Below are 56,300 nucleotides of genomic sequence, written 5' to 3'. Positions count from 1 at the left end.
ATCCCCGTGCTGGGGCTGGTAGATGATCTTTTACTGGTCGTTTATGGCTTGAATGCCATTCTTAACGAGATTGATCCGGAAATAGTTCGTGAACACTGGAGTGGGGAAGATGATCTTCTACTTACTCTTAAGAACTCGATATTCGTGGCTGAGAGATTTTTATCTCGTAATGTTGTCAAAAAAATATCCACTTTCTTCAATAAACTGACAAGAAAATAGTTAATGAAGATCTTAATTGGTACAAAGAATAGAGATAAATTCAGCGAGATCAGAGAAATCCTCTCTGATCTCGATTTTGAACTGCTTTCTGCAGCAGATTTTGATGATCTCCCTGATGTAGTGGAAGATAAAGACACTATTGAAGGTAATGCGATCAAAAAAGCTGAAGAAATGGCTCTGCGCTCAAAGATGTATGTACTGGCTGATGATACTGGATTATTTGTGGATGCTTTAGATGGAGACCCTGGAGTGTATTCTGCCAGGTATGCCGGAGAAACCTGCAGCTATCGTGATAATAGAATGAAATTGCTGGATGAGATGACTGACATCGCAGATAGGAATGCCAGCTTCCGAACAGTGGTCGCATTGGCTGGTGGTAATGGTAAAGTGATAGCCACTGTCGAAGGAAAAGTTGAAGGTGAAATCATTTTTGAGGAAAAGGGAGATAAAGGTTTTGGCTATGACAGCATATTTTTATGTCATGAAACTGGAAAAACTTTTGCGGAAATGAGTTCTGAAAAGAAGCATAAGATCAGTCATAGAGGAAGGGCTTTCAAGAAAATGATAGAAAAAATTAAGGAATTAAATATACTGTAAGGGGGAACAATGGTTAATCCATCAATATTCAGAGAATATGATATTAGAGGTGTGGTAGATCAAGATCTTACACCGGAAGTGCTTTATTTAATTGGTAGAGGATATGGAACTTATATAAAACGAAAGGGAGCTAAAAATTGTGCTATTGGAGGAGATGCCAGACTCTCGACTCCTGAATTTAAAAAAGAATTCACTCGTGGTATGCTGGAATGCGGTTTAGATGTGATCGATGTCGGTATAGTAGCAACTCCAGTGCTTTATTTTTCTATCTGGAAACTCAATACAGATGGGGGAGTGGTAATTACTGCAAGTCACAATCCTGCCGAATATAACGGGATTAAAATGAATCTTGGCTTAGGAAGTGTTTTTGGCAAACAAATTCAGGATATACTGCATCTTATCCAGAATAATGATTTCGAAGCAGGAAGTGGAGTAAGAACAGAAGATGATACTTTGAGTGATACCTATATCAATTATATAGTAGATAACCTGCATATCAGCCGTCCAGTAAAAGTTGCTGTTGATGGAGGTAATGGTACTGGTGGTCCTTATCTGCCTGAAATACTTAGAAGATGCGGATGTGAAGTATCTGAAATTTACTGTGAGATGGATGGCACATTCCCTAATCATCATCCTGATCCTACAGTTGAGAAGAACATGAAAGATCTGCAGAAGCTCGTTAAAGATGAACATTTTGAAATTGGTCTGGGGCTTGATGGAGATGCTGATCGTATTGGCGTAATTGACGAAAAAGGCAAAATGCTATATGGAGATCAGATATTGAATATTATCGTACGTGATTTCCTCAAAGATAATAAAGGTGAAAAGATCATTGCAGATGTGAAATGCTCTAAGAATCTATTTGATGACATAGCAAAACAGGGTGGTATCCCGATAATGTATAAAACAGGTCATGCCAATATCAAGATGAAAATGCATCAGGAAGGTATTAAAGTATCTGGTGAGATGAGTGGACATATTTTCCTTAAAGACAGGTATTTAGGATATGATGATGCTATCTATGTGGGAGCACGACTGGTGGAAATCGTGGCAAATTCTAAACTCCCTGTAAGTGAGATGCTATCCGATCAGCCAGTTATGTATAATACGCCTGAATTACATATAGAAAGCACTGACGCTGATAAATTCAAAATTGTGGCTAAAGTACGGGATTCCTTTATCGCTGAAGGATATGAAGTCAACGATATTGATGGAATGAGATTAACTTTCCCGGATGGCTGGGCGTTATGCCGAGCATCTAATACCACACCACTACTAGTACTCCGTTTTGAAGCAGAGACTCAAGAAAGACTAAAGGAAATCCAGCAAACCGTTGAAGACAGGGTGAAGAAATTTTTAATTTAATTTATCAGGTAAATATATACTAAAACCACCAGATTATGGTGGTTTTTTTATTGGTAAAATTCGTAGATAACTTGTTGTGTTAAAATTCCCGGTCTGATCCCCTGAGAATCCCATTTCTTAATATCAGATAATTTATCAAAACTATGAACAGGACTTACAATGCTTTCTATCCCAAGAAGCATTGGTTCAGTTTTTATCACAATCTTTGTAAATTCAGGATCAGTAATCCCTTCTCTATTAATAATATTTTCATAGAAATTACGCTGCATCCCTATTCTCCAGAAGCTGATGACTCTTTCTGCTCTGATCTCTCCGACTTTAGTCATACCTTCAGGCTTATGATCAGCAATATTTATATCCTGATAAAAAAGTGGATATTGAAATACAAAACCCTCACAAGCACGATTATAATCCATTCTAACTTTTCCAGCAAAACGAGTGAATAGGGAAGAGGCAAATTTTATTGATAAGCCAGTATAGATAGTATTATCAACAGTTTCGTAATAGAGATTCAGGTCATAGCCCTTCCAATTAAAACCAATTAAACCACACCAGCCCCAGGCAGATTCCATAAGTACTGAATCGCTGCCATGATCTCTAATCGGTAATTTTCCAGCTCTGGCTTCCAGTATCATCCAGTCATTATCATAGTTGAAATAAAGATAATTATTCAGAAGACTGATATCTGCATGATCATATCCCGATTGATAGACAGTATTATGCCAGCCAATATTCCTCCAATTAAGATCATTTATCAATATTGAGCCATTATAACCGGATGGTTCATATCTTGAGCGTATATCACTCATTCCCGCAACTTGATCAAATCTGGAGATGATATTATTATCAGGAAATTGCAGAAATCTAATTCTTCCTATCCTGCAGGATGTGCTAAATTGCATGTCATTATAATAATAATGCCCATATAATTCCAGATATGATTCATCAAATCCTGGCTGCAATTGATTATATTCTGGCTTATTTTCTTTACTGAATTCAATTTGATTTATTTCCTTATTTCCTCGGGCTACACAATTTATTCTTATTCCAGGATATAGATATACCAAACCTCGAACCTGCAGATTTCTTAAATAAAGGTGATCTTCCCAGAAGTGCATACCAAGCGAGGTTTCGATGTGTCCGCTTAACGATTTTGGACAGGGCAGCCAGATCTCTCCTGATAGAAAGTACACCAGAATAAGCATCAGGAACAGCATACGGATCTTCATCAATTATTACTCTAAATACGACTTGATTGTATCCAGATTTTCTTCCAGTGAATGGGCATTGTTTATCAGTACATTACGGGCATTTTTCCCTGTATTTATCCTCAGATCATGATCAAGATATAATTCCAATATTGTCTTGAGTAGATCTTGCTGCTCAGCTATGAATATGCCTTGCTTTTCCAGCAATCTATTAACTGATTCCCTGCAGGAAGAATGATATACACCCATTATCACAGGTTTATTGTAATATGCTGCTTCCAGAGGATTATGTCCACCAAAATCAGTAAAACTGCCCCCAACAATAACCAGATCAGAAAAACTGTAAATCTCTGTTAATAAGCCAATATTATCAATAATAAGGATATCAAAATCAGTATGGATTTTGAACTCAGAAAGCATTACAACTTTTTGACCGTTAAATATTGCTTTCACTTCCTCAATGCGCTTCAGATGTCTGGGAGCGATGATCAGTTTCAGATTAGATATTTCTTTTTTCAATTGAGGATAAATATCCATAATTAACTGCTCCTCACCAGGTCTTGAACTCCCCACAGTTAAAACAAAATCTTGATAAGAAATGCCATATTTTAAATATTTATCAATATTGCCATGATCAGGAAGATCAATAGCAAACTTCAGGTTTCCACAATTTCTCACATGGGTGAAACCTAATTCTCTAAATCTATTCCTATCATGCTCTGACTGAGCATTAATTGCCTTTATGGCCTGCCACGGTTCCTGCCAGAAATGTCTGGTCCCAAGATATTTACTAAAAGATTGAGCAGTAAGACGTGCATTCACCAATATTACCGGAATATTCCTTAACTTAGCTTGAAAAAGCATTTGCGGCCAGAATTCTGTTTCCATGATCACAATGAGCTGAGGGTCTATCTTTCTGTAAAATAATGACATCATAATTGGTAAATCAAATGGTATATAGGATACTGCTATTGGCAGATCAATTTTTGATGCGGTCAATAGTCCTGTAGTAGTCATAGTAGTAAGAACTATTCTCTCGGCTCCAAATTGTTCTGCAGTTTTGATCAGAAGAGGCTTCAGGGCATTTACTTCGCCCATAGATGCAGCATGGAACCAGATGCTTTTTTGTCTGGTTAATATATCAAGCCCCAATCTACCCTTCATACCAGCTAAAATGAAAATGATCAATAAAGGAATAAATAAAATTACTTCCAGCAGTGTTATGAGTAATAAATATAAATAAAAAATCACCATATTACTTATCTTTAATTTCAAATATTATATCATCATCTACTTTAACGAGGATTACTTTAAAACGGTCAGCCAGGCGAATTGATTGGGCTTTGTGAATTCCCAGCAGAGTATCATAAGCAGCATGATATTCATAATGATCATCCTTGATCGATGAAAGTGGAACTATCCCGCTGACGGGGTACTTATCAATCTCAATAATTATCCCTTTTGCTTTCACTGCGATCACGACTCCGGAGTATTCTTCACCAACTCTCTTTTTCATAAAGAGAAGTTTGTTTTTGGTATCAACTTCCCTTTCTGTAGTATCAGCCAGTTTTTCCTTTTCCGTAGCTATCACGGCAATATCTTCCAGTTTACTGCGAGTGAATACATACCCATCATCACTTGCGGAATTCTTGATCAACGCCTTTATCTGATGATGTACCACCAGATCACAAATCCGCCTGATTGGTGATGTAAAATGTGTATAATTCTGCAAAGCCAAACCAAAATGCCCCTGATTAATAATATCATATCTTGCTTTTTTCATGTGCCTTAGCAGCACGCGGTCAAAAACCCGATGCCTGTCTTCTGTATCCAATGATTCCAGAGCAATCTGAAAGGCTTTATTAATAGTATGTGAAAGATCAAAACTAAAGTCATAGATACCTGCAAGTCTTTTAATATCATCTAATTGATCCGGTCCCGGAGCTTCATGCACCCTGTATAAAGTAGCTGATCGCGATAGAGTAACTGCCACATATTCATTGGCAGAAAGCATGAAATTTTCTATCATCTGATGTGATTCTGTCTCCCTGCTTCTTTGCAGATCGATAACGTGCCCTTCTTCATCAAAGATATATTCTGTTTCAGGCATATCAAGACTCAGATAACCTCGTTCAATTCTTGTTTTCTGCAATTTGGCCGAAAGCTCCTGCATCAGTAATATCAGTTTTTGTGTGTCCTCATCCAGATTATGCTCTCGCTTCTCCATAAAGTCATCTACTTCTTCATAAGCCAGCCGGGCATTTGATTCTATTACCGATTCCACTACTTTTTGATCAAGAATGTAACCGTCTGCATTATATTCAGATATCACCGTTAAAGTAAGCTTTTCCTCATCAGGACGCAATGAACATATTCCATTGGATAGTTTTTCGGGCAACATAGGCAATACTTTGCGTGGAAAGTAATAACTGTTTCCCCGCTGTAATGCCTCTTCAAATAAAGCAGAACCTACATTTACGTAATGCGCAACATCTGCAATATGCACATATAATCTATAACCTTCAGCAAGTCTTTCAAGTGATATCGCATCGTCATAATCTCTGGCAGATGCCGGATCGATAGTGATTGTGTATATATCCCTTAAATCAGTACGTTCATTGATCACTTCTTCAGTAATCCCATCATCCAGCTCTGATACTTCCTGCATAACGCTTTCAGGAAATTCCAAAGGTAGATTATATTCACAAATTACTGACATTATCTCTACTTCCGGTTCTCCAGCTTTACCTAATATTTCAATAACTTTGCAGCCAGGTAATAACCTTTTATCAGGATCCCCCCAATTGGTGATTTGGCAAACTATTTTTTCTCCAGAAACTGCTGCTCCTGCATCATATATCTCAAAATCACTATGTAAGAGTGAATTATCAGGAATCAAATATTTTCGACCTTGATATTTCTCCATTCTACCAACCACTCTCTCTCTGGCGCGCTGGCGGATTCCCGTGATATAGCCATGTAATTTGCCTTTACCTTCAAATTTGATCCCAACTGATACTTCATCTCCATCATAGGCATTCATTATATCTTCCCGTGAGATATAAATATCTCCTTCTTCGCGAATCACAAAAGCAAAAGATCTGTCTTGAGCCAGCGGTCTGGCATCAAAGATTCCTATATATTCCTGCGATAGGGTAGAGGCATCAAGATAGTAACGCTTATTTTTACCTGATATTTTGCGCTTCTGCTTCAATTTCCTTAATGTGTCTTCCAGATCACGTCTTTTATGCTTCTTTAAATGCAATGCTTTATATATCTCTCCGCTTTTAAAATCTTTCCCTTCATTATGCTTCAGGAATTTCTCTATTCTTTCACCTAACTTATTGTCATACATTAATATCGCTCCCCAACTTTTTCAGCCAGTAATTCAAATAATTTACCTTGTTCATGCTTATCTTTACTGAATCGCAATGATTGACCGCGAAAATTATCTAATCTGCGGGGTCTTTTAAATGTGCTGAGCATAACACCCTTTTTATCTGTATACCAGCACCCAAAATCAGACCAGTTTCGTTCTAATTTTATCTTCCAATACCATATCTGTATCTTATCATCAAATAATATATAAGTAGTTGGAATGAACCATGTTATCATGCTGCCTATAAAAAATAGCATCCCAAGATAAAAATAGATAGGTGCTTTCCAGGTAATTATTGCTGTCTGGTATAATATCATTGACACTAATACCATAATTGCGATCAAAAATATTGTTTTAACTGCTTCATCTAATAGTGGGTGAGAGGTCCATCTCAGTAAATCTTCCCTGTTTTCCATCCTAACTCCCTTATACTATGTTTTGGACAATTTCCCGGCATTTCTCTATTTCTTCTTTAATATTGATCATTTCTTCAAAAATGGCATTATGATTATATTTTGAACCTAAAGTATTAGTCTCTCGATGCATTTCCTGTAGAATGAAATTAAGATTCTTGCCCATATCGTCGTCATTATAAATAGTTTCCTGAAATTTATTAAAATGATGATGCAACCGTACTATCTCTTCAGTAACATCAGATTTTTCTACATATATAGCTATTTCAAGCGCTAATCGCTTTAATTCTTCATCACCTAATTGATTACCATATAGTTCTTTAGCATGTGATTGTATCTGCTCATTAACTTCAGTTTTATAGGCGGGAAAGGCAACTTCTATCTTGCTTAAAGATTCTCTCATCTCTTTAAGTGCTTTCAGCATATAATCATGCATTGATTTCCCTTCCTTTAAAGCTGAATCCTGATGATCTTTGATCCCATCTTCTACTACTGTTATTATCTTGGATTTAAGATCATTATCCTTTGATAGATCATCTGACTGATAGACAATTTCTTCATTTTCCAGAAATAGCTGTAAGGGTATATCGTCTTTATTCCCTGTAATTTGCTTAATTTTCGCAAAAACTTCATTATATGCTTTTAATTTGATCGCATTTATCTTAAGCTCTGGTGGTTTGAATGATATTAGGCTAATTCTCCCGGATATTTTTCCTCTATTGATCCGATCTTTGATGATATTATTTATTTCCATCTCCATGAATGACAACTCACGTGGTATATTTATCCTTATTTCTAAAAATCTGCTGTTAACAGACTTGATCTCAAACTCAATCATATAATCTTCGCCAGAATATATTGATTTACCATATCCGGTCATACTTCGCATATTATCCTCCAAATCTGAAAATTGCTGTCCACTACATTTAGTCAATCTTTTATCAGAATGTTAATGAAATAACTTTGAATCTAATTTCATATTAAAATAAATTTCAGATCCATAGAGCCTCAATAAGAGCTTAAAAATAAAAAGTAATATTAAAACACATTCCCGTCAGAGAAAGTCTGCTCTCCCCGATCCACATCAATTTTTGTATAGTGCCATAATATATATTATGTAAACTTACGTGAGTGAAGATATGTTTCTATGCTGTATACTGATAGTCATCCCGTCTTAATGCGCTTTTTTGACTATTTTTTGTCGAAATAGTTTAGGTGCTGTTTTGAAATTAAACGGCATATCTGATCTTAATATTTCAATAAATCAGATGAAATAAAAGCATCTTGTCAGCATACCTGACACTCCCCCATTTAGGATTAAAAACAATTTTCCAACCAAATTATTTGAAGATGTTGAGTAGAAAAAGTAGCATTGAGATTTTCTATTTACCTAATACTCTTATCGAAAAAGTAGATACTCCAGGAAACTGCACTCAAGACGACACAACAAAAAAATGTGGTATCGTTTCGAGTGCAGGATGAAGTTATGTGGTTTTGCTTACCCAAAGTCTCTTATTTAGTATTTATCCAAATCGGATACTGTTGCTTTGATAATTTATTTTATACTATTCTATTTAGTTGTGGATTATTATAGTAATCTCAATAATTCCTCTTTTTTAAAGTGAACCATTATTTATGCAGAGACTTATAAGGGATGTGATGATACACAACATAACATTGGAATGCTACCACAAGCATCGTTACAGTTCTTATTTCATACCTGTTGAGAACTTAGATAGCATTTAGTTTGCTTTAAATGAGATTTTTTCGCAAGTTATAAATTATGTGATTTAAGGACTCCTTATCTTGAGTATTGTTAGAACTGTCATCCCCCTGTTATTCTTTTAATATTTTATCATAATTAATTGAATTATAACATGTTACATCATACAATTTAATCAAATTAAATTACACCCTATAAGGTTGATATTACAATAGCCACGGGTGAAACCCGTGGCTATTATTGTGATGCCCCTCCAGGGCATTCTTGAAGTCAGAAAACATTTTAATTTCGGGGGTATGCCAATTGAGTATTGTTAGAAATATTGACAATATGTGGGGGAGATAATATCTTCAAATTATGAAAAAAGCAGAATATTATCAAGAACTAGGTGATGGTAGAGTTCATTGTCAGCTTTGCCCTGTTAATTGTGTAATTTTGCCTGATAGACTGGGCAGGTGCAAATCAAGGAAAAATGTCATGGGTAAGCTGTTTACCCTCAATTATGGGAATACTGTGTCTCTTAATCCTTATGATCCGGTTGAGAAAAAGCCTTTATATCACTTTCTGCCTGGAGAAAGGATATTATCAATAGGGCCTAATTATTGTAATTTACACTGCAATTACTGCCAGAATTATCAAATATCACAGATGAAAGCTGATACCCAGAAGCTGACCAAAGAGGGATTACTACAGATATTGCATGAATATAATCTCAACTCTATTGCTTTTACTTATACAGAACCTATTATCTGGTATGAATTTATGAAGTCAACATCTGAATATCTGCAGAATAATGGGATCAAGACAGTAATGATATCTAATGGATATATAAATCATGAGCCTTTGGTTGCGCTTCTCCCCCACATCACAGCAGCAAATATTGACCTGAAATCAATAAGAGATGAATTTTATCAGCGAAATTGTCTGGGAAGTGTGCAACCAGTACTTGATACGATCAGATATGCTGCGAAACATTGTCATTTGGAAATCACAAATCTTTTAATAACCGATGAAAATGACAGTGATAAAGATATTAATGATCTGATAGATTTTATTGCCGGAGTAGATTATCGCATACCGCTTCATTTTTCCAGATATTATCCGTGTTATAAATTAAACAATCCGGCAACAAATACAGAAAGACTTCATTACGCTTATAAACAGGCACAAAAGAAACTGGCTCATGTATATTTAGGTAATATTCCCTTTGATAATCGGCTGATCTGTGAGGAGTGTCAGGCTGATTTAGGAGCACGTGGTTATAATATCCCTTTGAAAATTAAAAATGGAAAATGTCCGGAGTGTGGACATATTAATTATGGTATCTGGAAATAAAATAAAACACGGACTGAAATTGCTCAATGCTGCTGACAGGATTTTGATAATTTTCCTTTTATTAGTCATCTTTGTGGGATTTTATCTGCAATTATCAGGTAAGCAAGCTCAAAATATTCAAATAGTAATTAATGATGAGGTATTTGGGAGATACCAATTAGCAAAAGATCAGGTGATAGAAATCAATCAGGGTACAATTTTAGAAATCAAGGATGAAAGATTCAGATTAAGAGAATCATCATGTCCACATCAAATATGCGTAAACCAGGGCTGGAGTAATGGACAGCCGATAATTTGTGTACCTCAGAGATTAGTTATATCTGTAATAAAAGAAGCTGGTGATAAGGAGATACCTTTAACTTATTAATTTGGAATCTTTTGGGCAACTACTATCAATCGATGAGACTCATTTAAGAAATCCGAAAAATCATAATCTCCAAAAGTATTTAGGATATAAAAACCACTTTTTGTTAGTAAATCAGTAATTTCCTTAAGAGAGACTTTCTTTAAAGAAATATTACTTGTGAAATCAGTTATTGATCCGTCATTATATCTCACCTGATAATGATCGTGCCAGTGTCTAATATTTTGCGAATTATCAGTATTCCAGAAGGTGGACATGATAATATCAACCTTTAGAGGGGTATTATATGAAGAGTATAATTTAGTGAGAGGCAGATTTTGAGGTGGATGAAGGATATCATTATCCAAATCAAGACATAGTGTTCCTCCGAGAGGCAGGTGATCATTTATAGTTTTTAGGCATTTATACTGATCTTCAGAATTCAGCAAATATTGAAAGGTGGAATATGTAGCCAGACAAATAGAGAATTTTTTATCAAGATCAAGATAACGCATATCCGCTTCTAAAACAATCAGCTCTCCCCCATCAGTAATGGCAGCTGCTTTAGATTTAAGTTTCTGTAAGGCTGGAGCAGAATTATCAACGGCACAGACATTTAAACCCGATTTAATTAAAGGGATAGTGAAACATCCGGTTCCTGCTCCTAATTCGAGAATATCTCCTTGATAATTTTCAGCAATAGTTTTCCAGAATTTGATCTCAATAATTCTATCACCGAGAATGAACCTTGTTTCCCAGTCGCAGATGTCATGATAAGATAAAGGAGGCATATTATTCTTCAAAGTAGGGATTAAGTCTTTCTACTTCTTCTGACTGGAGGATTTCATAAACTTCAGCAGGAGATTTAGCTTTGATCAATTTTTCCTTAATCAAGGGCTGATGACCAAAAATTCTGGCAACGTGAGCAAGTACATTCAAGTGCAGATCTATGCTTTCTCTGGGAGTAGCGATCATGATCACGATATTAACGGGTTGATCATCAATAGAATCAAATTCGATACCCTGGGATGAAATACCGATAACACCCATTATCCGCGGACCACCTTTTATAATAGCGTGCGGGATAGCAATATTATTACCGATACCCGTAGAAATCTCACTTTCTCTTTCGTGAACAGAATTTTTGAGTTCTTCCAAGGTCATGTATTCCTGGCATTTATGGGTTCGAAAGAGAAATTCAGTGAGGATATCGAGAGCTTCCCATTTATCCTTATTATCAAGGTTGATGAGAATAAATTCCTCCTGGAGAAATTCCAGCAGTCTGATGCGGTCTTTATCTGCTTCACCTACTCTTTTGAGAGCCTGGCCAGTGAAGATGGGACCCAATAACTCATACACCACAACAGCGGTAAGTATCACAGCAGTTATCTGGGCAGAATATTCAGCTAAAAATGGTGAATTAGCACAGAGCATCACAAGACCTATTGCCAGACCGGCAATGGGAAACATACTGAATCCGATATTATTCCTTAAAGATCTTTGGGAGCCGGAGAATAAGGCACCCAGATATGGACCAGAAACCTTCCCAATGAATCTGCTTATGATCAGAATACTACCAGCAAAACCTGCAACAGCAATTGCTTTGAAATTGAAATGCGTACCTGAAAGAACAAAGAAGAGAGAGAAAACTTCTTTTTCAATATCAGTGAAAGCTCCGAAAAGTTCACTTTTGTACCTTGATTTATTAGTGAGAATGATCCCGAGGATCAAACTGGAAAGAATGCCTGAGAAATGCAGTGATTCTGAAGCACCTACCGTAATGATCACAGCCAGAACCACCATAGTCAGAAATGAAAGTCTGGTTTTATGTTTTTCAGTAAGATAAATAACGCAATAACCTACAAACCCGCCCACTATAAGACTTTCAATGAGCAATAAAAAGGGATTAAAGACAGTCTGGATCAGGGAAAAGGTAGTTTGCGAGGATTGGGCAAATAAATAATAATAAAAGGTATAGAATATCAATATTACCAGCACATTATTAAATGCTACTGATGCCAGGAGAGTTTTGGTGAAAATACCCTTAGCTCTTTTTTCACGAACTATATGAATAGTAGAGCCTGGTGCTGTGGTCATAGCAATTGCAGATATAAGAAGAGCGGAAGGGAATGGCATTTTCACCAGGAAATATAGTGCTGAGAAAATTATTGAGCCCGTGATAATTACATCACAAACAGTTATAAGAAATATCCTGGTTCCTGAATTATGCAGCTTGCGGAAATCAAGATGACTACCAATAGCAAAACCAATAAAACCAAGAGCAAAATTTGTGATCGGGCGAAATGATTCATATATTTCTGGATTGAAAATATTGAGGATATGGGGGCCAATAATGATACCACCTACTATCTGCATAGTTACTGATGGGAGATGGATTTTTTTAGCCAAACGAGAGAATATAAAGCCGACAATGAGAATTACTGCTATAACAAAGAGGACATTAACCTCTTCCAGTAAAGCGCTTTTATGTTGTATCCAGCTGCTTAAATGTTCCTGCATTAAATTTCTTTTCCTTTTAATGTCCAGCCTACAGCGTCAACTATCTTCACATTTACAAATTTACCGATTTTATCTTTAGTACCTGGAAATACAGTCACTTTGAAATCAGGGGTTTTCCCTGCAACTTCAAGTTCAGATTTCCTGCTGATACCTTCCACGTAAATCTCACGCGTCTTCCCTATCTGCTGTTGATATATCTTATGAGTGATCTTTTCCTGTTGAGTGATCAATCTTTGTAATCTTTCCAACCTTATCTCTTCTGGGATCTGATCTATGAAACCGGCAGCTTTTGTACCTGAGCGAGGAGAATATTTGAACATATAAGCAAAATCAAACTCAATATCCTTCATCAGGTTATAAGTGTTCATAAATTGTTCTTCTGATTCACCCGGGAATCCGGCAATCACATCAGTAGTAATGGCAATTTCCGGCATTGCCTTTCGGAGTTTTACAATCAGGTCATAATAGTGCTGAGCTGTGTAGCCTCTATTCATTCTTGCTAATATCTTATCATCACCAGATTGCATGGCTAAATGAAAGTGCTGGCAGATTTTATTTGAATCAGCCATTACCTGGATGAGATGATCTGAGAGGTCTTTGGGATGTGAAGTTGTGAAGCGTATCCTTTTTATATTGGGGATTTTATTTACCATTTCCAGCAAATGAGGGAAGCTTATATCGTCATACTGGTAAGAATTTACATTTTGACCCAACAGCATAACTTCATATCTTCCCTGATCAGCAGCAATTTTCACATCTTCTAATATCTCTTTATGGTCACGGCTGCGTTCTCTTCCTCTGGTGTAGGGAACAATACAATAGCTGCAGAAATTATTACACCCACGCATGATAGTGACAAATGCTTTCAGCGGATCCTGGTGTATGGGCATAATTTCGGGATATACCTGTTCATTATTAATATCCGTAACGCTGAGCATTTCCTGATGAAAGGCAGAATTGATAATGTCCGGCAGTTTGTCATACATATCCACGCCTACCACAAAATCAACTCCAGTACTGAGCTGCATAATGTCTTCTCCCAGTCTTTGTGCCATACATCCAATCACGCCAATTTTAACATTTCGAGAGATTTTATACTTCATCTCATTATTGATCCTGCCCATCACGCGATCTTCGGCGTGTTGACGCACTGAGCAGGTATTGAAAAGAATCACGTCAGCTTCGGCAATATCTGCAGCTTTTTCATAACCACTTCTTTCGAGAATGGTCATCACCAGTTCGCTATCTGCCACATTCATCTGGCAGCCATAAGTTTCAATAAAATATTTCACTTGTCTTCCTGTATTTATTAGTTTTTTTTTAATTTCTATAACGATCAGCCAGCAGAATAATATCACGCAGTGAGTCAACATTCTGGGCATTGAGCCATTTTTCCTGAAAATCATGCTGCTGCACTATCTGAGCAATAGCAGCCAGTGATTTCAGATGGAATTGGCGTTCATCCTTTGATCCTGCAATCACAAAAATTATTTTTACTGCGGGTGCAGTTTCTGAAAAATAAACACCTCTGTGCGACCGTGCTAATAGTATTTCAAATCTTTTCTCTCCTGAGAGAATGATATGAGGAATTGCCAGAATAGGGGTTAACACAGTAGAGCTCTCTTCTTCTCGGCTGATAAGTTTATGGTATATTTCGCGCTCACCACAAGTAAGCGAGTCATTTAGTACACCCGCAACCCGAGCAAAGAATTCTTCTTTGCTTTCTTTATCGATCATATCTAATATTGGACATTTCTCAATTATCATATCAAATCGATCCTGCTGAATACTGTCCCTTTCCAGAATAATTTCCTTTAGCTCCAGCTCCAGTTCGGCAGAGTCCAGTTCTGAAGACTTTATTCTTCGGATCAGATATAATAGGGCACTTTCTCTATTTGATCTTATCTTACCGTAGAGATGATACCAGATATAGCTTATAATCAAAAATGCTGATGAGATCAAAAGTGGTGTAGACCCCATCTCAAATATAAGGAAACCATAAACTACTATTGCAGTAACTTGAAGCCAGGGATATAAAGGTGATCTAAATTTTGGCTGATAATTCTGGATATGGCTTTCGCGCATGATAATAACGGCTAAATTAATCATGGCAAATAATATCAAACTTATTGTGGATGCTGTTTTTATAAGCAATTCCAGATCAAGAAAGATAATTACAAAGACCATAATAAGAACAGTCATAATGATGGAAAAATGAGGTGTCTGATATTCCTTATTAATTCTACTGAAAAACTTTGGCAGCAAACGATCTCTGCTCATGGCAAAAGGGATTCTGGAAGCAGCCATAATGCCTGCATTACCGGTGGATATAAATGCCAGCAGGGCAGCAACAGCCATGATCAGCATACCCAGATTGCCGGAAAACAATCGAGCAGCATCAGAAATAGGTGTTAGAGATGGTATTCCAGCGCTGTTTATTAACTTATCACCGCTTATACCAACTGTAATGAAAACAACTAAAACATAGAGCAGGGTTACGACGATAAAGGTGATGATCATTCCTAAGGGTAGATTTTTGTTAGGATTCTTGATCTCTTCCGCAATACTGGCAATTTTGGTTAAACCGCTATAGGAAATAAAGATCAGTCCTGCTGTGGCAAAAAGGTCTCTCGTTGAACCCCGATTGAAATTTGAAAAATTTGATAATTGCACTTTACCTATTCCAAAGATAATAAATAAAGTAAGGATTATCAGGAGTCCTATAATCAGAATAGATTGCAGTTTTCCAGAATGTCTGGCACTCACCATATTGAGGAACATAAATAATATGCAGAAGAAAAGGGCTATCAACTTAACCTGATTATAAGTGATACTGGGAAATAATATAGTAGAGAATGCGCCAATACCCAATAATGCGAAAGCACTTTTAAATGCTAGACTGAACCAGGCAGCCATACCTGCAATGGTACCCAAACCAGAACCCATACTGCGATTGATGAAAAAATAATCCCCTCCAGCTTTGGGCATTGCTGTTGCCAGTTCTGCTTTGCAAAATAAAGAAGGTATCACTAGTATTCCAGCTAATAAATAGGCAATAAATACTATAGGTCCCACTTTTAAATACGCCAAACCTGGTAAAATGAACAAACCTGAAGAGATCATTGCTCCAGCAGCAATGCTAAATACATCAAATAAACCCAATTCTTTTTTTAACTTCATACTTCATTTCCCTTACGCATTTGCATGTTTCTATTCATTAGATTGGGTGAAATATTGTCAATTATTACTCTTAGTTGCATTAAAAAAGTAGAATTCCTTATGTTATTAAAAGTGAATATATCGTAGAAATATATTTTGGGGTGAGATATCAAGGATATCGTGTTTTTACATTAGGTACGTTATAATATATATAGATAACATTAATGGACTTATAGATCACAAAGATAGTAAATTATACACTCATAACCCACAGGGAACCCACTGGGGAGTTACAGTGAGCAAAAAGAGGGCATTTAACACCTCTAATACAATATAATATTGATATTTAACCTAAAGCTGTAAAAAAAGTGATCCAATTTGGGTCAAATGAAACAGATTGCTAAATAATTTGAATAAAAGAAATGGGATATCCTTTAAGAAAACAACTGTATTATTTATCAAATATGTCAGCATGATCTAGACCATAGAAATTTATAAATAAGCTAACTTTTTAACATTTTCTTGACTTAAAATGTCTTTTTTGAGTAAATAGTATTTGTAAGAAGCTAATCATTATTAATACTTTCTTTTTGGAGGGTCTATGAAATATTTTATGTGGATACTAGTTGTTTTTTTTGTTTTTGGATTTTGCAATAATTTATATAGTCAAGAAAAATACAGTATTGAAGAACTTCTGGAAATGTCACTTGATGAACTACTTAATCTTAAGATCAGAACCGGTACACTCATTGATATCAAAGGAAGTGAACTTCCAGTAGCCTTGACAATAATTAATAAACAGGATATCCAATTGACACCAGCAAGGAATCTTCTTGATCTTCTGGAGATTTACGTTCCAGGATTTACTTATGTGGAACATTTTATGGGACCAAGAATGGGACTTAGAGGTATTCTGGGAGATCAGAATTATTCATTTCTTCTACTTGTGAATGGAAAAAATGAAAATCTTAAACATAGCCATGGACCTTTCTTTGAATTACTGAATAAAGACATATCTGATATTCAAAGGATAGAAGTTATCAGAGGACCTGGCTCAGTTACATATGGACCTGGAGCAATTGCAGGAATTATCAATATCATTACCATTAATAATTGTGATAATGATCTTAATCAATTATCTTACTCAAAAAATACGCTCTATAATTTTAATAAATATTCCTTTGAAAGCCATTATAAATATAATGCTTTTGAGTCTTACCTGAAATACAGCCAGGTGAGATCGGATGGAAACAAAGAAACTAAATTCTGGTATATTGATAGAGCTCATGGATATGGCTATGGATTTATGAGTCCTTCATGGGGAAATATGGATACTGGTTCACTACCTCCTCCCCTATATGCAGATTACAATGACCAGCCAGAAATCAAGATGCAATACTATGCAAAATACAAGGAAGATTATGAGCTTCTGGCAAGATATTCAACTACAAGCCAAAACTATACAACTCAATCAACAACTCTTTTTAACGATGACATCTGGAGTGGAGTTTCAGGCAAATATGCCAGTATTGAGCTCAAGCATCATTACTCTTTTTCAGACATTCTTAGTTATAAATCATTGCTAAGTTTTGACTCCGCGGATATCTGTGAATACCGTTATTGGAGAGGAGAAGACGCGAATCTGGAAGATATATCTCAAAAAGGACTATCTTTCTCAGAAAATGAATATAATTATAATATTCAAATAAATTTTGAGCCGAATAAAAAAATCAATCTTGCTTTTGGAGCAGAATATAGTTATGAATTTTATGCACCACAATGGGGAAAGGAAGATGACACTTTTTTGATGTCATTCCAGCCACCTATACGCTTTGCTGTAATTGACAGCAGTTCCGGTTTTTACCAATATTTCCATGATTTGGGATATGCCACCCTGATTGATGATGATATTTCCTGTAATACGATTTCAGTTTTTGGTGAGGGCTATTTTGATTTACATCCGAAGCTTAAAATGATGATCTCAGGACGTTATGACAAGCACAATCTTGCTGATCAAGCCATAAGCCCACGACTTGCTTTGATCTCATCCATTAACGAAAATAATATAATGAAACTAACTCTTCAGAAATCCGTGAGAATTCCTTTATTCAGTGACCTTTATTCTCAGGATTATCTTGAAACAGGTAAATCAGAATTTGAAGAACTTCGGGGTATGGAATTATCATATCAAAGGCTGCAAAATCAGAATTTGTCTCTAGGAATGAATCTCTATTACAATGAAATAGATCAATTTGCCTGGATCCCAGAAACTTCTGCTTCAGGATTAGCCGGTAATCTTGATCTGATGGGTTTGGAGATGGAATTACAGTATAAAACAAATAGAACCCAGGCAGGTATGAATTATTCTTATGTGAAGCAGCTGAACTGGGAATCTTCATTTAATGATACTGCCTGGATAACTGGACTTGATGGAGAGATCATTTACCTTGAGGATAATGCCAGTGATCGGCTGAACAATTTACCGAGTCACAGTTTGAAATTCTTCTTGAACCGTAACCTTACAGAGAATTTGAGACTTCATCTGGATGGTCGTTTTGCCTTTGATTATCAACAATCAATAATGCTGGATAAATTTGAAGAAGCACATGAGGAATATGGCAATCCTGTAACTCTTGAAGAAATGAATGATATCATTGACGCATTAGAAGATCATGGATATGCCCAGCCATCCTTCACCTCAGATATTTCTTTATCCTGGAAGAAAGAACTGAGTAAAATTAGTTTTACTACCATGATATTTGCCAGAAATATTTTGAGCTATAACCATGTGCGATATATCATTCAGTACTGGGAAAATGGTAATCTCAGGCAATATCCCCGTCAATGTGGATTTATCGAAGAGCCTTTAGATATTGGCATTGAAATTTCCTGCAATTTTTAATAAAAAGTAAGCCTCATCTCTCAAATGAAAGATGAGGCTTTATTAATTCCTAAGCTATTGAGTTAAGACGATGTACTCATCGGATTGACTTAAGAGCGACCATTGCCACTCCAAAAAAAACCTTAAGTCAATCTGCAGTAGCATCTTAACTCAATATTTTTTCTTATTTCAGCAGGAGCATTTTACTTGTTTCTACTCCCTTTGAATGTGAAATTCTGCTAAAATAAATTCCACTGGCAATAGCTTTTCCACTATTATCTGTACCATCCCAGACTTCAAAGTGATTTCCACTTGTTTGAGTTCCATTATAAAGAGTCTTAACCAGTCTTCCAGCTACATCATATACAGAAAGATCAATATCAGTGCTCTGCTGCAGTGAATAATCTATTCTTGTGGTAGGATTGAAAGGATTGGGATAATTACCTCTAATGATAACAGAGGAAGCATCAATTACACTTTCAGTTGTGTTAGATTCAGGATACATGTCTGCAACATAACGTGGATTAAGACTATATTCATCATATGAATAAACTACCATTCCAACCAGTCTTCCCCAGAAATCACCGAGAGTGATAACTATTTCTGGTTCAACTTCGTCCAGATAGAAAAAACTGTCATCTATCTGGCAGGGTGCTGAGCCATCAGTTACATACCATACTCCATATTCATTCTGGGCAGCAGTAACTGTGACATCATCTACCTGCACCAGGCAACCTTCATAGGCTTCCATACTTGCCAGATCTGCAGTTGATATTTCAACTGGTGCTGGAACTGCTGCTGTACCTATCACTTCACATTCTTCTATTGAAGCAAGTTCTGTAAGTTCATAATATTCATCAACAGTAGCAGTGATAGTTACCAGATCACCTTCGGCCAGACTCCACACATAAGCTTCATCATAATCAAATACATATACGCCACTCCAGGCACCACCATCAGGGTCTACTATAAAGAAACTAGCATGACCGCCACCGGGCTTCCAGCCAACACCTACTACAACTGCTTCCTCAATTGTCACCACCTGTTCCAGGTAAGGTGAATCTCCACTCGGGTCTTCAGTGAATTGGATATCATGAACAGTAACAGCGAATAAGCTGCCTATCATGATTGCAAACATAAATAAAACTAAGGTCTTTTTCATTATTTCCTCCTTGGATTAATTAAAATTTTAATTCTACTGTTGTAGCTATATTGAATTTAGGTGCAGGTACTACGTAAAGATTTTTTTCTTCCAGCATATAGTCATTTCTGCCGTAATCTGTACCTACATATCCTTTAGTATAATTTTCGTCCCGATTATTGACATTCTTGAAATCAACTTTAACCATCAATTCTTTATTACCAAATACAACACAATCATATGTTACTGACATATTTACTGTAAAGAAATGTGGCAATTTTGAATCAAAGGTAGCTTCAGTATAATGGGTCACACCATTTTCATCAATATAATCGACAATAGGTCTTTCATATTCATTTTCTTCATTACAATAATACTCATCCCACCATTTGAAATCTGTTCCCACTTTCAAGCTGCCGTCATTTGGCAGATATTTGAAGGTATATGCAAGATTTCCTGATGCCATTTGTTCTGGTGAAAAAGGTACTACATTCCCAATTAATTCTTCTGCAGGAGTATTGCCAATAGTTTCTGCATTCATTTTGTTCCAGCGGTTACGACTAAGCGTACCCGATAAGCCATATTCAAATCCCATGCTTTTCCCAGAGAATGATAATTCAATGCCTTGATGGGTTGCATCTCCATAATTAGTCGTCAAAGTCTGCTCTTCCCCATCAACCGGCATTGTTACTGAACCTATCTTATCCAGATAGTGAGTGCGATAAATATTAAGGTTGATTTTACGATTGAAATCACGATAACTATATCCAAATTCATAAGTAACCACTTTTTCCGGTTTAAGTTCTTTGATCTGTACTCCGTCAACGAACCCATCTTGATTTGGTCCATATTTATAACTGTACCAGTCTCTTACTTTGGGCTCTTTTTTGGCGATAGAATAATTTACAAACATGCTGAATTTATCGGAAGCTTTATAATTCATACCGAATTTGGGAGAAACAAATTCCCAGGTTCGCTTGTAGTCTTCATCATCAAATAAAAGAGTATCATTATCTGTCATCTCTTTGGTATTATAAATATATTCATCAAGGAATTGACCTGTTCCGAAATCAAATATTTGAATTGGATTTTCTTCTACCTCAGAATAATACTGGGCTGCCTGTACATCAGCCATAAAATTAATTTTCTCACTGGGGCTGATATTGAATCTGCAAAACCCTGATAAATTGCGTACAGAACTTGAATAGTCACTACTTACTTGTGTCTGATCATAAATATTATAAGCATCGGTTAAGGAATCATTTGCTGCGTAATGGAAGTCATTTGATTCTACATAGTGATCTGCCATCCAATAACGGAACTCATATCCTGCTATCACTTCAAAGTAATGATTAACCTTGTTTTGATAATATGAATTAATTCCCAATTGCTTATGTTGATTCTTCATGTCATTTTCAAAACCATTTTCATATGTACTAGTTATCAGATTGGTTGCGCTGCTGTAGCGGAACCGATATTCTTCTCCCTGGTAAGTATAGATATAAAAGTCATCATTTGTGGGATCAATGATCAAACCTTCTGGTAGTTCACCGGTCTGCTCATATATCCAGGCTGCATGCTTACCAAAAAGTCTTCTATCGCTATCCATATCAGCATCCAATGGTCTTACTTCACCAGTTTCCACATCAAAATAATCATTTTTAAGATACTTTCCACCACCAACGCCCATCGTAACAAAGAAATTGGTCATCACTGATGATTGATCAGTTATCTTCCAATTATCACGAATAGAAAATTGAGGCTTGAAATAGTAATTTTCCTGATAGCCAGAAAGACTTCTATTATAATTTCTTCCTAAAGTATCAAATAAATCAGGATCAGAAGTAGTTCTAGCCTGATTATGACTCTGAGGAGCAGCGATCAATGAGAAGTTCATTTTATGAGGACCTGCTCTCAGTTCACTTTCGGCTCCAAATGACCAGCCATCATAACTGGTTCCTTCAATATAGGAATCACCTGCTTTCCGTTCAGTAGATATAATCAAATTGAAATTTCCAATATCACCAGAATTGTAGCGGACAATTGCATTATAATTTATAGGTTGATATTTCTCTATTTCTCCTTGTCCATTTGCCGTTTCATCTGGACTTTGATAACTATTTACAGAACTACGAAGACTCCACTCTGCTTTTGGTGTAGCTTTCATAGTCTCTATATTCAATGAGCCCCCAAAAGCTCCAGAGCCATATAATGATGATGAAGCTCCTCTTTGCACCTGCACAGAATTCACATTTGATGAAAGCCCTGTCCAGTTAGACCAGTAAACTTTCTGGGATTCTGGATCATTTACTGGAATACCATTAATTAATACCTGAATTTTCTCTGCATCAAAGCCTCGAATACTTAATTCAGCTTCTCCCAATCCACTGCCAGAGGCAAACACACCAGGTACATCCTCGATTAATTCCGGCATATCCTGGGTAGTATACCTATCTGCAATATCCTCATTAGATAATTCGGTAAATGCTACAGGACTTTCTCCCGGAATTGATCTGAGAGCATTAATTGAACTTCCACTGATCTGAAGAGCATCGATTTCCAGATTGAAATTGACACTAGTGGTTTCGCTTTCTTTCACAACAATCTCTTTTTGTTGAGGCTTATATCCAATAAGCTCAATCGATAATGTGTGAGTCCCCAAAGGTACATCTTTAAAATAAAACTTCCCCTGGGAATTTGTGTAATTACCTTCATTAATATCTGTAATCCTCACAACAACCATTTCCAGCGGGTCGCCACTTTTGGCAGATTTCACCTCACCAAATATATTGCCCCCGATGGCAAACAAATTCACTGATAATAATAATACCAAAAACATAATAACAAAGCTCTTCTTCATCAATTACCTCTCATACGGTTATTTATTCTTTTCACTTAATATGAAAACAATAAGTTCTTAGAGTAAGTATTTAAGAATTACTGAATTAATGTAAAGAAATAATTATTATTTCCTGTAATTTTTTTTCTGCGATTTTATAACTTTACAATTTATTACCACTTAAATAATTCTTCACAAAAATATATAAATATTCAGGCGAAGGTGATATTGGTAATAAAGGAAAGTTATTTGATAATTTTCTTACTACTCGCCAGTAGAATCATCCATAAATATAAGGAGAATAAAATGAAAAAAATTATAGTCCTTGGTGCTGGAATGGTCGGCAGTGCAATAGCACTTGATCTAGCCCAAAATTACCAGGTCACTTCAATAGATATTAAAGATGAAAATCTGCTTCCACTAAAAAATATCCCCGGGATCAAAACTCAAGTTGCCGATCTTACAAAATCTGAGAATATTAAGAGAATTATTGCAGACTGCGATCTTGTAGTAAATGCCGTTCCTGGTTTTATGGGATACAGAACGACTAAAGCCGTGATCGAAGCCGGAAAAAATATCGTAGATATCTCCTTCTTCCCAGAAGATTGTTTTGAGCTTGATGAACTGGCAAGGCAAAAAGGGGTAACAGCTATTGTTGATTGCGGTGTTGCTCCTGGAATGGGCAATATCATCTTAGGCTATCATCATGTTGCAATGAGCGTGGAAAGCTATGAATGTTATGTAGGTGGATTACCATTTAAACGCAGCCTGCCCTTTCAATACAAAGCTCCCTTTTCGCCTATTGATGTCATCGAAGAATATATCCGTCCCGCACGTTATCTCAAAGATGGTAAACTCGTCACTATGCCTGCCCTTTCTGAGCCCGAATTCCTGGATTTTAACGAAATCGGTACGCTGGAAGCATTTAATACTGACGGTTTACGCTCTCTGCTCTTTACTATTAAAATTCCAAATATGATTGAGAAAACCATGCGCTATCCAGGTCACATCGAATATATGAAAATGCTGAAGGATTCCGGCTTTTTCAGTGAAGCTGAAATTATGATTAAGGGTATTAAAATCAAGCCTATTGATATGACTGCCCGTTTACTTATCGATAAATGGAAACTGGGTAAAAATGAACCTGAATTTACTGTAATGAGAATTATCATAAAAGGAAAAGAAAATGGCAAACCAATCCGCTGGCAATATGATCTCTTTGATAGATATGATGAAAAAACCGGCATATCTTCAATGGCACGCACGACTGGTTATACTGCCACTTCTGCAGTTTCTCTGGTTTTAAATGGTGATTTAAAGCGCCCTGGTATCAATCCACCAGAATACATCGGAGAAGAAAAGGACTGCCTTAATAAAATCCTGCAATACCAGAAAGAAAGAGGAATAATTTACCGTATAAGCAGTTCTTGATCATTTCATCTCATAATGTTAGATACTGAAATTGATCTTTCTAAAGCCTTGCTTATGGTCGAGCACCTTGGCAATGGTTGACCGTTCTGAACCGAATATCATCATTGCTAACTGGCTTATATATAGAGTTTTATAAACTTCTATCCTCTGATCGACCATTGCGAAGGTCATTCGACCATACGCAAGGTCTTGGCTGGTGAGAATTGAACAGGACCTAATGTTATTTTTTTGTTCAGATTTTTTATAACTTTACAATTTATTACCTTGTAAATAAATCTTCTTCAAAAGATATTATTATTTATGTGAGGTTATATGCGTAATTTATTAGTTATCTCGATTTGTTTGAGCCTGGCTCTGCCCCTCTTTTCAAGTGCATTCACTCCCCCTGCAGATTATTATCAGGGATGTGACGGGTTAAAAAATGAACTGCTTAAAGCTCAGTTACACAAAATTATATCCGGGCACACCGTCTTTCCTTATTTTGGTGACGGTGAAATTGCCACAGCCGATATCATGATGGAAGTGGATCAAGATCCCGATAATCCTGATAATATTATCTGTTTTTATTCCGGTTTCAGCTATCCCAAATCCTGGACTGATATGGGTTCCAGAACCGATTATAAAGCATTAGGCACTACTCATGAAAATTCCTGGAACCGCGAACATGTCTGGTCTAAATCTCATGGATTTCCCGGACGTGAAACTGATATTGCCTACACGGATGTCCATAACCTGAGACCCGAAGATAGATCAGTCAATTCAGCAAAAGGTGATAAAGATTTTGACTGGGGCGGCTTTGATGAACAGGAAGTAGAGAACTGTTATACGGATATTGACAGTTGGGAAGCTCCTGACCGCGTGAAAGGCGATATTGCCCGTTGCATATTTTATATGGCAACCAGATATGAAGGCACAGATACTCCCTATGATCTGGAAATCGTTGATTATACAAATACTCAAGGTCCTCTTTATGGCAAACTCTCCACCCTCCTCGAATGGCACAAACTGGATCCTCCTGATGATTATGAAAAAAGACGCAATCAGATCATTTACACTAAATACCAGCATAATAGAAATCCCTATATAGACCATCCTGAATATGCATTTAGTATCTGGGGAGAACCAGAATATAATCCACGGCTTACTACTTCTCAGGAAATTATTCACTTTGATGGAGTTCAAAATAGCGATATTACAACTTTTGAATTCAATGTTACTGCGGTAAATCAGAAAGTAGACTTGAAACTTTTCATAGAGGAATTTTCTGATATTTTCTCATTTAATGATCATTCATCTACAGTCCAACTTCCTGTTAATAAGAACATTATCAATCAAGTGGTAACAATCTACTTTAACCCTGTATCAATTGGTGCTATCAATTCAGATATTCTTTTCAGCGGATTTGATCAGGATATAGAGCTTAAGGCATTTATTCTACCGGAAAAAGGGAAATGGCTCATTGATCAGACCTTTGACGAGTCTCTGGATGATTTCACTCAGCTCGTTTTACAGGGCAATCCGCAGCACGGCTGGCATCATTCTTCCTGGGATAATGACAATTTTGCCAGAGCAAGAGGAAATAAAGACGAATATACTCCACGGGAAGCCTGGCTCATCTCTCCCCTGCTTACTTTAGGAAATGCAGGAATGTTTTATCTCAATTTTCGTACTGCCCGTAACGATAATAATTCACCTGACCAGTTCCAGGTTTATATAGCTTCAGACCTCCCTATTGATGGCATTCCTGCTGATGCCGTAACGCTTGACCCTGTATTATCAGAAGGTAATTATAACTGGCAGAACAGCTCCTGGCTGATTTATGATAAAGATGACCTGCCAGATGAAGAACAGATTTATCTACTCTTCAGATATTACTATGATGGAAATCCCGCTGGTCAGGAAACCTGGGAACTGGATGACGTAAAGCTATACGCAAAATAGGGTATTTTGCCGAAAATTACCAATACTCATATTGTTCCTGAGAATATCTCTGGTATTAGATTAACAGATTATTTGCTTAACTATGGTAATGAACTGTTGGAAAACCAATGCACACGAAATTATATTAAGAAGATAATTAAAGCCGGTTATATTATGATCGATGGCAGCCAGGCAGCTACTGCAAGCTGGGTGGAAACTGGTCAAAGAATTGAGTTTATCAAGCCAGATATTCAACCAGCTAAGATCTTTAAATTGCAGATACCTGTTATCTTCGAAGATGAATATCTGGCAGTGATAAATAAACCGGCGGGAATAAAAGTAAGTGGAAATTGTTTCCGCACTGTCGAAAATGCCTTGCTATATAATATTTCACTTTCGTCTTTACCAGCAGCTCTGGCTTTGCCAAGACCTGTGCACCGCCTGGATGCTCTCACTTCAGGACTTTTACTGATTGCCAAAACCCGTCCGGTTCGCATCGCACTGGGTGAGATGTTTGCTGAACACAAAATAATCAAAACCTATCAGGCAATTGTCATTGGCAAAACGCCTTTGAGGGATACCATCACATCTCCCCTGCAGGATAAAAAGGCTGTTACACACTATGAACGGATTAAGCTAATACCTTCTTTAAGAGATGAATGGCTTTCACTATTGGAATTAAAACCAGAGACAGGTAGAACTCATCAACTGCGGATACACCTTTCAGAATCTGGCTATCCTATCCTGGGTGATAAATTGTATGGCACTCCAGGACAGATATACAAAGGAAAGGGGTTATTCCTGACTGCTACTGGTTTAGAGTTTTCCCATCCAATCACAAAGCAGCAGATAGATATAAAGATAGATCCCCCAGCAAAGTTTGACTTACATCTAAAGCGAACTGAAAAAAGATATAGAAATCTTAAGGAACAACAACAAAACACTATCTAACATTAAAATGTCAGTACGTGCTTTGTTGTTATTCCTGATTCCCTGATTAGGTCTGTTAAGTAATCGCAAGAGGTTTTATTATTATTTAAGCCAGTCCTTGTTTTATAACCCGATAGGTTTAACTTTTTATCAGTTGATAATCCGGGGAGCCTAAGCCTATACTTTTTGCATATTCAAACTGCCTGGCTCCGCGGAATTTCTTGCCTTTTTGCCTGATCAAATCATGACATGCTTTATCAATTGCCACGGGATCAGTAGAAATGAATATCCCTACATCTTCCATCAGAATTTTCATTTTTCTTGGTTCACAATCGCAGCCAGAAGTGATGTTCATGGCAAAATTGATATAGATATTATTTTTCCCTTTTTGAGCAGCAAGTGCGTATTCGACTATTTTTTCCTGAAAATTATTGCCGATCCCGAGAAAATGGAGAATACTCGTCAAAGTAAAGATCGAAACTGCTTTCTGAGGACATATAGAGACGCAGGCGCCGCAACCTACACATTTTTCTGGATCGATGAATGACTTCTTTCCGATAGTTATTGCCTGCTCATTGCATCTGGTTTTGCACAGATTACATTTTATGCATTTTCGATTCACGATATGCGGCTTGATCCCCATGTGCATTGCCATCTTTCCCCCTTTAGCAGCATGTCCCATTGCTAGTTGCTTTATGGATCCACCAAATCCTGCCAGAGTGTGACCCTTGAAGTGAGAGATGACTATTAGTTGATCATAATCCAGAAATGACTTTCCAATCTTACAGGTTTTGAAGTTTTTTTGATTGATCTCCACTTCAGCAAATGCCTCTCCCTGTTCCCCATCGGCAATGATGATCGGCAGCTGCGTGAAACCATGTTCCTGAGCAGTTTTAATATGCAGTTCTCTATTATGCCTTTGTCCACCATACATCACACTGGTTTCCATATAACAGGTTTCAATTTCTCTTTTTTGCAAAAAATCTATTATGCCCTGATAGTTTTCTGATTTAATAAATGTATGATTACCCTTTTCACCAAAGTGGACCTTTAAGGGTATCTTTTTCTCAAGGGAGATATTTTCTTTATCAATAATCTCGTTAAGTAATGCACTTGTTATTACTTGCACTTCTTCAATTGAAGTGCTGGCATTAATTTTATGAAAATATACATTAGACATTTCATCTACTCCTTTGATCTGCATATCACAAATCAGGTAGAGCATATTGTGTTTTAAGAGATTTTGTCAATATAATCGATTCGGGCATCCTCGCGGAATTATAGCGATTGTTCAATTCTCACCAGCTAAAACCTTGCGCATGGTGCCAGCACCTCCGCAATGGCTGATCAGAAGGAATGAGGTTATAAACCTATACCAATATACCAATTAGCACTGCCATATTTTTTTGTTAATAACGGTCAACCATTACGAAGGTCTCAGAAAGGTCAATTCCCCAAAAATTGACAAATATGATGCATTTGAGTAAATTAATTACTGCTATAACTTCACGTAGTTCACGCCCCACTTCCGGTGTACCGCCCGCTATGCACGTTCTACTTAAATCCTACTTATCTGATTTTATTTTAATTAACTTGCGTCTTTTGTGTTTGTAGAGAATTTTAGAAAACATAAAAGGAGATTACTATGTTGGGAACTATAATCAATGCTGGGGCAGTAATTGCCGGCAGTTTGCTGGGTTTGCTACTGAACCGTAAACTGCCAGAGAAGGTCACTCAGACGGCATTTAACGGAATTGGTGTTTTCACTATATTTCTGGGAGTTTCAATGGGTATGAAAACGCAAAACTATTTGATCCTGGTATTCAGCATAGTATTGGGTTCTATTATAGGTGAATTAATTGATCTGGAGAAAGTAATCGAGAAAATCACAGATCGGATCAAGCAAAAAGTTAGCAGCAGTAATGATAGATTTTCAGAGGGTATGATTACTGCCTTTCTCTTATTTTGCATGGGCTCAATGACAATACTGGGAGCGATTGAAGAAGGTTTGGGAAATAAACCTAACCTATTATTAGCAAAGTCGTTACTTGATGGGTTCGCAGCAATTGCTTTAACTTCAACCCTGGGTATTGGAGTGATGTTTTCTGTGATACCGCTGGTGATCTATCAGGGGGGGCTCACATTGCTGAGCAGTCTATTTGGAGATTACTTTAACCCATTGATCATCAACGAGGTAACGGCTACTGGTGGGTTGATATTAATAGCAATGGGTATTAGAATAATGAATATAAAACCTGTTAGAGTGCTCAATATGCTGCCAGCTTTAGTTTTCGCTGTTATCTTAAGTTTTTTATTCCTTTGATATCAGGATATACCCAGTTCTTTCTTTAAATTATAATAATCAAGCTTTAATTCTATCATTTCCTCCTGCAGTTGCTCAATTTTTTCTTTAAGCTCAGCAATTTCATTTTCAGGTTTCTCTTCATTAATTTCTTGTACGTCATCGATTAATTCTTCCTGATCATCAAGGAGATGGATATAGCGCTGTTCTTTTTGCCCAAGCTGGCGTGCTAAAAGCATAACCAATGGGATTTCACGATCAGTAAGTTTTTGTAAAAATTGCTGAACTTCATTGAGAGAATCAAATTCATGCATTCTTTGAGTATGTAATCGCAATTCACCCAGAGTTTGCGCTCCTCTCAGAAAAAGGGCTGCCAGTAAGGAGATTTCACGTTGATCAAGACTCAGAGCTTCTCCAATATTATGCTTATACTTTATCACTCGCTGTCCCTGCCCACTGGAAAATATCACAAGTTTCTTCTCCCGCAGTTCATCAAGGGTATGAATAAGAGTTCCTTCATCTACATTCATTACTGGATCACGATTTGATTTCTGATTGCAGGCATTACGCAAAGCATTTAGACTCAAGGGATAGTAATCTGGAGTTGTTAGTTCTTTTTCTATTAATGAACCAATTACTCTAACTTCTGTTTTAGTTAGTTTCATAATCATATCCTTTTTCTTTTTACAAAACAATAATTATGAATGTAGTGACAAATAGTCAAACAATTCAACTAATCAATCTTAAAAAGGGAATCCTTGATACTTTTTTTATTAATATTTGTGTTGACATTGGAAGCGAGAAAGACAATAATAAATTATAAAATAAATGGGGTGAAAATGAGAAAACATATTGATACGCTGAAGTATTTTATAGACAATCATTCAGATTTGATCATTATATTTGAGCGTGATTATAGAATCCGCTTCATCAATAATGCCTATTGTAAGATATTTGGGAAAACATTTAAAGAACTAAAAGGCACAAATTTCCTTTCACTCATTGTAGAAGCTGACCGTGACAAAGCAATTGATTCTTTAAGTAAAATATCTGAGAAGAAAAACTATTCATCTCATCAAGAACGGATTAACAGTGCAGAAGGTATAAAATGGATAGAGTGGAAAGTCAAGGGTAGGTTTCAGCAGAATGGCAGATTATTAGATTATTTTGCGGTTGGCAGGGATATTACTCAGCAAAAGATGTTGCAGGAAGAATTGGAAATAATTAAATTACGTCATGAAACAGCAGAACTAATAGGGAGCGTAGGTAATTGGGAATATGATATTATTAAAGAAAGATTCTGGGCTTCTGTGGGAGCAAAAGCTCTCTATGGAATACCACTTGAAAAAGTTGATATAACTACTGAATATGTAGAGAATTGCATTCCCGATCGGGAGAATGTACACCAGGCATTGGAAGATTTGATTTCAAAAGATATACCTTACGACCTTGAATTTGAAATACAACCACTTGATCAAATAGAACCAAGAATAATCATATCCAAAGCTATTCTTAATAAAAATGAAACTGGTCAACCCATCAAAATTGTGGGAGTTATTCAAGATGTTACATTAAGGAAATTAGCTGAATTAAAACTTGCTGCCAGTGAAGAACGCTATCGTTATCTCATAGAAATGGCATCCGATGCCATTTTCCTTATTGATAAGAATGGAATATTTGTTGAGGTAAATGAAAATGCCTGTAAGCTGCTGGGATATTCCAAAGAAGAGTTTTTGGCAATGTCCATTAACCAGGTAGATAAAAACTTCCCAATAGATGCATTCATTGACTTCTGGGCTAACACTGAGGATGGAAAATCAGTTATTTTTGAGACTATTCATATTCACAAAGACGGTCATCAGATAGCTGTGGAAGTTTCTGGTTCAAAATGTATGATACAGGGTCAAATAGTATATTTTGGACTGGCAAGGGATATCACTGAACGGCAAAAGGCAGAAGAAAAATTAAAAGCCAGTGAAGAAAGATTTAAGCTTGCTGTGGAAGGCACTAATGATGGCTTATGGGATTGGGATCTTAAGACTGATTACACTTATCATAGCGACCGTTTTGCCACAATGCTGGGCTATGAACCAGATGAACTACCATATACAATTCATGCCTGGGAAGACCAGCTTCATCCTGATGATTATGATGAAGCTCACAAGAAAGTTGAAGAATATTTGTCGGGTAAAATTACAGTATATAAATCAACTTTTCGCATGCTATGCAAGGATGGATATTACCGTTGGATCACTGGTAGAGGAAAAGCACTTTGGGATGAGAATGGAAAACCCTATCGTTTTATAGGTTTTAACACAGATATCACAACCCGGAAAAATGCAGAAAAGGAATTTATAAAAAGTCAGGAAAATTATCATCGCCTGTATGACACACTCACCGAAGGTGTGATGTTCTTCAATCAAAATGCTGAAGTAATTGATGCTAATCCAGCCGCTCAAAGAATTCTCAATTTCTCTTTGCATGAAATTAGAGGAACAAAACCAGAGCCTCGAAGATGGAAATCATTCCATGAAGATGGTTCAGATTTTACCATTGAAGAAGATCCAATATTCCTAAGTCTAAGTCAGGGTAAATACTGCCAGAATATCTTAATCGGACTTATTGATAGTCGTACTGAAAAAACAATCTGGTTATCAGTTAATTCTGCTCCAATATATGAAAATGACAGTGACCAGCCATCCGGCGCTTTTTCGATTTTTTCTGATATTACAGAAAGAAAGCAGGTTGAAGATGAATTGAAGAAAACAAATGAAACTTTGCTTGCAGCTCAGGATATGGCTAATATCGGATATTGGACCTACAATATTAAAACCGGAAATTTGACCTGGTCAAAGCAAATGTTCACCATCTTCGGTCAAGATCCTACTAAGAATGCACCAAATTATGACCAACATAAAAACCTAATTCATCCCGATGATTGGGAGATGTTTGATGAAAGTGCGAAAAAATGCCGTGAAGGAGTACCTAACAATCTTAAATTGAAAATCAATTTTCCAGATAATACTATTCATCATATTGTGACACAGGGATTTCCACGATATAATGATAATGGAAAGATTTTTGAAATTTATGGAATCTCTCAAGACATCACAGAATTCAAGCTAAAAGAAATAGAATTAGAACAGCATCGTACCCATCTTGAGCAATTAGTTCAGCAAAGAACCGAAAAGCTGGAAAAGCAGAATCAGGAACTGCGGCATTATCACGAGCTCTTTATTGCCAGAGAATTCAGGATCAAAGAATTGAAAGATGAGATTCAAGCTCTTAAAGAAGAAGTTTCCAAAAAATGATCAATTACTTGAGTAAAATAAAACTAATTTCCTCGCATAACTATTAGTAAATTATATATTTGACAACTTACCCTGTTTATTATTTAGTCGATTAAAATAAAAATTTATTATGGAGTAGAATATGAAGTACTTATTAATTTTTGTTTCCCTGTTTATTTCTTTTAGTATGATTTATGCAAATGCTGAGGGATTTACAGACTTTCAAGCTGATATTACCCGTCAAACTGAGAGATTTCTCAATAATCCCGAACATCAAAATATAACTCGAGAAACCAGAGATTATTCGGTTGGTGATACAGATGTATTCTGGAGCTGGGACTTTTCAGATATGCCACCAGCCTGGATTCAAACCCCGTCAACCTGTCAGGCAGTAGGTGAACATTGCTATATTTTCGTTGCCGATAGCGAATGGAATGTGAATATGACTCAGGTAGATGTTGATACTGTCCTGGCTAATTTTGAAGAACACACTATCGCATTTCCTGATCAGGGAATTTATGATCTTAATACGGAGTATTTTGGTCCAGTACCAGATGAGCTTGATAATGACCCCAAAATGATCATCTTTTATTCCGCTTTGGGGAGTTTTCAAGGAACTTCCTTTGATGGCTATTTCAGTGCCTATAATCAGGTTACGGAAGCAGAAGCTCAGCAAATGAATCCTCCAGGTCACAGTAATGAATGCGAAATGATCTATATGACCTGCAATCCCTTGAATCCCATTTCACCCATCAGGCTTTCTGTACTGGCTCATGAAATGCAGCATCTGATCCACTGGGGTATGGATATCAATGAAGATACCTGGGTAAATGAAGGTTGCTCTGAATACGCTATGTATCTTTATGGTTATCCGGATCCAATCGTGGATTTTCCCAACCAGCCTGACAACAATCTGATAGTCTGGGACCAGGAATTTGCTGACTATGTCCAAACTTACCTCTTTACCGTCTTCCTTTCTGAAAATTATGGAGGACATGATATTATCTCTGAGATTGTTGCTGAAACGGCAAATGGCATCACAGGTGTCCAGAATGCCCTGATAGAGTTGGGTTATCAAGCTCCTTTCAATTATATTTTCTCTCAATGGACAAATGCCAATTATCTGGGTGATTATACCACTATTGACCTGCCTACCTTCCACTGTGTAAATACATATAACAGTTATCCTGTAAGTGGCAGTGCCTCCGTTAATGGCTGGGCGGCAGATTATTATAAATTTGTAACTGGTGATGTTGATCTGGATATCAGCTTTACGGCAAATACAGGAGAATTCATTGTTAATCTCCTTATGGTAAGTAATTCCGGAGCTACAGAAGTTATTAATCTGGTTGCTTCAGGTAACGAAGGATCAATAACCTTACCTGCTTTTGAACCGGAATATGATTACATGGTAATGAATATCTCTAATATCACTTCAACCACAAAAACGTATAGTTTTACCTTGGAAGAAAGCACTTTTGAAGAAAGGAATTTCTGGGCATATAACTTTAATAATAATAGTTACACGGAAATTACTGCTACCCGTCAAATTTCGGGAGAATATTGTAATGTATATGTAGATAACGATTTATGGAATATTGATATTACACCGAATGATGTAGAACTGGTAGCAAGAGCGTTTGACGATTCTACTGCTGCTGATCCTGATAATGGCATTTATGAACTTGATACCCAGATGTTTGGGATGCCTTCTGATATTGACGAAAATGGAAAAGTTAATATCCTGATATATGATATAGATGATGCGGATATTAACGGATTTTTCGCCCCTAATGATATATCTGGAGGAACTCACAGCAATAATATGGAAGTTCTCTATATCGATAAAAACCCGCATGGTTCAGGAATAAACAGCTCCTACTGCTTCTCCACAATTGCTCATGAATTCCAGCATCTTATTCATCATACCATGGATTCAAACGAGCAAACCTGGGTAAATGAAGGTCTTTCCTGTTTTGCTCAAACGGTTACCGGCTGGGTAAGTCCCTACTGGATGGTGATGTTCACCATGAATCCCGATAATAACCTTATCCAGTGGACTGCGGGTCCAGATTATCCCCAAACCTGGCTTTTTATGATCTATCTCTGGGAACATTACTGCCTTGATGATGTGAATATTATCCATAACCTTGTAGCGGAGCCATTAAATGGCATGGATGGCATAAATGCTGCTCTAATTACCACTGGCTGGGATGATGTGAATGCAGAAGATGTATTTAATAATTGGGTAATTGCCAATTATATTAATGACCCCGGCTTCATGGATGGAAGATTTGGTTATAATGATAATCCTGTAGGTACTGGTGATTATGCTATGGGAACTATTGACGATATAGCCTTCTACCCCACCTCAGAGACTAATTCCATGCAGCATTGGAGTGTGAATTATATAACCTTCTCAAATCTGGAAAACAGCCTGAGAGTTAATTTTATGGGTGATGCTGATTATTCGCAATATTATGTAAGATTTGTTTCGCTCAATGGTGATATTCCCTATGCATTATATGAAATGGAACTCGATGATTTCGCTAATGGTGAGATCACTTTACCCAATAATGACGAAAATTATGATAATGTAGTCATGTTTGTAACTGACACTTTTGGGGGTACAGGTACAATTGAATATTCTTATATTGCCGAAGACGTGATCTCTCAGAATTCCGCTCCAGAAGATGAATTACCACAGATCACTGAACTAACCTGCTTCCCAAATCCCTTTAATCCGCAAACTACAATTCATTACACTATCACCGAGGCTTCATTTACTTCACTTAATATATTTAATATAAAGGGTCAAAAAATCAAGAACCTGATATTTGAAATTCAGCCAGCAGGTTCCTATAACCTGCAGTGGGATGGGACTGATGATATGCAAAACCAGGTTTCCTCAGGAATTTATTACTATAATCTAACAACTTCAGCAGGGTCAGTCACTAAGAAAATGTTGATGCTCAAGTAAAAAAATAATATTGAGTTAAGATGCGAATGTAGATTGACTTAAGATTTTTTAGGGTGGCAATGACCGCTCTCAAGTCAATCCACTGAATACAGTGTCTTAACTCGATAACTTGCTGGGAAATGATTACTTAGAGTTCAGGAGTGATGGGAAATGTTGAAGTTGATAAATTTAAGATTACGTAAGTTAGAGGAATGGTTCATTCCTTCAGTAGTTGCACTTGAGCAGTACGCTATTATTACTAGAATATATTAAGGAGGTGTATCTATGAAAAAAATCAAAGCGTTAAAAGTGGTGAATATCTTTATGGTTCTGGCTTTTTTGGTTACGGCATTATCACTGGTATTTTATAAAATGATCCCCTCTGCAATACAGGGAGAGGAATTTTTGTATGAAATGCATGAACTGGCTGGAACAATCTTTATTTTGGTAGGAATAATTCACCTTATCCTGAATTTTGGCTGGATAAAATCAATGTATTTTAAAAAGAAAAAAATGTGAATCAGGTTATTTTATAAAAAATACAGAAATTCATCAAATCCAGTTATATTATTTTTAATCATATTTAAAATGTATGGGAATTAATTAAATTACTGGAGGCGTTATGAAGTACTTATTGGTTATAGTAATATTAGTTGGGAGTGCTTTACTATTGGCACATCCTGCTTCAAAAGTTGATTTGAGTTTCGATAAAGAAACTTCTGTTCTGACCGTGAATTTTGAACACAAAGTAAAAGATATTGATAAACACTTTATCTTTGAAATCCTGGTTTATCTTAATGGAGAGAAGGTAGTAGAACAGATGATTGAAAAGCAGGACAATCTGGAAACTGGAGAAGTTTTTTATAAAATCGTAGATGCTAAGCCAGGAGATGAGATCAAGGTTCGTACTAATTGCAATAAGACAGGAAAGAAATCAGCAAAATTAGTAATTGAATAGGGAGGGAAAATGCGATTCAAGTTCATCGTTGTTTTCCTCTTTATAGTTTCAACCCTACTGGCATACGATTTCAGCATGATCAATCTGATCAATCCCTCAGGATTGAAGGCAAAAGAATTTGAGATCATGATCAGACATCGGTTTTATGGAGATATTACTGATGATCCTTTGAATAATTTTCTGGGTATGGATGCGGGAGCGAATGTCAATCTAAGTGCCAGATACCAATTCTACCGTAAAGCGGAAGTAAAAATCTCTTATAGCCGGCGTAAAAGTGAAAAGATATATGGCCTGGCATATCGTATTGACATTGAGGATTTTCCTGTTTATGGGCAATTTGGTATCGACTATTTTTCTTATGAGGAATTGAGTCAGCCTGAACCTACCAGAAGTAACATGTTTTACTATTTATCACTCCAGAATGAAGAGATACTTGAAAGATTTGTAACTACTCTGAATACAGCTTACGATGGCTATAATGAGAGATTTGTTTTAGGATTGGGGTTCGCATTAGAACTGGTGGACAATATCAGTCTTTTAGGTGAATATTATCCGGTCTTGGATCGAGATACAGCAGATGCCAGGCTTGCTCAATATATAGGAGCAGAAGATGCCTATGCATTTGGGATAAAATTGGATACTTATGCTCATCAATTCATTTTCCTGCTGAGCAATTCAGATGATGTGGGTTTCCGAAGAGTAAGCTTTGGTGTAGATAAGGATTCCTATTTGAGATTAGGATTCAACATTCAACGTCGTCTGGAATAATAGGAGGGGAATGTGAAATTCAAAATATTGATATTCTCATTATTAGTTGTAATGGTCTTTTATTCTGGCTGTAACAGGCTAAGTGACGAGATCATGGGTCCTGACGAAGTAATTATTGATAGTCTGGGCTTTTCGGAGGTTAGCGCAGCAGGAGTAACCTTTAAATATAAAGTTGAAGATACTGATCTGCATTGCATTCTAAGTGGAAATACTTCTGGCTGGTTAAGTGTAGGGATCAATCCAAGTTCCCAAATGAAAAACGGGAACTTTATTATGGGCTATGTTAGTGACGGAACTGGTTACATGCGAGACGACTGGGGAATATCTAACACTACTCATGTTTCGGATATTAGTCTTAATGGTGAAGATAATATCACTATGATCGCAGCTTCAGAAAGTGGCGGAATATCCGAGCTGGAATTTACTATTCCTCTGAACTCCGGAGATCAATATGATCAGGTGCTGGAAATTGATCAAACCTATCCTGTAATACTGGCGCGGGGAAATAATGATGATTTTGATTCCATGCATTCAGCAACTGGATATGCAAATATTACTATATCTACTACTGGTGGAGGAAATGGCGGAGATGGTCACACATCAGTAATGCCAGATACTACTCAATATCTGCATTTGGAAACAAGCGGGATGAAATTCTATTGGCTGGTAGATACTGATACACTTTATTGTGTAGTTACTGCCCCTACAACCGGCTGGGTTGGAATTGGTTTTGATCAGGATAACGTGATGCAAAATGCCAATTTCATTATAGGCTATGTAGAAAGTGATTCTATTGGCTATTTCAGAGATGACTGGGGAAGTGAACCTACAATTCATGTTTCGGATGAGAGTATGGGTGGCACTTCGGATCTATATAATATGGGTGGTATAGAAGCTAATGGAGAATCAATTATCTATTTCTCAATTCCCCTGGATAGTGGTGATAGTTATGATAAACCCCTGGCCTGGGATGAATCATATCCGATCATCCTCGCTTACGGGTCTGAGGACAGCTTTATGTCTATGCATACTGCAGCAGAATTTTCATCATTTACAGTTGATAATACTACTGGTGGCGGTGGCACTGGAAATACCACAGCGTTTCCTGATACCACCCAGTATCTTTCTTTGAAAGAAGGTGATATAAGTTATTACTGGCTGGTAGATCCTGACACAATCCATGTATTAGTATCAGCTCCGACAACTGGCTGGGTAGGGATAGGCTTTGATCAGGATAATGTGATGCAGGGCGCAAATTTCATCATTGGCTATGTGGAAAATGATACAATCGGTTATTTGCGAGATGATTGGGGAAATACACCTTCAGTCCATTCTTCAGATATAGTTAATGGTGGAACAGAAGATATTTATCATACAGGAGGATTGGAATCAGGTGGAGAAACCTTCATTTATTTTTCCATGCCGCTGAATAGTGGTGATCCCTATGATAAACCCCTGGCCTGGGATGAAAGCTACCCTGTAATTCTTGCTTATGGTCTTGATGATGATTTTTCTGCCATGCATACTGGGGCAGAATTTTCCAGCTTCACAGTAGATAATACTACTGGTGGTGGCGGTGGAGGTGGTGGAAATACCCATACCTTTCCTGATACCACACTGTATTTATCTCTGGAAACTATTGGCATGAAATATTACTGGCTGGTCGATCCTGACACAATTCACGTAGTTGTATCAGCACCCACTAATGGCTGGGTTGCTATCGGTTTTGATCAGGTAAACGTGATGCAGGGAGCAAATTTCATTATCGGTTATGTGGAAAACGATTCAATCGGGTATCTGCGTGATGATTGGGGAAATACACCTACTGTCCATTCAGCTGATGTTAATAATGGCGGAACAGAAGATATTTACTTCACTGGAGGATTGGAAACAGGAGGTGAAACCTTCATCTATTTTTCCATGCCTCTCGATAGTGGTGATCCTTATGATAAACCTCTTAACTGGGATGAAAATTATCCCGTGATCCTCGCTTATGGTAATGATGACAGTTTTTCATCCATGCATGCTAATGCAGGATTTTCTTCCTTTACAGTTGATAATACAACTGGTGGTGGAGAAAATGGAGTTACAACAGGTGGTGATATCAGTCTGGACGATGATACTCTGGGATTTAACGTGGTTTATAAGAGTGGCTTCACCTTCAAATGGAAGATTGTGGGTGACTCTCTGAGATGCATGCTGGAAGCTCCTACCACAGGCTGGCTGGCAGTAGGATTTGATCCCTCTGAAGAGATGCAGGATGCTAACTTCATCATTGGATATGTTGATAATGGTATAACTTATATCCGGGATGATTTTGGCGTATCTGAAATATTGCATTCCGCAGATTTAGGATTAGGTGGCGAGAACAACGTGAGAAGGGTTTTCGGCCATGAAGAGAGTGGATCATCTGAGATGAGGTTCACAATCCCTCTAAATTCGGGAGATATGTATGATAGAGCGATAGTTCCCGGTAACGAATATAAGGTCATTTTTGCTCATGGATTTAATGGTGCTGATGATTTCAACTCCATGCACGCTGAAGCAGAAGACGAAGATGTCCAATTTTAGTGCTTTGTGAATAATAATGCCCCATAGTTATTATGGGGCTTTTTTTTTGTTTCTGAGCTGAGATAAATACATTTACTTTATAAATCTGATTTAGTAAAATTCATTTAAATTTGATAAGGGAATTAGCGTCAATTACCTACTAAAGGATATTACTCCTAAGTGTGAGTAATTATTTAAATCTCATCAATATAATACTAAACATGCTGATCAAAAAGGATGGGATTCCCATCCGGATCAATTATTACAAAGCTTGCTGGCCCCTGCGTTGATTCCTCTGCTTCTGTTTGAATTTCCATTCCTTCCGCTTTCAAGTTTTTCTGAAGTTCTCTTACATCAGTAAACGATGCAAGTTTTTGTGCATTCTCATCCCAGCCCGGATTGAAAGTGAGAATATTCTTATCGAACATATCCTGGAATAAGCCGATTACACAAATGCCGTTCTTAAGGATCAGCCAGTTTTGAGAAATTTCGCCACCAAACTCTTTAAACCCAAGTTTTTCATAAAACGTCTTGGACTTATTTATATCTTTCACACTCAAACTTACCGAAAAAGCTCCTAATTCCATAAGATCCCCTTTCTTTTCACAAAATTAAAATATTTTATTTCATCAGGATCATCTTCCTCATATCCTGATATTCTCTACTTTGCATTTTATAAAAATATATTCCACTGGAAACAGAATTATTTTTATCATCTTTTCCATTCCAGACTACCGTGTGCTGACCGGCTGGCAATATTCCATTAACCAGTGTTTTAACTTTCTGACCTTTCGCATTGTATATCGTAAGCTTCGTATTTTCTAAGCTCTCAGTGGTGTAAAATGAAATTGATGTTTCAGGATTAAAGGGGTTAGGATAATTTTCCATTTTCCATTTTCCATTTTCAATTACAATTTCACCCCCATCGATTCCATCGAATGGTTCCAAATCCACTCTAAATGCACTTGCTGTCTCATTGCTGACACCCAGCCAATCCTCACCTTCTCTGCGAATCGTATGAGGACAGAGCAAGCTCGGGTCAATATTCATACACCATCCAGTATTTGAATCGTCACTTGCCACTAACCATAGCCAGTAGGACTCTCCCTGTAAGATTATTGTCAATCCATTACCTTCAATACGAACAGGAGGATCCCATTGAGTCCAGCCAGGGAAACCAATAATTGTCCATTCCTCTAATACATCGGCAGGTTCTGGTGGTAAACCTTCTGTATTTAACGCTAGCCTAACATACACCGTATCAGGGGTAACATTATCAGGAACACTGAACATTCCAAGCCAGATATCGCTAAGAAAACCTTCTTCTGTTGCAGTGAAACTCATTGCCTGCTCTATACCAAACTGAGTAGGTACATTTTCTCCGGCAACTGTCCAACCCAATTGGTAATTATAATCCCATCCTTCATGTTCCTCACCAAAATTATTGTAAACTGTTACCTGTGCACTCAAAGCATAATTTATGCAAAATATAAATCCTACGCATAAAAAAATCCTAAATGTAATTTTGAACATTATCTTCCCTCCAAATATATTCAATTATATTATTTCAACAAGAGCATTTTATTTTTTTGTTCAAAACCTCCTGATCTCAGCATGTAGAAATATACTCCTGACGAAACTGTCTGACCATTATCATTGGTTCCATCCCAGGTAATTGATGTTTGCCGGCTGGTTAAAGAGAAGTGTTTTACCTTCATACCTTTGATGTTGTAGATGCCGAGTTGCGCATCCTCACCGTGGATTTCAAAGGCAATGGTAGTAGTGGGATTGAACGGATTTGGGTAATTTTGACTGAGCTTTGCAGCCGGATCTACCAGTTCTTCATCTGTATTCACAATAACGTTCTGATTTTCAAAAGTACCCATATCTATTCTGCCACCAAAAACCCTGGGGTTTCCAGCAGGATCGAGTTCCGGTAATTCCAATCCTGTTATATCCTGAATACCGGCATTAATGCAGGGAGAATCATCCAGTAAAGAGAAAGGATATTCTCCTGTTCCAGCAAATAACGGGTCTTCATCAATATTACCTTCCAGCCAGTTAACCGCTCCGTTGTAAATAACGATTGCTTCTTCTCCTCCCTGAATATCTGAATACGAAATTGTAACAGTATTGGGATTATCACCGTAATGAAAACATATCTCTTCCGGTAGGTCATTCCAGAAAGTGCAATTTAGCAGCTCAGGATTTGAATTATTCCTGCACCAGATCCCACCTCCAATATCAGCAGTATTATCTGACATGGTCACATTGATCATTTCTATGCCTGAATTTGTCAGGCATGCTATTCCTCCACCCTCTTCGTCGGCTGAATTACCGGTAATTATTACATTTCTTAATACCGGGTTGGAATTGTCCCAGCAATATATTCCTCCACCTGTATCCCATGCTGAATTATCACTGATTATAACATTCTCAAAAGTTGGATCTGAATTATTCCAGCAACAGATCCCACCTCCTGAATCGCCTGCAGAATTACCCGAAATAGTCGCATTTTTCAAGGTCATATTGGTCATGTTATTAAATATACCTCCCCCATTTTCGTAGGCTGAATTACCGGTAATTATCACATTTTCCAGACTCGGAACCACGTTTCCGAAGCAGAATACTCCAGCTCCCCAACCACTGGAATTATTAGTGATTACTACATTATAAATACTGGGAGATGACATACTGCAATATATACCGCTGCCTCCGCTGGAATTGAGGATCACATTATCGGTTATTATCAGGTTTTCCAGTCTGGGTGACGAATTATGCATACTGATCCCGCCCCCGAACATTCCTACACCGGGTTCATAGCTTCCAGCACCTCCAGTGAGTGTAAATCCACATAATATGGATTCTAAACCTTCCCCGGAAGTATATCTCACAACTGAGGAATAGTTAGGATTCGAAGGTTGACTGCCGTCAATAATCGTGTTTTCTATATGGGAATAATCTTCATCGATCAGATAATAACTGGCTATAGTAATCGCTCTTCCTATAAAATTGATATTCTCGAAATAAGTACCTTCATCCACCAAAATAGTATCACCATTAACAGATGCACTTATTGCTTCCTGTATTGTAGTATAATCTCCCGGAACATTTATAATGCTTCGGTTTGCTGTTTCCATTTGACCATCAACAAGTAGTGCCGCATTCATCACTGCCAGCATACAAAACAAGATACAAATTAAAAATGTCTTCTTCATAATCCCTCCCAGGTTAAAACTCGTTTCTTTTTTTATTACAGTTTTGGACATATCACATTGATAGCTTTAATTTTCCAGTTAATATTTCCACTGTCAAGCACAAAGTAAGAAAGCTGCAGCCAGCCAATCTTCTCCTTCTCTGCGAATTGTATGGGGGTACAGTAAACCAGGGTCAATATATTTACACCATCCTGTATTTGAATCGTCCCTTGCCACTAACTACAGGATTTTACAAGTCCGGCTTTCACTGAATTATTCTTCACATATTCTACCTGATAATTATAACCTTGACAGATAGATTATTAAGTATTTTCTACAATCAATGAAACAAATAGAAGGTATTTAGTATGTGTGGAATTGTAGGATATATAGGAAAGAGAAATACTATCCCAATTGTAATGGAAGGATTAAAGCGTCTCGAATATAGAGGTTACGATAGTGCTGGTCTGGCAATAATCAATAGAAAATTACAATTAGAAGTTTTTAAACAAAAAGGAAAGATTGTAGAACTTGAGCGTATCCTGCCTGAATCTGGAAGAACTTATAGTAATATAGGAATAGGTCATACACGCTGGGCTACTCATGGTAAACCAACTGCAATAAATGCCCACCCGCACATATGCAGCCAAAACAAGATCGCCTTAGTTCATAATGGCATAATTGAGAATTACAAAATTCTCAAAAATAAACTTATGGATCAAGGTTATACTTTTGAAAGTGAGACAGATTCAGAGGTTCTGGCAAAACTGATTGGTTTCTTCTATCAAAAAGATAATAATCTTGTTATCGCAGTAAAGACAGCCCTGAAATTAGCTAAGGGTGCTTATGGAATTGCTGTGATCTGCAGTGATGATCCCAAACAAATTGTGGCAGCAAGAAAAGGCAGCCCCTTGATCCTTGGAATCGGTAATGATGAGTTTTTTGTTGCATCTGATGTAAATGCTGTAATTATCCATACAAAAAAAGTTATTTATCTTAACGATGATGAAATTGTCTCTATTACAAAAGATAACTTCGAGATCACGAACCTTGATAATGAGATAATTGAGGCAAAAATATCTGAAGTGGACTGGGATATTTCAGCAATAGAAAAAGGTGATTACAAGCATTTCATGCTGAAAGAGATATTTGAGCAGCCAGTTTCAGTTGAAAATGCCTTCCGAGGCAGGTTGATAAGTAAACTGTCTACAGTGAGACTGGGTGGTTTGAATATGACCCCAGCCGAATTAAGAAGCATTCAGAAAATTCAGATAATCGCCTGCGGTACTTCCTGGCATTCCGGTCTAATTGGTAAATTTGTAATTGAATCTCTGGCCAGAATCCCTGTAGAAGTGGAATATGCCAGTGAATTCCGCTATCGAAACCCAATTATTACACCCGGTACAATTGTTTTCGTCATTAGTCAGTCCGGTGAAACTGCCGATACACTTGCTGCTTTGCGAGAGGCAAAGGCAAGAGGTGTCAAGGTCTTTGGAATTACCAACGTAGTGGGAAGCACCATAGCCAGAGAAACTGATGGAGGAGTATATATCCATGCCGGAACTGAGATTGGAGTCGCTTCCACAAAAGCTTTTACTTCCCAAACTACGGTTCTTATTCTCCTGGGAGTTATGCTGGGAAGGATAAATCACATTGAACCAGCCTATGGAAAACGATTCATCAATGAATTAAGGCTTATACCTGAAAAAATTGAGCTGATCCTCCAAAGCAACGACTATATCAGAGAAATCGCAAAAACCATTGTGGACTCTTCAAATGCACTATACCTGGGAAGAGGCATACATTTTCCTGTTGCCCTGGAAGGTGCTTTGAAACTTAAAGAGATATCCTATATCCATGCTGAGGGATATCCTGCAGCTGAAATGAAGCATGGACCTATTGCTTTGATAGATAAAAACATGCCAGTAATCGCCATTGCCCTGAAGGATGAAATTTATGAAAAAATTATCTCAAATCTTCAGGAAGTGAATGCGCGAAGCGGCAGGATCATTACAATTGCCACTCAAGGTGATGAGTTGGTCAAAGATTTCAGTAAAGATGTAATATATATTCCGGAAACGTTGGATATTCTCCAACCGCTCTTATCAGTAATTCCCCTTCAAATGCTGGCTTATCATATCGCCGATCTGAGAAACCTGGATATTGATCAGCCTCGTAATCTGGCAAAAAGTGTTACTGTGGAATAGTCAACTATACTCTCATTTGTGAGATATTTCTCATATTTATATAAAAGATAATATATATTAACTACTTTAGGATTAATTTGACACTTTGTTGCCCAATTTTAAATTTCAATCAATGGAAAATAATGAAAATATAAAAGATATACCTAATCCAGTTGGAGAGAAATTTGGAACTTTTTTAGGGGTTTATACCCCCAGTGTTCTCACGATACTGGGTCTTGTGATGTATCTCCGTTTTGGCTGGGTAGTGGGTAATGTGGGTCTTGGTTTAACTTTGCTGATCGTACTAATGGCAAGCTCGATCACATTTATCACTGCTCTCAGTGCTGCCTCAATTGCCACAAATATGCGTGTTGGTGTAGGTGGAGAATATTACATGATATCACGAAGCCTGGGATTAGAACTTGGGGGAGCAATTGGAATCCCACTCTATCTCTGTAGAACGCTCAGTATCACATTTTACAGCTTTGGGATAGCAGAAGTAATTGCCATGTTCTGGCATCCTGGCTGGGGTGAAATGCCTCATTATATGCTGCAGGGGATCACGGCTGTAACAATAATTATCATAACAATTTTATCTGGGAAAAGTGCGGGATTAGTGCTCAAATTGCAAATCCCAATATTGATCGCCGTGGGAATATCAATAGTTGCACTTATTATCGGCATTCTAACACATGAACTTCATGCTCCAGAGATGACTGCCACGTATAGAACAGCACCAAAGGGATTCTGGTATATATTTGCCGTATTCTTTCCGGCAGTTACTGGTTTCACGGCCGGAATCGGGATGAGTGGTGACCTCAAAAACCCCATTAAATCTATTCCCAAAGGCACTTTACTCGCTGTTATAACTGGTTTGATAATTTATTTACTTGTTCCAGTATTTTTATCAGTAACTGGCAGATTGAGTCATGTAGAACTGGCATCAACTGGAGTAGAAACCTGGACTAAGATAGCTTTTCTGGGTTCCTGGCTGGTTGTTCCGGGAATATTTGGAGCAATATTATCCTCCGCATTTGGAAGTGTATTAGGAGGTCCTCGGGTATTGCAGTCCCTGTCTCAGGATCATCTGGCACCAAAATTCCTGGCTAAACTATCCAAAACCGGTCAACCAACAATCTCCACCTGGATCAGTGGAGCAATTGCATTGGCTGCAGTAAGTCTGGAAGAACTAAATGCGGTTGCTCAATTCGTATCAATATTATTCCTTACGCTTTATGTAATGATCAATCTCAGTGCTGCTCTTGAGAGCCTTACAGCAGACGCATCTTACCGTCCTAAAATCAAAGTTCCCTGGTATATCTCTCTTTTAGGTTCAATCGGAGCACTGGCAGTGATGTTCCTTATCAGTCCACTGGCATGTTTTGTTGGAATTGCTTTTGAGATAATATTATTTTTGATATTGCGCAGGCGCTCTATGAAAAAAGAATGGGGAGATGTCAGGGCAGGATTCTGGGGAACATTAGCACGTTTTGCTCTCCTCAAACTGAAGTCGCATGAGAAAGATCCCCGTAACTGGCGACCCAATATTCTGGTTTTTGCTGGAGATGTACGCAAAAGACTGGCTTTGGTACAATTAGCAAATTCTTTAAATCAGCGACGTGGAATTCTCACTGTCTGTAATATGATCACAGGAGATTTGCAAGACAGAACTTATGATATTAAAGAAGAAACTGCAATTATGAACAAAACTTTAGAGAATGCAGGTATTCTTGCTTTTAATGAAGTGAATGTTGTATCTGAGTTCGAAAGCGGGACTATCAATATTACTCAATCAAATGGTATTGCCGGATTGCATTCCAATACGATAATGTTTGGCTGGTCAAAAAAAACTGACAGGTTAATCTCAATAATTAGATCGATCAGAGTGATAACGGGGATCCAGAAAAGTTCATTGCTGGTCAGGATAAATGAACTGCCGGGAATAAGTGGACATGATCGTATTGATATTTGGTGGCGCGGTAAACATAGTAATGGAGATCTGATGCTGCTTTTGGCACATCTGATCTGTCTTAACAGTGAATGGAAAAATGCCAGAATTATTATCCATACTGTGATCTTGATAGAAGAAGATCGCCAGTTCATGCTGAAGAGCCTGGATGACATGATAAATGATGTTCGCATTAAAGCAGAAACTAAGATCATCATAAAACCCAAAGACAAAACCGTAATTGAGATCATACAGGAAAACAGCGCCAATGCTAATATTGTCTTTATGGGGTTTAATATCCCTGCTGAAGGTGAAGAAGCAGGTTATATTGAAAAACTAAAAGAATCTTCAGAAGGCTTGAAAACAACAATCTTTGTACGTAATGGCGAAGAATTTGCTGGGGAAATGATCTAAATTTTCAAGATACTCAAAATTTGCTGTTCTTATGGCTGGTTTTTCATTTCACATTGTGATTCAAAGAAGAAAATACTATTATTGATTTTAATCCTAAGCGTAATACTATATGATGCTAAAGAAATAAATGAATATGACTGTTCAAAAGCACTCTTCTTTCAGTAAATTTGACATCTACTAAATTCAAGTTATACTTTAGTAACGCCAATCTTGGTTTGGTAATTTTTTAGGAGGTATTATAATATGATAAGAATATTATCAGTTATTGCGGGTGGTGTTCTGGGCTGGCTTTATTATCATTTTGTGGGCTGCATGAGTGGCTCCTGCCCGGTAACATCAAATCCTTATATAACTATTATCTTTGGAGCAGCTTTCTTTGGTTTACTACTGCCAGATATTATAAAAAAGAAAAAAGATAAGAAAAATAGTAATGATCAAGGTTAACGAAGATTATTGCCCCCAGGATCACGTGTGTCCTGTTATCAGAAAATGTCCCGCTGGAGCGATCACACAAAAATATTACCAGGCGTTACCCGGAATTGATCTTGAGAAATGCACGGATTGCGGCATCTGCACAAAATTATGCCGTGCCTTTAAAAAGGTGTGATCGAACTATTTCCCAATAATTCGATCAAAAAATATAGCTCACTAAGTCTACTGCATTCACAATATTCACCAGGTTTCCAAGAATGATGTATTTCTGAAATCGAATCTGAGTTGCAAAACAATGAAAATAGAAATAAGAGCATTCCAGAAAGAAGATACAGCCGAAGTAATTCGGTTATGGACCGCCTGTGGATTGATTGTTCCCTGGAATGACCCATATAAAGATATCCAGCGTAAACTTGCTGTTCAACCTGAATTGTTCCTGGTGGGCTTTCTGGAGCGGTACATCATTACCTCTGTCATGGCAGGATATGATGGACACCGGGGATGGATATACTATCTGGCTGTGCATCCAGATCACCAGCACTCAGGATTTGGAAGGGAGATAATGATGGAAGCAGAGAAGCTACTACTTAATATGGGTTGCTCCAAAATCAACCTGCAGGTTCGCAGCTCCAATAAATCAGTTATTGAATTTTATCAGTCAATTGGTTACACAAGAGACGAAGTTATTAGTCTGGGTAAACGTCTTGTGAAGGATGACTGATACCAATGAAATCAGAATTTTATATAACTTGATAAATATTACAGGGAATAATGAAAAAAAAATTTAAGCAATTTCCTTTAGGAGTCTGGATATCATTGATTGCATTATTATTGATTTTCTTTGCCTGGTTAATGCAGGCCTACTCTCTAATAAACTGGGAAGGAGCAGTAAAACTTGGAGTTCAAAACGAGAGTTTTTCTGGGACAGAAGTTGAGCAAACTTTAGCAGATGTTGAAAAGGGGATCGCTCTTGCAGACATAATCTGGGTCTTACCATTGACTATTTTAGCTTTTGGTGGAATACTGAAAAAAAACTTATTGGGTTTTGTTTCAGGAATGATGGTGTTTGCCATATGTGTATACTTTCCAATATTTTACTTTTTTCGTGATAGTATGAATTATGAGATAAAATTAGCTGCTCTGGTTTTATGGGCAATACCATCACTATTTGGTATTGCTGGTTTATGGGTTAATCGAGCATTATTTATCAGGAGAGATTAGCACGCAATAGAACTTACTTCAGCTTTTCTTTGATCTCAATCAGGATGTTCGTCACTTCCAAATCTGCTGGAGTTCTGATCTCTATTGTCAATCCTCGTATTTTGCCATATCTTTTGCCATTCATGAATTGATCAATGAATTCAGGTTTAAGTTTACTGCTTTTCAGCATATCTTCTGCTTTATCAGAGAAATAAAATGTAGTCCTGAACATCTTATCACCAACCGATACCCAGCAGATAGTCTTTTTCTTTTTTGTGATCTTAAAAAGCCAGCTTTTGCCATCTTTATAATAACGCCACTCTGTATTAAAATCAGGATGATCAAATTGCAGTGATTCCAGAAAAGAATCCCAGGCAGTTTTCGCTACCTCCAGATATTTACTTAGAACTTCATCATCTGGAAATACATTTTTATCGTTTAACGGCTTTTCCATATCACTCCTTTGAATTTCAATCCCGTTTTTTATCTGAGCTATAAATTAATTCAAGTTTATTTTACTCCGCTTCTAAAAATATACCTTAAGTCTGGCTGCCAGTGAATCTTCAAATTGACTGAACTCTGCTTTTTCATTTCCCAAAGCTATGTAGCCATATATATCAAGATCGACGTTATCACTTAGAGAAAAATTGATCCAGGGATTGTAACTGATACTTTTATCATTCAGATTGCCAATAATGAAATTCGACCACTCAATAAGTTCTCCAATGGAAGATGTTTCACCCAGATAGAGATAATCGCGTCCCAGATTGATGCTATCAGTATAATATTCCATCCAATCATTGAAATTAAATAAATCTTCATCAGTTTTTCCCAAACCGTTATAATAATATTCAGCCATCAAATATAATCCATTTTCAAAGGTGAAATCTGTGCCAATGATCACCTGACTAAAATCATCTGAATTAGATAGCAGATTGTATGCTCCTTCACCCCAGAAACCTAGACCCAATAGTGCTCCAGAAAAGCTGATGCCCAGCATATCTCTATCTTCACTGCTTTCCTGCAGAGTTAAGTAGTCCATATTATACTTCAGTTTATAGGCGTAGCTAAGCTGCACATCATAGCCTAGTAAAAATTGCTGCAGCATAATCGATCGGGTGGATTCCTGCCAGTTTTCTCCAAATGAAATAAGGGTGGATATCATACCTTCAGAAGAATAGGGTATTTCCAGTTTAAGAGCATTTACACCTCTTTTTTCATAGGTGGGATCGAATATATTCTTCTGATTATAAATATCTGTGGGATTCCAGGCATAGCCGCTTCCCAACGCAATTTGCTGTTTGCCAATCCTCAGGTTGAAATGCTTTTTGTAGATACTTAGATAGGCATTTTCCAAAAAAAACTCATCCTCATAAGAATCTGTGAATCTCTCTGACAGATCTGCAACCGGAATCCCGATTTGCTGAGCGTATTCGGCTACGGTTTCTGATGGTATATAATCGAGTAAATTAATACTTTTTAAACCATGATAAGTCTGGAAAACCAGGTTGGAATTAAACGTGATTGAGGTAGAATATTCTTTATTCAAATCCAGACGCAATTTATTGTATGACTGGAATTCAGGATTTTCCTGTAGAGTAAGTGAAGACAGGTTTTCATAATAGCCAAAGAGATCAAATTCCAATGCTGAGAGTGAGACAATGGAAAGGAGAGTTATAATAAAAATCACAAGTTTCATATTGCTGCCTCTTAATGTTTTTTAAGATTGTTAGTTGTAAAGATATTATCATCCAGCTTTTTGCCAAATTCTATGTTATCTATCAGCAAAGTTGTTTCACCACCTTCCAGCAGGTTTATCATCACCATTTTCTTAGCCACCCACTGTCCATCAATAAATTCAATATTACTCATGGTCAACTGCTTCAATAATTCATCGCCTTCATAATAATCTACCTGCATGGTAATAAATCTTTCTGTGTCTGCCCATAATATCATTTTGGAATAATGAGTACCATTAGGTTTTGGTAATAATTCCAGTTTGTAGCATTCCCTGTCAGCGATTTTTTCTGTTCCCAGCAATTTATAATCATTTTCATCTGCCAGGTTACCAGCACTTAGATCTTCATAAGAGAAATCGCTTCCCTGCACTTTCTTTTTTTTGGCATGGCTGGCAAGATGCCTGACTCGATCAGTTTTGGGAGTGAAAAACCAGATATCATCTCCGTCATTAAGCATCAGTATTTTATCACCTTTCACTCTTCCGGGTCCGGTGTATACCATCAATTGCTTATCGTTTTCATCTTTGGAATATGTCTTCATCTCCAGGGTTCTTTCTTTCCCGGAAGATGTAAGGATTATCTGTTTACCTGTGCTGAAACTTGATTCCACTCTTTCGGTTTTGTCAACATTTGCAATGATCTCATCAACAGTGGGATCGGCTACTAACAACATTGCTATTGCCAATATTAATAATAGTATTATATTTCTTTTCATTTTAGTTCTCCTTAACCAGTTTCTCACGTTTATTATCTATCAATTGCAAAACAGCCGGCATTAAGGTAACTGTAACCAAAAAGCAGGTTCCCACACCAATAAACAATGCTATCCCCAAACTTCCCAAACCACGGTAAGTTGCGAATGTTAATGAACCGAAAGCCAGCATCGTGGTTAAACTTGTAATCAGGACGGCTCTTCCAGTGGATGTGAATATTCTCCTGATACTGCCTCGTTTTTCGGCAGAATAGCGATGGATAATGTGAACTCCGTCATCCACTCCGATCCCCAGGATCAAAGGAAGCCCCATCACATTCAATAAAGTGAGTTGCAATCCAACCAGCTGCATCACCCCTATCATCCAGATTGCACCCAGAACAAGCGGGATCATTGCTAATATTGCCAGTTTGATGCTCCGAAAATCTATCAGCAATAAGATAAATATGATGACCAAAGAAAAGAGTGCAGCTTTTCTGCCGTCCTGCCCCACTATGTCGATGAGCGTATAAAATACTAAAGGCATACCGGTGATCTTTTCATCCAGTTTGTTCATCTGATTTTTGAAGCGCTCCAGAAAGGACAGATTCCACACACTTTCTTTGGGATACATGGAAACAAGGTACTGATCTCCTGATTTGCTGATGAACTGGTTTTTGATATCATCCGGCAACATTGCGGCAGTGATGATGTTAGTGGAAGCCATAGAAAGTGAATATTTCTTGAAAGCACCATAAAACCCTGTCTGGAATTGATTAACGCCCTTTAAAAAGTTATCTTGCCCATCTACAACTGACAACAGCTCTGCTATTGAACCATTATTTTGGGGATCATCAAAATCTCCGATCAGGATCTGAGCCTTTTTGTCCAATTTATCCTGACCACCCATATAAGCAAGTTGAGCCAGCTCGATGATGTTATCCTGCAGGCGTTCTACCTGCTCGATCAACATCTCTTTATCTGAATTCAGAATTGGTGTTATATCATTATTATTCAATAGTTTGGAGCGGATATTGTCGATGATTACACTGCGATCTTTTTGCTTCTGCAGGCTGGGAACATAATCCGAAATAGAAGAAACATAACCTATCATTTTCATGTCCCGGGCTTCTTCTGTGATCTTTTCCGATTCTTCAATGGAATTGGTCGTGAAGAGTGCATAATCCGGTGTCATATCATATTTATCTTCTAAAAGATGTTGTAGTTTGACTGATTTCAATCCCACTGGTTCCATATTCAGATAATTATAATCAAATGTTATCTTTGATGCAGACATCACTAAAAATGTAGTTATCAAAAGAACTGCTACAATTGTAATATATGGGTGATTTGCCAGTTTCTGAGAATAGCCACCCAGGAAATTGAATTTAGTGGAAACCTTTGTTTTTTGAGATTTCCCCAATTTATCCTGTATCACAAGCATAGAAGGCAGCACGAATAATGTAGCAGCCATGCAAAGAAGCACACCACTTCCCGCTACCAGTCCAAATTGAAACATTCCTGCTGAATTTGAGACCATTAATGTGTAGAAAGCAAAGCCCGTTGTCATAGCTCCGGTAATTATCCCTCCCCCCGATTTGAGGAAAGTTTCTTTGAGCGCAGCTTCAATGGAATGACCCTCTGCTCGCAATTCTGTGTAGATCGAGATTATATGGATGGAAAAATCTATGCCCAATCCTAATATTATTACCCCGAACATTGAGGTCATCATATTCAAACTGCCCACAGTGACGGCTGCGAATCCGGCTGTCCAAATTATCCCGATTATCATGGTGATACCTGCCATGAGTGGAGCCATCCACATTCTAAAAGAAACAATGAACAAGATCAGAATGAGGATCAAGGCGATGATCGTAGTGTAGTTCATATCCTTCTCTGCAGAAACCATTTCATCACGAGCTAATGACATCGTTCCGGTCGTGCCTGCTTCCAATCCTGGATATTTCACCACTATTTTAGCGATTACTTCATCAATTTTATCTACAGCAGCAACGACTTTGTCTATGTCATCAATCGTAAATTTCGGCTGGATCATAAGAATTATCATATCCTTTTCGGGAGAAAGACTATATTCATCACCAATCAGAAACGTTTTAGCTGCCTTATCAGCTCCAGTATTGCTTGTTTCGCCTTCTCCAAATCTGGTCATGGTTCTCACCATATTGTCGATCCCATCAAACATCATCATGGCATTATTTTCTTTTTGTTTTGTGGAAATGCTCTCATCATCATCGATATATGTTTTCTCAAAGCTGTCATTCAAGTGAGTAAACCAGGGAATTAGATTCAAATCGGAATACAGCTCTTCACTGTCATTAAGGTCTTTCACTTTCTGCAGCATCATTCCATTATTCAACATAAATTCTGTATTGATCTTATAATCAACGCGTGCTACATATTCATCCAGTTCTTTGATCCTGGGAGCCACATCCTCGGCGAAACTTTTAAGTGATTTCTCATCTCCCGTAGCTGCCAGAATAATAACCGAAGCCGAATCATAATTATCGAGGATCTCATTGAATCCCTTTACGAGTGCATGGTCTTGCGGCATCAGGTCTTTGAACTGCATAGAAAGTTTCAGATCTTTAGCAAAAAACATGGCAACAATTGTGATCAACAGGGTGATCAGCAATAACAATCCAGGTTTCTTAGCTGATATTTCAGCGATTTTTGTTAATAGTTTATTTCTCATTTTACTACCTCTTCTTGATTCCATTTATAAATATATTCATAAAATTATCTGCTAGTGTTGCTGTATCAAACAGATCCTTTTGCATCAACCATTGTAACAATATTCCGTCTAAGGCTCCGATAAATAGTGAAGCTGTAAAAGTTGTATCCATAGCCTTAAAAATGCCTCTTTCGATGCCATCCTGCAATATCTGAATGATAACTTCTCGATATTGCTGATAGATCTTTTCCAGATTGAAAACACGGTTGATGTCCTCATTGTGCTCTCTGATACCTTCTGCCCAAATATCCAGCATGATCTGTGCAAAATTATAATGACCTTCTAATAGTGAAGTGACTGTCTGAGAAACAAATTGTTCTAATTTTTCAGCAGGGTCATCATATTTTTCCATAATCTGAGCTGCTTCATTCCCGATTTCTGAAAAATGCATTTCAAACAGATTGATAAAGATATCATCCTTGTTCTTAAAGTATTCATAGATCGTGCCTTTACCGATATTTGCGGCTTTGGCAATATCTGCCATTTTTGTTTTCACCACACCTTTTTCGGAAAATACCTGCATGGCAGCCATTATAATTCCCCGTTTCTTCTCTTCTTTATCCACTATTTTCGGGCTCATCTTTTCACCTCTCTTTTTTATTGACCGACACGTCGGCCAACATTATTTCCAAGTAATATATGTCCAGTTTTTTTTATCTGATTGAGCTTTTAGGGTCTTTGTTTTTATTTTACATAATCAAGTATTCAAACAATATCACATGCAAATACTTATGATAATAAAAGAAAATGTCAGCATTAACTGATGGATAGCATTATAGTTAATTTATTTTAACTAACTTCCTACTATCTAAATAATTCATTGACAGATTGCTTTGATAATGTCCTCCGTGAGTCAGCCCATAGCACGTGATAACATTTAATTGTTATCACGTGCTATGGGCTGACTCAAGGAGGACATGAGGTTAGTATATGAGCAATACAGAAAATGACATTGCGTTCTTGAAGATGATCTGCGATATTTATGGCAAACTGGACGATACTGTTTACTGCCGCAATTGTAATGGATAATTGATTGAAAATGAAATCCGATATGCGGTTAAGAAAAGGATCATGAATTGAGATTGATGTTGCAAAAATATGTTAGAAGAATATAAATCCGGTTTAGATTCTTGACTTCATGAAAGCGAAGTTGTTTGAGAGCGTAGCGTGAAATCGAACAGTGTCGGGGGATGCCGTTTAAAATAAAAAACAAATGATTGACAACATCCACCCTGATCTCGCAATTCTAACTAATAAAATCACGTATAAACTACTCATCATTAACATCTTAATCATGCTTAAGGTTGTTAAGAACTGTGTATAAAGAGCCCGGACACGACACAGTTTGAGAGTACCTACTAGGGATTTATATAGTACAAATTAATGTAAAACCTAGCATAAAAGTTATGGTAACTTCTTGTTTTATCGATTACCGAATATGATTTTTTATAAATGATCTGTCAAGCTGAAATCATTACCACTTGTAAATTCTTATTGTATGAAGAGGCTGT

The 56,300-nt window shown here is 37.3% G+C and carries 43 protein-coding genes; 22 read left to right on the top strand and 21 right to left on the bottom strand.

What is annotated here, in order from left to right:
- The 3 genes from RAO94_07580 to RAO94_07570 all read left to right on the top strand — a co-directional run.
- On the top strand, positions 1-219 hold a 219-nt coding region (locus RAO94_07580), incomplete at its 5' end, for a DUF1232 domain-containing protein (protein ID MDP8322194.1).
- 3 nt (positions 220-222) lie between these two features.
- Positions 223-816, top strand: a complete 594-nt coding sequence (gene rdgB, locus RAO94_07575; GenBank protein ID MDP8322193.1) for an RdgB/HAM1 family non-canonical purine NTP pyrophosphatase — start codon at positions 223-225, stop codon at positions 814-816.
- A 9-nt stretch (positions 817-825) separates the two neighbouring features.
- Positions 826-2,181 (top strand): phosphomannomutase/phosphoglucomutase, encoded by a 1,356-nt coding sequence (locus RAO94_07570; GenBank protein MDP8322192.1) that lies wholly within the window; start codon positions 826-828, stop codon positions 2,179-2,181.
- 47 nt (positions 2,182-2,228) lie between these two features.
- On the opposite strand, the gene RAO94_07565 is transcribed toward RAO94_07570, so the two are convergent.
- Genes RAO94_07565 through RAO94_07545 form a run of 5 tightly spaced genes read right to left on the bottom strand, consistent with a single transcriptional unit; the run spans position 2,229 to position 8,070 of the window.
- Entirely contained in the window at positions 2,229-3,413 is a 1,185-nt protein-coding gene (locus RAO94_07565) for a hypothetical protein (GenBank protein MDP8322191.1), read from the bottom strand.
- 3 nt (positions 3,414-3,416) lie between these two features.
- Positions 3,417-4,664: a glycosyltransferase N-terminal domain-containing protein gene (locus tag RAO94_07560; protein MDP8322190.1), complete on the bottom strand. Its 1,248-nt coding sequence runs from the start codon at positions 4,662-4,664 to the stop codon at positions 3,417-3,419.
- The gene (gene rnr, locus RAO94_07555; protein ID MDP8322189.1) at positions 4,645-6,744 is read right to left on the bottom strand and encodes a ribonuclease R; all 2,100 of its coding nucleotides are present in this window, start codon (positions 6,742-6,744) and stop codon (positions 4,645-4,647) included. The genes RAO94_07560 and rnr overlap by 20 nt, the downstream gene beginning before the upstream one ends.
- Positions 6,744-7,184: a hypothetical protein gene (locus RAO94_07550; GenBank protein MDP8322188.1), complete on the bottom strand. Its 441-nt coding sequence runs from the start codon at positions 7,182-7,184 to the stop codon at positions 6,744-6,746. The genes rnr and RAO94_07550 overlap by 1 nt, the downstream gene beginning before the upstream one ends.
- A gap of 10 nt (positions 7,185-7,194) precedes the next feature.
- Positions 7,195-8,070, bottom strand: coding sequence for a YicC/YloC family endoribonuclease (locus RAO94_07545; protein MDP8322187.1), 876 nt, complete (start codon positions 8,068-8,070; stop codon positions 7,195-7,197).
- A 1,191-nt stretch (positions 8,071-9,261) separates the two neighbouring features.
- Between RAO94_07545 and amrS the strand changes: the two genes are divergently transcribed.
- Entirely contained in the window at positions 9,262-10,239 is a 978-nt protein-coding gene (gene amrS / locus RAO94_07540) for an AmmeMemoRadiSam system radical SAM enzyme (protein MDP8322186.1), read from the top strand.
- Positions 10,208-10,606: a NusG domain II-containing protein gene (locus RAO94_07535; GenBank protein MDP8322185.1), complete on the top strand. Its 399-nt coding sequence runs from the start codon at positions 10,208-10,210 to the stop codon at positions 10,604-10,606. The genes amrS and RAO94_07535 overlap by 32 nt, the downstream gene beginning before the upstream one ends.
- Here the strand turns inward: RAO94_07535 and RAO94_07530 are convergent.
- Genes RAO94_07530 through RAO94_07515 form a run of 4 tightly spaced genes read right to left on the bottom strand, consistent with a single transcriptional unit; the run spans position 10,603 to position 16,282 of the window.
- A complete protein-coding gene (locus RAO94_07530; GenBank protein ID MDP8322184.1) occupies positions 10,603-11,373 on the bottom strand; it encodes a class I SAM-dependent methyltransferase in 771 nt (256 codons plus the stop codon). The two genes, RAO94_07535 and RAO94_07530, sit on opposite strands and share 4 nt — an antisense overlap.
- A gap of 1 nt (position 11,374) precedes the next feature.
- Positions 11,375-13,102, bottom strand: a complete 1,728-nt coding sequence (locus tag RAO94_07525; GenBank protein ID MDP8322183.1) for a cation:proton antiporter — start codon at positions 13,100-13,102, stop codon at positions 11,375-11,377.
- Positions 13,102-14,394 (bottom strand): tRNA (N6-isopentenyl adenosine(37)-C2)-methylthiotransferase MiaB, encoded by a 1,293-nt coding sequence (gene miaB / locus RAO94_07520; GenBank protein ID MDP8322182.1) that lies wholly within the window; start codon positions 14,392-14,394, stop codon positions 13,102-13,104. Before miaB ends, RAO94_07525 begins: the two co-directional genes overlap by 1 nt.
- A gap of 28 nt (positions 14,395-14,422) precedes the next feature.
- Positions 14,423-16,282: an amino acid permease gene (locus tag RAO94_07515; protein MDP8322181.1), complete on the bottom strand. Its 1,860-nt coding sequence runs from the start codon at positions 16,280-16,282 to the stop codon at positions 14,423-14,425.
- Positions 16,283-16,862: 580 nt separating this feature from the next.
- Between RAO94_07515 and RAO94_07510 the strand changes: the two genes are divergently transcribed.
- Positions 16,863-19,163: a TonB-dependent receptor plug domain-containing protein gene (locus RAO94_07510; protein ID MDP8322180.1), complete on the top strand. Its 2,301-nt coding sequence runs from the start codon at positions 16,863-16,865 to the stop codon at positions 19,161-19,163.
- A gap of 163 nt (positions 19,164-19,326) precedes the next feature.
- On the opposite strand, the gene RAO94_07505 is transcribed toward RAO94_07510, so the two are convergent.
- Positions 19,327-20,304 (bottom strand): T9SS type A sorting domain-containing protein, encoded by a 978-nt coding sequence (locus RAO94_07505; GenBank protein MDP8322179.1) that lies wholly within the window; start codon positions 20,302-20,304, stop codon positions 19,327-19,329.
- A 19-nt stretch (positions 20,305-20,323) separates the two neighbouring features.
- Positions 20,324-23,143, bottom strand: coding sequence for a TonB-dependent receptor (locus RAO94_07500; protein MDP8322178.1), 2,820 nt, complete (start codon positions 23,141-23,143; stop codon positions 20,324-20,326).
- Positions 23,144-23,428: 285 nt separating this feature from the next.
- On the opposite strand from RAO94_07500, the gene RAO94_07495 reads away from it, so the two are divergent.
- From RAO94_07495 to RAO94_07485, 3 genes are all read left to right on the top strand, one after another.
- Complete coding sequence (locus RAO94_07495; protein MDP8322177.1) at positions 23,429-24,553, top strand: saccharopine dehydrogenase C-terminal domain-containing protein; 1,125 nt, start codon at positions 23,429-23,431, stop codon at positions 24,551-24,553.
- 312 nt (positions 24,554-24,865) lie between these two features.
- Positions 24,866-26,494, top strand: coding sequence for an endonuclease (locus tag RAO94_07490; GenBank protein MDP8322176.1), 1,629 nt, complete (start codon positions 24,866-24,868; stop codon positions 26,492-26,494).
- Between the two features lie 6 nt (positions 26,495-26,500).
- On the top strand, positions 26,501-27,424 hold the full coding sequence (locus RAO94_07485; protein MDP8322175.1) for an RluA family pseudouridine synthase: 924 nt from the start codon (positions 26,501-26,503) through the stop codon (positions 27,422-27,424).
- A gap of 118 nt (positions 27,425-27,542) precedes the next feature.
- Here the strand turns inward: RAO94_07485 and RAO94_07480 are convergent, their stop codons facing one another.
- Positions 27,543-28,628, bottom strand: a complete 1,086-nt coding sequence (locus RAO94_07480; protein ID MDP8322174.1) for a DUF362 domain-containing protein — start codon at positions 28,626-28,628, stop codon at positions 27,543-27,545.
- 420 nt (positions 28,629-29,048) lie between these two features.
- Here RAO94_07480 and RAO94_07475 point away from each other — a divergent pair, with 420 nt between their 5' ends.
- A complete protein-coding gene (locus RAO94_07475) occupies positions 29,049-29,726 on the top strand; it encodes a DUF554 domain-containing protein (GenBank protein ID MDP8322173.1) in 678 nt (225 codons plus the stop codon).
- Between the two features lie 2 nt (positions 29,727-29,728).
- Here the strand turns inward: RAO94_07475 and RAO94_07470 are convergent, their stop codons facing one another.
- Positions 29,729-30,370: a YceH family protein gene (locus tag RAO94_07470; GenBank protein MDP8322172.1), complete on the bottom strand. Its 642-nt coding sequence runs from the start codon at positions 30,368-30,370 to the stop codon at positions 29,729-29,731.
- Positions 30,371-30,544: 174 nt separating this feature from the next.
- Between RAO94_07470 and RAO94_07465 the strand changes: the two genes are divergently transcribed.
- From RAO94_07465 to RAO94_07440, 6 genes are all read left to right on the top strand, one after another.
- Complete coding sequence (locus tag RAO94_07465) at positions 30,545-33,016, top strand: PAS domain S-box protein (protein ID MDP8322171.1); 2,472 nt, start codon at positions 30,545-30,547, stop codon at positions 33,014-33,016.
- A 121-nt stretch (positions 33,017-33,137) separates the two neighbouring features.
- Positions 33,138-35,975 (top strand): T9SS type A sorting domain-containing protein, encoded by a 2,838-nt coding sequence (locus RAO94_07460; GenBank protein MDP8322170.1) that lies wholly within the window; start codon positions 33,138-33,140, stop codon positions 35,973-35,975.
- A gap of 264 nt (positions 35,976-36,239) precedes the next feature.
- On the top strand, positions 36,240-36,473 hold the full coding sequence (locus RAO94_07455) for a hypothetical protein (protein ID MDP8322169.1): 234 nt from the start codon (positions 36,240-36,242) through the stop codon (positions 36,471-36,473).
- Positions 36,474-36,576: 103 nt separating this feature from the next.
- Positions 36,577-36,912 carry a hypothetical protein gene (locus RAO94_07450; GenBank protein MDP8322168.1) on the top strand — a complete coding sequence of 112 codons (336 nt, stop codon included), beginning with the start codon at positions 36,577-36,579 and terminating at the stop codon, positions 36,910-36,912.
- Positions 36,913-36,921: 9 nt separating this feature from the next.
- Entirely contained in the window at positions 36,922-37,680 is a 759-nt protein-coding gene (locus RAO94_07445; GenBank protein ID MDP8322167.1) for a DUF5777 family beta-barrel protein, read from the top strand.
- A gap of 12 nt (positions 37,681-37,692) precedes the next feature.
- Positions 37,693-40,251 carry a DOMON domain-containing protein gene (locus tag RAO94_07440; GenBank protein ID MDP8322166.1) on the top strand — a complete coding sequence of 853 codons (2,559 nt, stop codon included), beginning with the start codon at positions 37,693-37,695 and terminating at the stop codon, positions 40,249-40,251.
- 194 nt (positions 40,252-40,445) lie between these two features.
- Here the strand turns inward: RAO94_07440 and RAO94_07435 are convergent, their stop codons facing one another.
- Genes RAO94_07435 through RAO94_07425 form a run of 3 tightly spaced genes read right to left on the bottom strand, consistent with a single transcriptional unit; the run spans position 40,446 to position 43,448 of the window.
- Positions 40,446-40,817 (bottom strand): VOC family protein, encoded by a 372-nt coding sequence (locus RAO94_07435; protein MDP8322165.1) that lies wholly within the window; start codon positions 40,815-40,817, stop codon positions 40,446-40,448.
- Between the two features lie 34 nt (positions 40,818-40,851).
- The gene (locus tag RAO94_07430; protein MDP8322164.1) at positions 40,852-41,763 is read right to left on the bottom strand and encodes a FlgD immunoglobulin-like domain containing protein; all 912 of its coding nucleotides are present in this window, start codon (positions 41,761-41,763) and stop codon (positions 40,852-40,854) included.
- A 29-nt stretch (positions 41,764-41,792) separates the two neighbouring features.
- Positions 41,793-43,448 (bottom strand): choice-of-anchor Q domain-containing protein, encoded by a 1,656-nt coding sequence (locus RAO94_07425; protein MDP8322163.1) that lies wholly within the window; start codon positions 43,446-43,448, stop codon positions 41,793-41,795.
- A gap of 347 nt (positions 43,449-43,795) precedes the next feature.
- Between RAO94_07425 and glmS the strand changes: the two genes are divergently transcribed.
- From glmS to RAO94_07395, 6 genes are all read left to right on the top strand, one after another.
- A complete protein-coding gene (gene glmS / locus RAO94_07420) occupies positions 43,796-45,634 on the top strand; it encodes a glutamine--fructose-6-phosphate transaminase (isomerizing) (GenBank protein MDP8322162.1) in 1,839 nt (612 codons plus the stop codon).
- A 112-nt stretch (positions 45,635-45,746) separates the two neighbouring features.
- A complete protein-coding gene (locus RAO94_07415) occupies positions 45,747-47,975 on the top strand; it encodes a hypothetical protein (GenBank protein MDP8322161.1) in 2,229 nt (742 codons plus the stop codon).
- A gap of 243 nt (positions 47,976-48,218) precedes the next feature.
- On the top strand, positions 48,219-48,419 hold the full coding sequence (locus RAO94_07410; GenBank protein ID MDP8322160.1) for a DUF6132 family protein: 201 nt from the start codon (positions 48,219-48,221) through the stop codon (positions 48,417-48,419).
- A complete protein-coding gene (locus RAO94_07405; GenBank protein MDP8322159.1) occupies positions 48,406-48,582 on the top strand; it encodes a hypothetical protein in 177 nt (58 codons plus the stop codon). Before RAO94_07410 ends, RAO94_07405 begins: the two co-directional genes overlap by 14 nt.
- Before the next feature lie 120 nt (positions 48,583-48,702).
- Positions 48,703-49,128: a GNAT family acetyltransferase gene (locus RAO94_07400; protein ID MDP8322158.1), complete on the top strand. Its 426-nt coding sequence runs from the start codon at positions 48,703-48,705 to the stop codon at positions 49,126-49,128.
- A 50-nt stretch (positions 49,129-49,178) separates the two neighbouring features.
- Entirely contained in the window at positions 49,179-49,628 is a 450-nt protein-coding gene (locus RAO94_07395) for a hypothetical protein (protein MDP8322157.1), read from the top strand.
- A gap of 13 nt (positions 49,629-49,641) precedes the next feature.
- Here the strand turns inward: RAO94_07395 and RAO94_07390 are convergent, their stop codons facing one another.
- The 5 genes from RAO94_07390 to RAO94_07370 form a co-directional block, all read right to left on the bottom strand.
- The gene (locus RAO94_07390) at positions 49,642-50,061 is read right to left on the bottom strand and encodes a DUF3788 family protein (GenBank protein ID MDP8322156.1); all 420 of its coding nucleotides are present in this window, start codon (positions 50,059-50,061) and stop codon (positions 49,642-49,644) included.
- A 72-nt stretch (positions 50,062-50,133) separates the two neighbouring features.
- Positions 50,134-51,306 carry a hypothetical protein gene (locus RAO94_07385; protein MDP8322155.1) on the bottom strand — a complete coding sequence of 391 codons (1,173 nt, stop codon included), beginning with the start codon at positions 51,304-51,306 and terminating at the stop codon, positions 50,134-50,136.
- An 11-nt stretch (positions 51,307-51,317) separates the two neighbouring features.
- Positions 51,318-52,061: an outer membrane lipoprotein-sorting protein gene (locus tag RAO94_07380; GenBank protein MDP8322154.1), complete on the bottom strand. Its 744-nt coding sequence runs from the start codon at positions 52,059-52,061 to the stop codon at positions 51,318-51,320.
- A 1-nt stretch (position 52,062) separates the two neighbouring features.
- Positions 52,063-54,750: an MMPL family transporter gene (locus RAO94_07375; GenBank protein ID MDP8322153.1), complete on the bottom strand. Its 2,688-nt coding sequence runs from the start codon at positions 54,748-54,750 to the stop codon at positions 52,063-52,065.
- Between the two features lie 4 nt (positions 54,751-54,754).
- Positions 54,755-55,369, bottom strand: a complete 615-nt coding sequence (locus RAO94_07370) for a TetR/AcrR family transcriptional regulator (protein ID MDP8322152.1) — start codon at positions 55,367-55,369, stop codon at positions 54,755-54,757.
- Between the last annotated feature and the right edge of the window lie 931 nt (positions 55,370-56,300).

Origin of the sequence: Candidatus Stygibacter australis (assembly GCA_030765845.1) — a bacterium.
Lineage (GTDB): Bacteria > Cloacimonadota > Cloacimonadia > Cloacimonadales > TCS61 > Stygibacter > Stygibacter australis.
Note: the sequence above shows the minus strand (reverse complement) of the source record. Positions and strands in the feature narration are given on the sequence as shown.

What these genes read in the sequence shown, in the direction of transcription:
- amrS (MDP8322186.1), top strand. Translation starts at nt 9,262, where the DNA reads ATGAAAAAAGCAGAATATTATCAAGAACTAGGTGATGGTAGAGTTCAT.
- RAO94_07490 (MDP8322176.1), top strand. Translation starts at nt 24,866, where the DNA reads ATGCGTAATTTATTAGTTATCTCGATTTGTTTGAGCCTGGCTCTGCCC.
- RAO94_07465 (MDP8322171.1), top strand. Translation starts at nt 30,545, where the DNA reads ATGAGAAAACATATTGATACGCTGAAGTATTTTATAGACAATCATTCA.
- glmS (MDP8322162.1), top strand. Translation starts at nt 43,796, where the DNA reads ATGTGTGGAATTGTAGGATATATAGGAAAGAGAAATACTATCCCAATT.
- RAO94_07405 (MDP8322159.1), top strand. Translation starts at nt 48,406, where the DNA reads ATGATCAAGGTTAACGAAGATTATTGCCCCCAGGATCACGTGTGTCCT.
- RAO94_07415 (MDP8322161.1), top strand. Translation starts at nt 45,747, where the DNA reads ATGGAAAATAATGAAAATATAAAAGATATACCTAATCCAGTTGGAGAG.
- RAO94_07545 (MDP8322187.1), bottom strand. Translation starts at nt 8,070, where the DNA reads ATGCGAAGTATGACCGGATATGGTAAATCAATATATTCTGGCGAAGAT.
- RAO94_07380 (MDP8322154.1), bottom strand. Translation starts at nt 52,061, where the DNA reads ATGAAAAGAAATATAATACTATTATTAATATTGGCAATAGCAATGTTG.
- RAO94_07470 (MDP8322172.1), bottom strand. Translation starts at nt 30,370, where the DNA reads ATGAAACTAACTAAAACAGAAGTTAGAGTAATTGGTTCATTAATAGAA.
- RAO94_07515 (MDP8322181.1), bottom strand. Translation starts at nt 16,282, where the DNA reads ATGAAGTTAAAAAAAGAATTGGGTTTATTTGATGTATTTAGCATTGCT.
- RAO94_07505 (MDP8322179.1), bottom strand. Translation starts at nt 20,304, where the DNA reads ATGAAAAAGACCTTAGTTTTATTTATGTTTGCAATCATGATAGGCAGC.
- RAO94_07570 (MDP8322192.1), top strand. Translation starts at nt 826, where the DNA reads ATGGTTAATCCATCAATATTCAGAGAATATGATATTAGAGGTGTGGTA.
- RAO94_07500 (MDP8322178.1), bottom strand. Translation starts at nt 23,143, where the DNA reads ATGAAGAAGAGCTTTGTTATTATGTTTTTGGTATTATTATTATCAGTG.
- RAO94_07390 (MDP8322156.1), bottom strand. Translation starts at nt 50,061, where the DNA reads ATGGAAAAGCCGTTAAACGATAAAAATGTATTTCCAGATGATGAAGTT.
- RAO94_07480 (MDP8322174.1), bottom strand. Translation starts at nt 28,628, where the DNA reads ATGCTCTACCTGATTTGTGATATGCAGATCAAAGGAGTAGATGAAATG.
- RAO94_07435 (MDP8322165.1), bottom strand. Translation starts at nt 40,817, where the DNA reads ATGGAATTAGGAGCTTTTTCGGTAAGTTTGAGTGTGAAAGATATAAAT.
- RAO94_07525 (MDP8322183.1), bottom strand. Translation starts at nt 13,102, where the DNA reads ATGCAGGAACATTTAAGCAGCTGGATACAACATAAAAGCGCTTTACTG.
- RAO94_07460 (MDP8322170.1), top strand. Translation starts at nt 33,138, where the DNA reads ATGAAGTACTTATTAATTTTTGTTTCCCTGTTTATTTCTTTTAGTATG.
- RAO94_07450 (MDP8322168.1), top strand. Translation starts at nt 36,577, where the DNA reads ATGAAGTACTTATTGGTTATAGTAATATTAGTTGGGAGTGCTTTACTA.
- RAO94_07410 (MDP8322160.1), top strand. Translation starts at nt 48,219, where the DNA reads ATGATAAGAATATTATCAGTTATTGCGGGTGGTGTTCTGGGCTGGCTT.
- RAO94_07395 (MDP8322157.1), top strand. Translation starts at nt 49,179, where the DNA reads ATGAAAAAAAAATTTAAGCAATTTCCTTTAGGAGTCTGGATATCATTG.
- RAO94_07510 (MDP8322180.1), top strand. Translation starts at nt 16,863, where the DNA reads ATGAAATATTTTATGTGGATACTAGTTGTTTTTTTTGTTTTTGGATTT.
- RAO94_07375 (MDP8322153.1), bottom strand. Translation starts at nt 54,750, where the DNA reads ATGAGAAATAAACTATTAACAAAAATCGCTGAAATATCAGCTAAGAAA.
- RAO94_07475 (MDP8322173.1), top strand. Translation starts at nt 29,049, where the DNA reads ATGTTGGGAACTATAATCAATGCTGGGGCAGTAATTGCCGGCAGTTTG.
- RAO94_07550 (MDP8322188.1), bottom strand. Translation starts at nt 7,184, where the DNA reads ATGGAAAACAGGGAAGATTTACTGAGATGGACCTCTCACCCACTATTA.
- RAO94_07400 (MDP8322158.1), top strand. Translation starts at nt 48,703, where the DNA reads ATGAAAATAGAAATAAGAGCATTCCAGAAAGAAGATACAGCCGAAGTA.
- RAO94_07455 (MDP8322169.1), top strand. Translation starts at nt 36,240, where the DNA reads ATGAAAAAAATCAAAGCGTTAAAAGTGGTGAATATCTTTATGGTTCTG.
- RAO94_07530 (MDP8322184.1), bottom strand. Translation starts at nt 11,373, where the DNA reads ATGCCTCCTTTATCTTATCATGACATCTGCGACTGGGAAACAAGGTTC.
- rdgB (MDP8322193.1), top strand. Translation starts at nt 223, where the DNA reads ATGAAGATCTTAATTGGTACAAAGAATAGAGATAAATTCAGCGAGATC.
- RAO94_07495 (MDP8322177.1), top strand. Translation starts at nt 23,429, where the DNA reads ATGAAAAAAATTATAGTCCTTGGTGCTGGAATGGTCGGCAGTGCAATA.
- RAO94_07370 (MDP8322152.1), bottom strand. Translation starts at nt 55,369, where the DNA reads ATGAGCCCGAAAATAGTGGATAAAGAAGAGAAGAAACGGGGAATTATA.
- RAO94_07425 (MDP8322163.1), bottom strand. Translation starts at nt 43,448, where the DNA reads ATGAAGAAGACATTTTTAATTTGTATCTTGTTTTGTATGCTGGCAGTG.
- RAO94_07385 (MDP8322155.1), bottom strand. Translation starts at nt 51,306, where the DNA reads ATGAAACTTGTGATTTTTATTATAACTCTCCTTTCCATTGTCTCACTC.
- RAO94_07445 (MDP8322167.1), top strand. Translation starts at nt 36,922, where the DNA reads ATGCGATTCAAGTTCATCGTTGTTTTCCTCTTTATAGTTTCAACCCTA.
- RAO94_07430 (MDP8322164.1), bottom strand. Translation starts at nt 41,763, where the DNA reads ATGTTCAAAATTACATTTAGGATTTTTTTATGCGTAGGATTTATATTT.
- rnr (MDP8322189.1), bottom strand. Translation starts at nt 6,744, where the DNA reads ATGTATGACAATAAGTTAGGTGAAAGAATAGAGAAATTCCTGAAGCAT.